The sequence below is a fragment of the Xenorhabdus beddingii genome, assembly GCF_002127545.1.
GTDB classification, from domain to species: domain Bacteria; phylum Pseudomonadota; class Gammaproteobacteria; order Enterobacterales; family Enterobacteriaceae; genus Xenorhabdus; species Xenorhabdus beddingii.
This window is the reverse complement of the sequence record NZ_MUBK01000004.1, coordinates 115,344-173,014: the sequence shown is the minus strand read 5'-3', so window position 1 is coordinate 173,014 and position 57,671 is coordinate 115,344. Positions and strand designations below refer to the sequence as shown.

44 protein-coding genes, 2 tRNA genes and 2 pseudogenes (2 of these 48 cut by a window edge) are annotated in these 57,671 nt (G+C 42.7%); 34 read left to right on the top strand and 14 right to left on the bottom strand.

The features are described 5' to 3' along the window. The 12 genes and pseudogenes from nuoM to Xbed_RS04245 form a co-directional block, all read left to right on the top strand. A protein-coding gene (gene nuoM, locus Xbed_RS04300; protein ID WP_086111702.1) for an NADH-quinone oxidoreductase subunit M crosses the window boundary here: on the top strand, positions 1–786 show its 3' portion. It extends 735 nt beyond the left edge of the window; the window shows 786 of its 1,521 coding nt (coding positions 736–1,521); its start codon lies beyond the left edge, outside the window; the stop codon is at positions 784–786. A 6-nt stretch (positions 787–792) separates the two neighbouring features. Next, entirely contained in the window at positions 793–2,250 is a 1,458-nt protein-coding gene (nuoN, locus tag Xbed_RS04295; protein ID WP_086111701.1) for an NADH-quinone oxidoreductase subunit NuoN, read from the top strand. A 182-nt stretch (positions 2,251–2,432) separates the two neighbouring features. After that, positions 2,433–2,633, top strand: a pseudogene (locus tag Xbed_RS04290) (type VI secretion system tip protein VgrG); the annotation flags it as partial. Positions 2,634–2,638: 5 nt separating this feature from the next. Further along, positions 2,639–2,929, top strand: a complete 291-nt coding sequence (locus Xbed_RS04285; RefSeq protein ID WP_244182405.1) for a hypothetical protein — start codon at positions 2,639–2,641, stop codon at positions 2,927–2,929. Continuing rightward, positions 2,926–4,854, top strand: coding sequence for a lipase family protein (locus tag Xbed_RS04280; RefSeq protein WP_086111700.1), 1,929 nt, complete (start codon positions 2,926–2,928; stop codon positions 4,852–4,854). The genes Xbed_RS04285 and Xbed_RS04280 overlap by 4 nt, the downstream gene beginning before the upstream one ends. A gap of 21 nt (positions 4,855–4,875) precedes the next feature. Continuing rightward, positions 4,876–5,670: a hypothetical protein gene (locus Xbed_RS04275; protein WP_244182404.1), complete on the top strand. Its 795-nt coding sequence runs from the start codon at positions 4,876–4,878 to the stop codon at positions 5,668–5,670. 418 nt (positions 5,671–6,088) lie between these two features. Continuing rightward, positions 6,089–8,083 (top strand): choline BCCT transporter BetT, encoded by a 1,995-nt coding sequence (gene betT / locus Xbed_RS04270; protein WP_086111699.1) that lies wholly within the window; start codon positions 6,089–6,091, stop codon positions 8,081–8,083. A 334-nt stretch (positions 8,084–8,417) separates the two neighbouring features. Continuing rightward, complete coding sequence (locus tag Xbed_RS04265; protein WP_208612192.1) at positions 8,418–9,632, top strand: PAAR domain-containing protein; 1,215 nt, start codon at positions 8,418–8,420, stop codon at positions 9,630–9,632. Positions 9,633–9,634: 2 nt separating this feature from the next. Beyond that, positions 9,635–10,057 carry a DUF943 family protein gene (locus Xbed_RS04260; RefSeq protein WP_086111697.1) on the top strand — a complete coding sequence of 141 codons (423 nt, stop codon included), beginning with the start codon at positions 9,635–9,637 and terminating at the stop codon, positions 10,055–10,057. Between the two features lie 168 nt (positions 10,058–10,225). Beyond that, positions 10,226–10,690, top strand: a complete 465-nt coding sequence (locus Xbed_RS04255) for a hypothetical protein (RefSeq protein ID WP_086111696.1) — start codon at positions 10,226–10,228, stop codon at positions 10,688–10,690. 166 nt (positions 10,691–10,856) lie between these two features. Continuing rightward, positions 10,857–11,132 (top strand): helix-turn-helix domain-containing protein, encoded by a 276-nt coding sequence (locus tag Xbed_RS04250; RefSeq protein WP_086111695.1) that lies wholly within the window; start codon positions 10,857–10,859, stop codon positions 11,130–11,132. After that, positions 11,125–12,366: a type II toxin-antitoxin system HipA family toxin gene (locus tag Xbed_RS04245; protein WP_086111694.1), complete on the top strand. Its 1,242-nt coding sequence runs from the start codon at positions 11,125–11,127 to the stop codon at positions 12,364–12,366. The genes Xbed_RS04250 and Xbed_RS04245 overlap by 8 nt, the downstream gene beginning before the upstream one ends. 166 nt (positions 12,367–12,532) lie before the next feature. Here the strand turns inward: Xbed_RS04245 and Xbed_RS04240 are convergent, their stop codons facing one another. The 8 genes from Xbed_RS04240 to pgaA form a co-directional block, all read right to left on the bottom strand. Continuing rightward, a complete protein-coding gene (locus Xbed_RS04240; protein ID WP_244182403.1) occupies positions 12,533–13,456 on the bottom strand; it encodes a cyclic diguanylate phosphodiesterase in 924 nt (307 codons plus the stop codon). Between the two features lie 384 nt (positions 13,457–13,840). Then, positions 13,841–14,326, bottom strand: coding sequence for an outer membrane lipoprotein YfiB (yfiB, locus tag Xbed_RS04235; protein WP_086111692.1), 486 nt, complete (start codon positions 14,324–14,326; stop codon positions 13,841–13,843). Then, on the bottom strand, positions 14,323–15,585 hold the full coding sequence (gene dgcN, locus Xbed_RS04230; protein WP_086111691.1) for a diguanylate cyclase DgcN/YfiN: 1,263 nt from the start codon (positions 15,583–15,585) through the stop codon (positions 14,323–14,325). The genes yfiB and dgcN overlap by 4 nt, the downstream gene beginning before the upstream one ends. Before the next feature lie 5 nt (positions 15,586–15,590). Beyond that, complete coding sequence (yfiR, locus tag Xbed_RS04225; RefSeq protein ID WP_244182402.1) at positions 15,591–16,037, bottom strand: regulatory sequestration protein YfiR; 447 nt, start codon at positions 16,035–16,037, stop codon at positions 15,591–15,593. Between the two features lie 541 nt (positions 16,038–16,578). Further along, a complete protein-coding gene (gene pgaD, locus Xbed_RS04215) occupies positions 16,579–16,998 on the bottom strand; it encodes a poly-beta-1,6-N-acetyl-D-glucosamine biosynthesis protein PgaD (RefSeq protein WP_086111689.1) in 420 nt (139 codons plus the stop codon). Then, positions 16,995–18,326 (bottom strand): poly-beta-1,6-N-acetyl-D-glucosamine synthase, encoded by a 1,332-nt coding sequence (pgaC, locus tag Xbed_RS04210; protein ID WP_086111688.1) that lies wholly within the window; start codon positions 18,324–18,326, stop codon positions 16,995–16,997. Before pgaC ends, pgaD begins: the two co-directional genes overlap by 4 nt. Next, positions 18,319–20,355 (bottom strand): poly-beta-1,6-N-acetyl-D-glucosamine N-deacetylase PgaB, encoded by a 2,037-nt coding sequence (pgaB, locus tag Xbed_RS04205; protein ID WP_086111687.1) that lies wholly within the window; start codon positions 20,353–20,355, stop codon positions 18,319–18,321. Before pgaB ends, pgaC begins: the two co-directional genes overlap by 8 nt. A 10-nt stretch (positions 20,356–20,365) precedes the next feature. Then, positions 20,366–22,942, bottom strand: coding sequence for a poly-beta-1,6 N-acetyl-D-glucosamine export porin PgaA (gene pgaA, locus Xbed_RS04200; protein ID WP_208612191.1), 2,577 nt, complete (start codon positions 22,940–22,942; stop codon positions 20,366–20,368). Positions 22,943–23,884: 942 nt separating this feature from the next. Here pgaA and Xbed_RS04195 point away from each other — a divergent pair. From Xbed_RS04195 to Xbed_RS04185, 3 genes and pseudogenes are all read left to right on the top strand, one after another. After that, positions 23,885–24,506 (top strand): annotated as a pseudogene (locus tag Xbed_RS04195) (chorismate-binding protein); the annotation flags it as partial. A gap of 359 nt (positions 24,507–24,865) precedes the next feature. Continuing rightward, positions 24,866–25,753, top strand: coding sequence for a hypothetical protein (locus Xbed_RS04190; RefSeq protein WP_086111686.1), 888 nt, complete (start codon positions 24,866–24,868; stop codon positions 25,751–25,753). A gap of 46 nt (positions 25,754–25,799) precedes the next feature. Further along, positions 25,800–26,201 (top strand): DUF1240 domain-containing protein, encoded by a 402-nt coding sequence (locus Xbed_RS04185; protein WP_167371864.1) that lies wholly within the window; start codon positions 25,800–25,802, stop codon positions 26,199–26,201. 32 nt (positions 26,202–26,233) lie between these two features. Here Xbed_RS04185 and Xbed_RS04180 read toward each other — a convergent pair whose 3' ends face one another. Beyond that, complete coding sequence (locus tag Xbed_RS04180) at positions 26,234–26,713, bottom strand: Hcp family type VI secretion system effector (protein ID WP_086111684.1); 480 nt, start codon at positions 26,711–26,713, stop codon at positions 26,234–26,236. A gap of 900 nt (positions 26,714–27,613) precedes the next feature. On the opposite strand from Xbed_RS04180, the gene Xbed_RS04170 reads away from it, so the two are divergent. The 10 genes from Xbed_RS04170 to Xbed_RS04125 all read left to right on the top strand — a co-directional run bounded on the left by Xbed_RS04170 (position 27,614) and on the right by Xbed_RS04125 (position 39,147). After that, positions 27,614–28,144, top strand: a complete 531-nt coding sequence (locus Xbed_RS04170; RefSeq protein WP_086111682.1) for a fimbrial protein — start codon at positions 27,614–27,616, stop codon at positions 28,142–28,144. Positions 28,145–28,330: 186 nt separating this feature from the next. Then, a complete protein-coding gene (locus tag Xbed_RS04165) occupies positions 28,331–29,011 on the top strand; it encodes a fimbrial biogenesis chaperone (protein WP_086111681.1) in 681 nt (226 codons plus the stop codon). Between the two features lie 38 nt (positions 29,012–29,049). Further along, entirely contained in the window at positions 29,050–31,608 is a 2,559-nt protein-coding gene (locus tag Xbed_RS04160) for a fimbria/pilus outer membrane usher protein (protein ID WP_086111680.1), read from the top strand. Between the two features lie 12 nt (positions 31,609–31,620). Further along, entirely contained in the window at positions 31,621–32,517 is an 897-nt protein-coding gene (locus Xbed_RS04155) for a fimbrial protein (protein ID WP_086111679.1), read from the top strand. Positions 32,518–32,776: 259 nt separating this feature from the next. Continuing rightward, complete coding sequence (gene menD / locus Xbed_RS04150; RefSeq protein ID WP_086111678.1) at positions 32,777–34,450, top strand: 2-succinyl-5-enolpyruvyl-6-hydroxy-3-cyclohexene-1-carboxylic-acid synthase; 1,674 nt, start codon at positions 32,777–32,779, stop codon at positions 34,448–34,450. Then, positions 34,447–35,217 carry a 2-succinyl-6-hydroxy-2,4-cyclohexadiene-1-carboxylate synthase gene (menH, locus tag Xbed_RS04145; protein WP_086111677.1) on the top strand — a complete coding sequence of 257 codons (771 nt, stop codon included), beginning with the start codon at positions 34,447–34,449 and terminating at the stop codon, positions 35,215–35,217. Before menD ends, menH begins: the two co-directional genes overlap by 4 nt. Before the next feature lie 12 nt (positions 35,218–35,229). Continuing rightward, entirely contained in the window at positions 35,230–36,087 is an 858-nt protein-coding gene (gene menB, locus Xbed_RS04140; RefSeq protein ID WP_086111676.1) for a 1,4-dihydroxy-2-naphthoyl-CoA synthase, read from the top strand. Next, the gene (gene menC, locus Xbed_RS04135; RefSeq protein WP_086111675.1) at positions 36,087–37,079 is read left to right on the top strand and encodes an o-succinylbenzoate synthase; all 993 of its coding nucleotides are present in this window, start codon (positions 36,087–36,089) and stop codon (positions 37,077–37,079) included. The genes menB and menC overlap by 1 nt, the downstream gene beginning before the upstream one ends. Beyond that, positions 37,067–38,473: an o-succinylbenzoate--CoA ligase gene (menE, locus tag Xbed_RS04130; protein WP_086111674.1), complete on the top strand. Its 1,407-nt coding sequence runs from the start codon at positions 37,067–37,069 to the stop codon at positions 38,471–38,473. Before menC ends, menE begins: the two co-directional genes overlap by 13 nt. Before the next feature lie 131 nt (positions 38,474–38,604). Next, positions 38,605–39,147, top strand: a complete 543-nt coding sequence (locus Xbed_RS04125; protein WP_086111673.1) for a YfaZ family outer membrane protein — start codon at positions 38,605–38,607, stop codon at positions 39,145–39,147. A gap of 104 nt (positions 39,148–39,251) precedes the next feature. Here the strand turns inward: Xbed_RS04125 and tyrP are convergent, their stop codons facing one another. The 3 genes from tyrP to Xbed_RS04110 form a co-directional block, all read right to left on the bottom strand. Beyond that, positions 39,252–40,460 (bottom strand): tyrosine transporter TyrP, encoded by a 1,209-nt coding sequence (gene tyrP / locus Xbed_RS04120; RefSeq protein WP_086111672.1) that lies wholly within the window; start codon positions 40,458–40,460, stop codon positions 39,252–39,254. A gap of 518 nt (positions 40,461–40,978) precedes the next feature. Beyond that, positions 40,979–41,054, bottom strand: a tRNA-Thr gene (locus Xbed_RS04115). A gap of 6 nt (positions 41,055–41,060) precedes the next feature. Further along, a tRNA-Ser gene (locus tag Xbed_RS04110) sits at positions 41,061–41,148 on the bottom strand. A 212-nt stretch (positions 41,149–41,360) separates the two neighbouring features. Between Xbed_RS04110 and rcsD the strand changes: the two genes are divergently transcribed. Together rcsD and rcsB are read left to right on the top strand one after the other, a co-directional pair. Then, positions 41,361–44,087: a phosphotransferase RcsD gene (gene rcsD, locus Xbed_RS04105; protein ID WP_086111671.1), complete on the top strand. Its 2,727-nt coding sequence runs from the start codon at positions 41,361–41,363 to the stop codon at positions 44,085–44,087. A 1-nt stretch (position 44,088) separates the two neighbouring features. Next, entirely contained in the window at positions 44,089–44,739 is a 651-nt protein-coding gene (gene rcsB, locus Xbed_RS04100) for a response regulator transcription factor RcsB (RefSeq protein ID WP_086111670.1), read from the top strand. Positions 44,740–44,806: 67 nt separating this feature from the next. Here the strand turns inward: rcsB and rcsC are convergent, their stop codons facing one another. Both rcsC and gyrA read right to left on the bottom strand, forming a co-directional pair. Further along, the gene (rcsC, locus tag Xbed_RS04095; RefSeq protein WP_086111669.1) at positions 44,807–47,671 is read right to left on the bottom strand and encodes a two-component system sensor histidine kinase RcsC; all 2,865 of its coding nucleotides are present in this window, start codon (positions 47,669–47,671) and stop codon (positions 44,807–44,809) included. 186 nt (positions 47,672–47,857) lie between these two features. Further along, positions 47,858–50,503, bottom strand: a complete 2,646-nt coding sequence (gene gyrA, locus Xbed_RS04090; RefSeq protein ID WP_086111668.1) for a DNA topoisomerase (ATP-hydrolyzing) subunit A — start codon at positions 50,501–50,503, stop codon at positions 47,858–47,860. Positions 50,504–50,712: 209 nt separating this feature from the next. Here gyrA and ubiG point away from each other — a divergent pair, with 209 nt between their 5' ends. The 7 genes from ubiG to Xbed_RS04055 form a co-directional block, all read left to right on the top strand. After that, on the top strand, positions 50,713–51,447 hold the full coding sequence (ubiG, locus tag Xbed_RS04085; RefSeq protein WP_086111667.1) for a bifunctional 2-polyprenyl-6-hydroxyphenol methylase/3-demethylubiquinol 3-O-methyltransferase UbiG: 735 nt from the start codon (positions 50,713–50,715) through the stop codon (positions 51,445–51,447). 390 nt (positions 51,448–51,837) lie between these two features. Beyond that, positions 51,838–54,129 carry a class 1a ribonucleoside-diphosphate reductase subunit alpha gene (gene nrdA / locus Xbed_RS04080; protein ID WP_086111666.1) on the top strand — a complete coding sequence of 764 codons (2,292 nt, stop codon included), beginning with the start codon at positions 51,838–51,840 and terminating at the stop codon, positions 54,127–54,129. A gap of 12 nt (positions 54,130–54,141) precedes the next feature. Further along, the gene (gene nrdB / locus Xbed_RS04075; RefSeq protein ID WP_086111665.1) at positions 54,142–55,272 is read left to right on the top strand and encodes a class Ia ribonucleoside-diphosphate reductase subunit beta; all 1,131 of its coding nucleotides are present in this window, start codon (positions 54,142–54,144) and stop codon (positions 55,270–55,272) included. A 1-nt stretch (position 55,273) separates the two neighbouring features. Further along, positions 55,274–55,540 (top strand): class I ribonucleotide reductase maintenance protein YfaE, encoded by a 267-nt coding sequence (yfaE, locus tag Xbed_RS04070; protein ID WP_086111664.1) that lies wholly within the window; start codon positions 55,274–55,276, stop codon positions 55,538–55,540. Between the two features lie 140 nt (positions 55,541–55,680). Beyond that, the gene (locus tag Xbed_RS04065; RefSeq protein WP_086111663.1) at positions 55,681–56,217 is read left to right on the top strand and encodes an outer membrane beta-barrel protein; all 537 of its coding nucleotides are present in this window, start codon (positions 55,681–55,683) and stop codon (positions 56,215–56,217) included. A gap of 283 nt (positions 56,218–56,500) precedes the next feature. Further along, positions 56,501–57,268 (top strand): N-acetylmuramoyl-L-alanine amidase, encoded by a 768-nt coding sequence (locus Xbed_RS04060; protein WP_086111662.1) that lies wholly within the window; start codon positions 56,501–56,503, stop codon positions 57,266–57,268. 97 nt (positions 57,269–57,365) lie between these two features. Next, positions 57,366–57,671, top strand: the 5' portion of a protein-coding gene (locus Xbed_RS04055; protein ID WP_086111661.1) for a glutathione S-transferase family protein. It continues 336 nt past the right edge of the window; the window shows 306 of its 642 coding nt (coding positions 1–306); the start codon lies at positions 57,366–57,368; its stop codon lies beyond the right edge, outside the window.

Here is a 57,671-nt window from a genome sequence, read left to right as displayed (position 1 = left end):
GATGCCCACAGTCAGGCGCCAACTGCGGGTTCAGTTGACCTCGCGGGGATTTTGTTGAAAACCGCAGCCTATGGTCTGCTGCGTTTCAGTTTACCGCTGTTTCCACAAGCCTCAGCGGAATTTGCGCCGATTGCGATGTGGTTGGGTGTCATTGGCATCTTCTACGGTGCATGGATGGCCTTTAGCCAGACTGACATCAAACGCCTGATTGCCTACACCAGTGTTTCTCACATGGGTTTCGTCCTGATTGCCATCTATACCGGTAGCCAACTGGCTTATCAGGGGGCGGTCATTCAGATGATTGCCCATGGCCTGTCAGCCGCAGGTCTGTTTATTCTGTGTGGTCAGATATATGAACGGCTGCATACCCGTGACCTGCGTCAAATGGGGGGGCTGTGGGGAAGAATTCAACTGCTGCCTGCGATATCCCTGTTTTTCGCGGTCGCCACATTGGGGATGCCGGGAACCGGTAACTTTGTGGGTGAATTCATGATCCTCTTTGGCAGTTTCAGCCACTTCACCCTGATTACTACGGTATCCGTGTTTGGTTTGGTTTTTGCGTCCGTTTACGCATTGTACCTGATGCAGAAGGCTTATTACGGAACGCCAAAAACCGATAAACCGCTGCCGCAGATGGATGTTCGTGAAATTTCCATTTTGCTGTTGCTGGTTATTTTGCTGGTGATACTGGGTGTCTACCCACAACCCATTCTTGATACCTCAGCCGCCGCGATGAGTAACATCCAGAATTGGTATTCAGCTTCACTTTTAACTACAAGGCCGTAATTCGCCATGACAATAACTTCTGAACAATTGATCGCACTGTTGCCGCTATTGATCGTCGGATTGACGGTGGTGGTTGTGATGCTGTCCATTGCGTGGCGACGCGATCATTTCACCAATGTCATCCTGACCGTGGTTGGTCTTAACCTGGCTCTGTTCTCTCTCTATTTTGTGGGACAGCAGGAGCCAATGGATGTCACGCCCCTGATCCATGTGGATCGTTTTGCGATGTTCTATACAGCGCTTGTGCTGATTGCGAGCCTTGCAACGACAACATTTGCCTACTCGTGGCTGGAGAACTATCCCGATAATAAGGAAGAGTTTTATCTGCTGGTGCTGATTGCAACGGTAGGGGGCATTTTGCTCTCTTCTGCCAACCATATGGCATCACTGTTTATCGGGATTGAATTGATCACCTTACCGTTGTTTGGTCTGGTGGGTTATGCGTATCGCCAGAAACGTTCTCTGGAAGCCAGCATTAAGTATATGCTGTTGTCTGCGGCGGCATCGTCATTCTTGCTATTCGGTATCGCGTTGCTGTATGCAGAGTCGGGTGACTTGTCTTTCGCCTCACTGGGTAAAAGTTTAACTGACAGCAAACTGCATGAACCGCTGATCTTGGCAGGGCTGGGCATGATGATTGTGGGATTGGGCTTTAAACTCTCCCTTGTGCCTTTCCAACTGTGGACACCGGATGTTTACCAAGGTGCACCCGCACCGGTATCGACCTTTCTGGCGACGGCCAGCAAAGTGGCCATTTTTGCTGTGGTCATGCGTTTATTCCTTGAAGCGCCGGTCACTGAGAGTGCAACGTTGCGTATTGCACTGACAGTGATTGCGATTGCCTCTATCCTGTTTGGTAACTTATTGGCGCTGACACAAAGCAATATCAAACGTCTGTTGGGTTATTCCTCCATTGCCCATCTGGGCTATTTGCTGGTGGTGCTGGTTGCCATCAAAGATCACACCCTGGCAGAAGAGACGGCGGGCATCTATCTGGTGGGATACCTGCTTGCCAGCATCGGGGCATTTGGTGTTGTCAGCCTGATGTCCAGCCCATACCGAGGGCCGGATGCGGATTCACTGTTCTCATACCGTGGCCTGTTCTGGCACAAACCTATCCTGTCTGCAGTCATGACTATTATGATGTTGTCTCTGGCGGGAATTCCCTTAACCTTCGGCTTTATCGGTAAATTCTACGTTATCGCAACCGGTGTTGAAGCCGGATTATGGTGGTTGACTGGTGCCGTCGTTGTGGGGAGTGCCATTGGTCTTTATTACTATCTGCGGGTGATGGTGAGCTTGTACCTGCCGGCACCGAAAGCACTGAACCGCGATACACCCAGCAACTGGGCATTCACCTCTGGCGGTATTGTTGTGCTGCTCACTGGATTATTGGTATTGATCCTGGGTATTTGGCCACAACCCTTGATTGATATTGTCCAACAAGCGAAGAGTGTCTTGTAAGACAATAACCTAAAGAAGCGACGTTAAAAACCCGGTCATTATTGGCTGGGTTTTTTTATTCTGTGCTAAGGCTCCGCCCACCCCCCTCCCATATTCCGCCAAAATCAGACAAAAATGGAATTTGATTGGTTAATTAATTTTATTGATATTTGTGTATGATAAATCGCCTTTATTGATTGAATATAGTGCTGGAAGCCGCGGCAGAAATCACCCTGAAAGTGGGCGGCAGTTTTCTGAAAGTCACGCCGGGCGGCATTTTATCGTCCCCGATGAATGTCGGGCAGGGTTCAGGCGGCAGAGGGCGCGGGATTGAGCTGCAACTGGCTTGTGCTGAACTGGCACAGCAGGATGTGGGATTAATCATTAAACCGGTTAAAGGGTAAACACAATGGAAAACACGATCACAACGGAAAGCACCGCAGCCGCAATAAGCTGGCAAGCCTGGCTGCACTCCCCTTATGGACTGAAAGTGTTAACCAGTTCACTTTATTGTGATTTATGGGAAAACCACGGTGAAATAGCCACACAACTGGATAATCCTAAAGGTAGTCTGGAATCACAGATTGAGCACTGGTTGCGGCAAAAAATGGCCGTCGGTTACCGCGTAGAAAAACTCGCCAGTCAGGATTACCTGCTGGCGATGGAACAAGAAAAAAATAACAGGAGCGATGATTTATGAGTAACGAAAATTCGATTTATTGCCATGATTGTCGGAAGGTATTGAATAACAAGATAGAAATTCAGTTGGTTGATGAGCATAACAAACCCATCACCAATATGCCTTACACACTGAAAAACAGTAAAACAATGCGCACGGGAACAACTGATGGTAACGGCATGATCCGCGAAGAGCAGCTAACAGCGGTTCCTCTGCGGCTATTTCTCAGCGGTCAGGAATTGGCCGATGAAATGGAACAACGTCCGCTTAGAATAAAGCGCAACAGCGAATACACACGCTCTACCGATGCCATGAAAGCAATTTCACCTGTTTTTAAAGAAAGCCTGGAATCCGGCCGTCGGTATCATTATGTAAAAATTGGGGAACTGGTTGATAAAATCCCAGAGATTGAAAAATGGAAAGGAGAAAAGCCTCTTCCAAGTTACCACTTTCCTGATAGCGAACCACAGGGTCTTGAAGTTTATCCATCATATGTAGGTGAATACCGCTATGTTATTGAAGTGTGTCCATTTAGGGCATGGTCTTTGTTGTTGCATCATCAAAAAGAGTATTCACTGGTTAATGCCTATAATCTCTCACTCATGAGCATATTAACCTATGCTAACGATGATGAAAGCTATCTCGGTTCAGTAACTCACTTTTTTAGTAAACAGTTACTTGACTTGTCACGCTCACCCTATCGGATCAACGACCAGTCTTTTTCCCCTATTGTTTATGATGTCCCATTTAGCGAACGTTATACAGAAATCGTATTCGTTGATTCAAAAAAACAAACAATTCCTAAAGGAGATACTCAACTTTTTTATGTGGCAAACAAGAAAGAAATCATTATTGGATGGCGTGGTACTGAAAGTGGAACAGATGTTATAACAGATTTAACATTCCAGCCACTAGAGCTAGGCTGTACTCCCAAAGGAGTATGTAGTGGTTTTATCGAAAATGGGAAAATACATAAAGGTTTTTGGGAAGGTTTTCATCTTATAAATCAATCAAAGGTTCTACAGCTTGATAAGACAATAGGTATATTTGATCATATTATTAAATTACTGAAGGGAAGAAAATTATTTATCTGTGGTCATAGTTTAGGTGGTGCGCTTGCTTTAATTCATAGCGCAAAACTCAAAGCACATAATCCTTGCCTTTATACTTACGGTATGCCACGTACATTCACCCAAAGTGCGGTTCAAGAGCTTGCTGATATTACTCACTACCGGCATGTCAATGAAAATGATACTGTTTCTTCTGTACCCTTTAACAAGGATATGGATAATATTGCATTTCAAATAGGCGCTACACCTTCTGGCGTCTTAATTGAATTATTCGATAGCCCTATTGCGGAAGAAGCCTCAAAATGGTATCCATCAATTTTGGCAGGAAAACTTGTTGCAAAAAGTTTTAAATTATTTAGCAAAAATGATGATCCTTTTTTACACCATGGCAAGTTAGTTTATTTTTATGTTTCATCTTATTTAAAATCAAAACCTAAACTGTATTTACTACCATCATTAAATGAAAAAACTCAAAAAAATACTGTCGAATTTATCGAGCAACAGGCACAGTCGAAGATAGATCAGTTCAGGCAGCAAGAAATAAGTTTTCTATACTCAGATAATAATGAAAATTCTACTGATAAAGGAGGATTAGGGGCTTTAGATCATAGTAGTACCTTATACTCACGTTATATTGACCAGAGATTAAGAGAACTGTGTGCGCTTCCCTCAGATAAAAAATCTCAAAGACCTAATGAAGACTTATCATTTTTAGAAAGTGAACCAGCCTCTATTCGGGCAATGCTAGATAGAAAAAAGGTTAGAAAACATTATTTTTTAATGGAAATAGATAATCAGCTAGCAAGTACGCTAGAAGTTACTCGAAATGATAAAATAGGTTCAGTAGCCTTGCAACGTTATTCTGAAAAACGATAAAAATAATGAGGACTCATAGGAATGCCAATAAAATTTATGCAACTAACATTATTACCACTAACTCTGTGTCTGACAGGATGTGATTTCCTGTCAAATTCCATCTCAGATTCTTGGCATGATTATAAAAATAAATCTGAGCCATTTTCTCCACCAAAAGAAAACAAATGGATCACGGTTGAAGGCATTGTTCCACCAAATACCAAACCGAGCTTAACAGGAGGTTATATCTCAGTTAAGTGTCTTTCTGCTCATCATACTGCGGGTGGTACTCTTTATCATGATCCTAATCATCATTGGAATAAATTTAATATTCTAGTTGACCCAAAGACAGGTTACTTTAAGGAGAAAATACCATTATATGGAGGTGGGTGGTGTCAATGGAGAATCGATACTATTACAATATCTCTTTCGTATATAAGTGTTGAACATATAATGAAAGGAGCTATTCCCTACACTGGAACTGGTATAAAAGCGTTCATTAATGGAGCAAAAAAACCTGAAAGTATGAAGGAAATGCTAAATACGATTAATTACCAACCAACTATTTATCCTTTTTTAAGAAAAGATTACGATGTTCCCAATCAAATAGGTTTGTATGGTAAATCTGGTGGGTTAACATATTTTGGGTTAAGACTCATAGACGGCAACGAATGGAAAATCACCTACAAACCGATATTAGATGAAACTAAAATGCCCAAAATTATTGTCCCTAGCGGAAAAGAACCATCCAGAGTTGAATACCCCGATGGTAAAGTTGATCTCAACAGAGACTCCATTGATTATTGGAAAATAAATAACGAACCGCAATGGAAATAAGCCATTATAAGCATAATCGCAAAGTGAGGAACTAAGATAAGGATATCGAAGTTTCTCGTCAGGAATAAAAAACCATGATGAAAATTTGGTACGTAATACTCTTAATAACTTTATCAAAGGGAAGGCATTTCCCTACGGAGAATGGTAAGAGTTTACCTTGAAGTTATCCCGACATCAGGAATTAACAGGATTTATTTATGGTTTCTGATGTTGGGCTGTATTAATACAATAAGTACAGTTACTTTTATTTTTATGTTAAGGTTGCCCTTGACGTAGTTCATATGAATGATGAACAAGGTCCGTCGGTGATGCATATAACAATTTGTTATTATTGCATTTATTTTATAAGGATCTCTGTGAAAATTGCTTATTGGAGTCAATAGGAGATAGTGTCGAACACGAATATTGAAGGATAATTATGAGTCAAGATAATACTGGTCAGGTAAAGACTAAAACTTACATTAACCCACCAGTTTTTTTCTTCTCAGCGTTTTTAGTCATTGCACTGGTGACATTCGCTGGTTTGAAACCCGAACTTGCCGACCGATGGTTTAAGGCTTTACAGCAGGATCTTTTTGTTAATGCCAGTTGGTTTTATATCCTTGCTGTTGCTTTGATTTTACTTTCGGTCACCTATCTGGGGCTGTCCCGATACGGCAACATAAAACTCGGCCCCGACCATGCTGAACCCGATTTCAGTTATTTTTCCTGGTTTGCCATGCTGTTTTCTGCGGGTATGGGGATCGGGCTGATGTTTTTTGGCGTGGCTGAACCCGTCATGCATTATTTGTCACCTCCGGTGGGGACGCCTGAAAGCATTGCTGCTGCCAAACAAGCGATGAAGTTAACGTTCTTCCATTGGGGGCTGCATGCCTGGGTGATTTATGCCATTGTCGCCTTAATTCTGGCCTTTTTTAGCTATCGACATGGCTTGCCTTTAACCTTGCGCTCTGCGCTGTACCCGATTATTGGCGATAAAATTTATGGGCCGATTGGTCATGCTGTGGATATCTTTGCCGTTATCGGTACTGTATTCGGGGTTGCCACTTCTTTGGGATATGGTGTTCTTCAAGTTAATGCCGGTCTGAACCATCTGTTTGATGTGCCAATCAATGAAACCGTACAGATCATATTGATTATTGCAATTACCGCACTGGCGACGCTTTCTGTTGTTTCTGGTCTGGATAAAGGCATCCGCATCCTCTCTGAATTGAATTTGGGCTTGGCGTTTTTATTGTTGGTTCTGGTCGTGGCTTTGGGGCCAACGGTACTCTTGCTGAAATCCTTTGTGGAGAACACGGGCGGTTACCTGTCGGAAATTGTCAGCAAAACATTTAATCTTTATGCTTATGAACCCAAATCCAGTCATTGGCTGGGAGGATGGACATTACTGTATTGGGGATGGTGGTTATCGTGGTCTCCGTTTGTTGGCATGTTTATCGCGAGAGTTTCCCGAGGCCGGACAATCAGGGAATTTGTGACTGGCGTCTTATTCGTACCCAGCGGTTTCACCCTGATGTGGATGACGGCCTTTGGTAATAGCGCCATTGACCTGATCGCCAATAAAGGGGCAAAAGAATTAGCTAACGTAGTACAATCAGATGTTTCTTTGGCGCTATTTAACTTTTTAGAATACTTCCCGTTTCCTACCGTTCTGTCATTCATTGCCATGGTCATGATCGTGATGTTTTTTGTCACCTCTGCGGATTCTGGCGCCATGGTGGTTGATACCCTGGCTTCTGGCGGTGCTAACCATACTCCTGTCTGGCAAAGGATCTTCTGGGCAGCGCTAATGGGGGTTGTTGCCATTTCGCTACTGGTTGCGGGAGGGCTGTCTGCCTTGCAAACCGTCACGATTGCCAGTGCACTTCCTTTCTCAGTCATTCTGTTGATATCGATTTATGGCTTGCTCAAAGCATTACGGGTTGACGCCTACAAAAAAGATAGCCAGCAAATGACCACAATTGCACCGCCAGCCAGTCGCAACCCGATTCCATGGCAGCGGAGGCTGAGAAACATCGTCTACTACCCTAAGCGCTCGCAGGTGAAACGTTTTATGAACGAAGTCATCCAAAACGCAATGGAGATGGTAGCTGAAGAGTTGGAGAAGCAAAACAAAGCCGCCGTGATCAATGATGAAGTGGGTGATCGCATTCATCTGGAAGTGGACTTTGGTGAAAACCTTAACTTCGTGTATGAAGTGCGTTTAAGGGGTTATATTCAACCGGCATTTGCTTTTTCGGGTTTTGAAGATGATGAAAAAAGTGAAGAACAGAAATATTATCGTGCCGAAGTTTACCTTAAAGAGGGCGGGCAGGATTACGATTTAATGGGATGGACCCAAGAACAGATCATCCATGATATTTTGGATCAATACGAGAAGCATATCCACTTTTTGCATTTGGTTCGTTAAGACTGGTCCGTAAAAAATAGTCGGTAAACAAAACAGTGCGTAAACAAAAAAATCCCCGGAATTTCAATCCGGGGATTTTTTTAGAAATTGATAAAATTCTCTAAAATCCAATATGAACGGTTATTAACCGATAAAGTCAATATATTATTCTGTATTCTTTCCATTAAAAGAGATTACTTGGGTTGATACTGTCGGTAAACAGGATGTACAATAAATGCGCTATAAAATGGGAGGAATAACTAAAATATTTAGATATTGAATTAAAATGTGATTGGTTATTTCACTACAAATTGACTTTAACGCGAGAGAAAATCAAATGGCGAAGGGAAATTTTTTGACAGTCGGAGATAAAACAACGTGTGGTGGTGCAATCTTAACCGGAACCAGCAACATTAAATTTTATGGAAAACAAGCGGCACTTGAAGGTTCTACTGTGACTTGTGGTAGATATTCTGGAACATACTCAATTACAGGTGGTGTTAGTTCTTTCTTAGATAAAAAAATTAAATTGGCAGGAACATTAGATAGTTACAGTACATGTCCCTGTAATTCAAAGTTGATTCATTCTATTCCTGATAGTTATAAAAAAGAGTTTTTTTTGGCAGGTAAATCAACTATGGACCATACTGAAAAAGAAATAAATAAGAATGATTATAAAGAAAATGCTACTGATAAATATAATTCAAATCAGAATGCACAGTCAGATGAAAAAAATGAATTTAAACCACTAACTCTACCTCATGTTATCTTCAAAACTAAGAGAAAAATGGATGATTATGAAGCTGATGATATGAAATGTGGAGATTTGACTGAACAAGAGCTAAAAGAAGTTTACGGGTTGACTGATGTATCTGCATATGTAAGTGTTTACAAAAATGTAAAATATTCTAAATGGGTAGGAGGATATTATCCAGCTAAAATTAAAAATGAAGAGAGAATTAGTTTTGAAGAAATGACTAATATACTTTTCGATGAATTTAGAGGTTTGTCTGATATATATTCTTTTTGGGGTGAATATAAAGGATTGGTTCGCGATTTAATTACTCATATGCAGAATGGTGAAGGTAAAGTTTTTATAAACCATTTGTTGAATAAGGCATTGAAAGAACAAATATTAAATGATGATTCTAATGAAAATAGCACATTGTTAAAAATAAAAGATGCTTTGAAAAGAAATATTGATTGGAAAAATAGTATTTATCCAGAAAATAAAATAAATGCACTGAACGATGCAGTTAAGACGTCTGTTTTACCAAAATTTAATGGTTGGGTTGACCGAATTAATGGACTAGTTATTTCAGTGCATGATACTTGGTCTACTCATATTACTTTAAAAGCACTAGAAGTTTCTGGTAATAAATTTAGGGCAACGGTGGAATACCATGTCCAAGACCATTTTGGTCTTGATGATAATGATGTTTTAAATGTGGTTTATAAACAATTTCGCATCTTTAGGATTTGGTTTGTTTTACAGAGATGGGAAAAGTTAAAATTTAAACCATTCATTACTGACATGAATGTAATGATAGTTATAGAAGGGGAAAAATAATAATGAAAACTTTTAATAAAATAAGATTCCTATTATTTTTTTCTCTTGTTATTATCTACATTTTTTATGTCTTGTTAAGATCAGTAGAAATAATTAATGTCCATAGTATGACCCCTGGAAGTGGATATCGTATTGTTTTAGTGAAAAACTTTCCTTTAACAAATTGGGGGAAGGTTCATTGGTGGAATAGAAATAAAGAGATGCTAAAAGAAAAATATGATGTTTTTCAACCAGCTTATGATGGAAATTATGAAATTATCTTTGTTGATATAGGAAATGGATATAAGGTTGATAATGGAACAGATGAAGATTCAGATCTTCTTTGTTTTGATGATATAAATACAAAAGCTAATTGTGTTGAAAAAAGATTTGTTTTCGAAGTCTCAATGTCTAAAAATTTAGGGCTAAAATATCATTTTAGATGATGTGTAATTTTGATGGGTTTCAGATTGAGTAGTTAAAATTTATTATTCTGTAAGTGTTAATTCTATGAGTATAAATAAAGCCAAAAAATACCTTTAAACAAACCGTAAAAGTTTTGTTATTTTATGTATTGTTAAGTCAGTGTTGTTGAAAAACAAAAGGTACATAGTATGGATAGCTATAAAAAGTACACAATGGATAAAGCTGATTTGATATTGCACCCTATTATTGGCGGAGAGCTGATCTTATTGAACTATGTCGGTTTTTCACAAGAAGGCCGGTTTGAGTTTTTAAGAAAGATAGAGGGTTGTGGCCGAAGGAATGACGCTGAAATATTAGCGCTGATCAATTTCAAAAAATATCTTTCCAGTGATACCTTTATCGTTAATGAAGATTCTTATACAAAAGATAACGTCTATTTAATGGATGTTAATAACATTGATGATTTTGTTGGAAATTATTCTAAAGTGAATTCCAGTTGTTTTTTTGATGGCGATACCTTTTTTATCTCTCCTTCAAATCAAGTGCTGATTGAGTTTCAGCATAATGGTTATGTATTTTTGCATAAATTACCCATCGTATTGAATGAACAGGGGCAATCTAAAATATCAAATAAAACAATATATTATATTTGATTTCTGACTGAGTTACCTATACCCATCGTCTTTCAGGTTACCCGCTTTGCTGGTAGCACTGTTTTCATTACCCAAGTTGCTATTTATCTAAATACTGTCATTATTATGACAATATTGGGTTATAATTACTGTATTATTGTTACAATAGTGACAGGAGGTTATTCCCATGTTTTCTCTCTACACCGCCGCTGATGTACAGCATGAATTAAAAGACTTTATTAAGCGACAACGTAAACAACAAAAAGTCTCCGTCGAAGACTTTGCCAATCGCTCTGGCGTGCCATATAGCACCATTAGGAAATTTGAGCGTACAGGTAACATTTCATTGCGACAGTTTCTTATGTTATTGGAAGCGATAGATGAGTTACATCCATTGCATGATCTCACTAAAGAACGTCAGCGCGAGCCAACCACGATTGCTGAGGTACTGAAAAATGCTTAATACCCCATTGAATGTTAAAAGGAAATTTTCTGATGGCAGCAATATGCTGGTAGGGCAATTGGCGGAGAATAAAGAGGGCGTTTATTTTCAATATGATGATTCATATCTTGCAATTCATCAAAAATCACTCTCTCCGTTTTTGCTTAAGGCGGATATTTCATTACAAAAGGCGCCCAAAGAACCTCATTATGGGTTGCATGGGGTTTTTGGTGACAGTTTGCCGGATGGTTGGGGACTGTATTTAATGGATCGGGTGTTTCGCACAAATGGCTATAATCCAAAAATGGTGACCGCCTTAGAACGGTTGGCTTATATGGGTGAACGATGCTCCGGTGCGCTTTACTATGAGCCTATCATGTCCTTTTCTGATATTAATGAGAGAGATATCGATCTCATTACGCTTGGCAAAGAAGCCGTTAAAGAGTTTGAGGGTACGGGATCTGATTTTCTTAACACCCTTATGGATGCCAGTGGTTCCGGTGGTGCCCGGCCTAAACTTAATGTGACAAAATGTGTTGATGGTCGATTTTCAACCCGCGATGATGCTGTTGGAGAAAAGTTGATCATTAAATTGACTTCTGATCGGTTTTATTTGAAGCATTCAGAAAGTCTTGTTGAATATGCTTATATGAAAATGGCCGGAAATGTGGGAATTGAAGTGCCTGATTTCGGGTTATTTGACGCGGGAAATGGGCGCGTTTGGCTACAGCAAACTCGGTTTGATTGTTCGGCACAGGGACGTTACCACATGATTTCAGCCAGTGGGCTGCTTGATGCGCCATTCAGGGAGCCTTCTTTGGATTATATTGATTTGGTTAAAGTCACCAGGCGCCTGTGCGGTGTAAAAGAAGCCCAAAAACTGGTGAAACGTGCTTTGTTTAACTATCTTACTGTTAACCAAGATGATCATGCCAAAAATTTTGCTTATTTGGCTGATGATGCTGATAACTGGCGGCTTTCTCCATTTTATGATGTGGTATATATGCCGTCACCTTATAGTGAACATATGACTTCATTTAACGGTAATGGCAAAGTGATTACCGCAGTAGCATTGGAGAAATTAGCTGAACAGGCAGGGTTTTACCGTACTGCTCCTTTGAAAAATATGCTTGCGGAGATTTACGATGAGACTCGTCGTTTTCAATCAATGGCCAATGAGTTGGGGATCGATAAATCATTAGCGACTACCATTGATCAGCATATGCAGCAAAAATGGTCAGAGTTAAAAATATGACACTATAGTGTCAATAATGACTGAAAAAAGCCAATAATTGTTATTATAGTAACAGTATTGTTGATGCTGGAAATATGAGGGAAACCTTTGCCAAATCCAAACAGACAGTATTTCAGATTTGGCTATCCTCAAGTCATTTCAAATGTTCTGGCTGGGAAAATGCCCATTACAACCATTTCTTCACAAACTCGTCCAAGGGGATTGGACGGTCAAAGTAATATCCCTGCAAGTAATCGACAGAATAGTTTTTTAGCTGATTGACCTGCTTCTGATCTTCAATGCCTTCTGCCACAATTTCCAAATCCAGTCTCAGGGCAAGGTCAATAATATTTTCCACAATATGTTTAGAAATCATATCAGTATTCATTTTACTGACAAAGTTATGGCCAATTTTCACTAAGTTAACATTAAATTTTTGTAAATAGTTGTAATTGGAATAACCTGTGCCGAAGTCGTCCAGTGCAATTAATACTCCTAACTCATCCAACTTATTGAACAGACCCATAATATGTTCGTCTGGTTCTAATAATTCCCGCTCGGTAATTTCCAAAATTAATCTGACGGAATCTTCCGGAAATGCTTTAAGAAAATTCTGGCAATCATCAACCAAATGAGCGGTTTTATAATGCCTCGCACTAATATTGAAATTAAAATGGAAATGCTTGGGTAATCGATGGGCAATCGGCGCGAAGTAATTTTGAACTTGGGTAATTAAGTGATGCGTTAAGGGAATAATAAGTGCTGATTTTTCAATTTGGGCAATAAATTTATTTGGCGTCAGTATCCCGTGAACAGGGTGCTGCCAGCGGACAAGAATTTCACATCCGATTATCTCGTTGTTTCTGCTTGCAATAATCGGCTGTATATAGGGGATGAATTGCTTATTTTTAATCGCTTTTTTCAAACGATATTCTGGGAGAGTTATAGTTTTGGTGTATTTATAGCAGAATATCGCAGATAAAAGAGTCAGCAGGGAGAGTAAAATAAACCCCCTCTCTAATTCCACATCTGCTTGTATATTATCCTGATAATTGGAAAATAATCTCCAGAATATAAATCCGGTGCTGACAGTGATGGTGACGAATAACATCACGAACATCCGATACAGGGATCGGGATGATTTCAGATTAGGCCCCATCATTTCTCCTTTTTGATAAAGCGTTTATTCAACAATAGTCTTGTTATCCAAATGTGTAAAATTTTGTTAACTTATTGATTACAAAAAAAGAGGCTCTTTCTTTGAAAAAAATAATGCTGGCTATGTTACAGGAAGAAATTAGAGACAGGAAATAGCTATCTGGTGATATGTCAGAATTTGGGCAAAAAATTTTATCATGAGTGAAGAAGATCAACATAGACAAAATATTGCTGCCATCCGTGGCAGAGGGATTATTTATATATCAACATGTTATCAGTTCATTCATAACAGAGGGTGCCGCATTGGATGCATTTTGTTGACCTTGCCGTGTTGTGATTAGGGGGCTGTGATCACAATGGCTACCCGACGGTTTTCTGCCCGGCCTTTTGAGCTGCGGTTATCCGCGATAGGCTGACTTGGCCCCAATCCACGGGTTGTCAGGTTAGCCCGAAGCATGCCGCCCTGGGTCAAGGTGTCTGCAACGGTGTTAGCACGTTTAAGCGATAATTGATGGTTGTAACTCACTTCCCCATAGTTGTCGGTATGACCATCAAGACGTGCGTGATGGATGCCAACTTTGGATAAAACACTCGCCAGTTCTTTTAGTTTTGTTTCGCCTTCTGGACGCAGGTGAAACTGGTTATTACCAAACAGCACTTTTTCTGATATGCCAAATAACCAGCCTTCATCCGTTTGTTTAAATCCCTGTTGTTTCAGTGCGGTGATTTGTGCTGCTGTCAGTCTACCGTTGTTCTGGCAAGCACTGAGGAAAAGGGTAAAAATAAATGCACAAGTCACTATAAAAAAACGATTTTTACTCATGATGAGTTCCTTGATAGATAGTTTAGTTTTGTTGTATCAGCGGCATACCAGCCTCCACCCCGTTGTTTGATGTGGTACATGGCAGCGTCAGCTTCTGACAGGAGTTGTTCTGCCGTTAGGTCACCGTTGGATAGGGCGATACCAATACTCAGCGTGATGCGTAAGTGTTGGCCGTTGGGAAGAAGAATGGGAGTATCCATGGCGTGGATGATATTTTTTGCGACACGTTCTGCATCTCCCAGATTGGCGGAAGGGAGTAAGATGGCAAATTCATCCCCGCCAAGCCGGGCGACGGTATCTGTTTTTCTGACTCTTCTTTTTAACGTGGCCGCAATCGTGACAAGAACGTGATCACCGGCAGCATGACCATAGACATCGTTGACATATTTCAGTCGGTTGCCATCGATAAACAATATAGCGGCACTTTCGCGCATGAATTTATCATTCATGACGGTTGAAAGTACCCGCTCAAAGGTTGCTCGGTTTGGCAAGCCCGTCAGGGAATCGTGTTGTGCCTGCCAGGTTAAAACGGCTTTCTCTGTTTGCAGGTGGTGTTGCCACTCTTCCAGCTCTTCAAGCAGGTGATTGAAAACTTGGCTTAACTCATGCAGTTCAGCGATATGGGCAGAAGGAACCCGCCGTGAAAACGCCCGTCGCTGGCGGACGTCATGGGCGACGACCGTAATGTTTTGCAAGGCCCTGACAATCCCATCGTGCATACGCAGGGAAAGATAGAGGGATATCACGGCACTGAACAGCAGGCAGACAAACAGCACTAACAGAGCCTGATAAATAAATTGGATAATATGGTCACTGTTACCAATTAACCAGACTGATCCTACTTTTTGCTGGTGATGGTAGATTGGCAGGGTGAGAGGCTCTGGAAACAACCAACGTTCGACCAATTTTTTCAAATTGCCCGTTCGGGTTTCCTGATTGACCTGCCAATGGGCTAATACTTGCTGTTTAGCATCAAAAATCTTGGCTTCGGTGAAACCATCATGAACCGCAATCATTTCCAATATCTCTTTTGCGGCAGTCTGATCCTGAAAGACCACGGCCGCTTGTGCAGTATGTGCGATGGTTGTGGAGATCAGTTTCAGGTTATTTTCGGCATATTTTTGCATGGCAAGCAATGCCAATAGAGACAGGAACAAGCCCACCACGGATAAGATGGTAAATGTAATAATCAGGTGGATCTTGTGAAAAGCCTGACGTAGGGTAGGGCGTGATGGCATCAGTGAATAACGCTTTTTCATACGGATTATTCCACCTTGCGTGCCAATTGCAGGACATTCGGATTTACGCGTACACCACTACGCGTCAAAATATCAAGGTTGAGGCTGAACGTTGCCTGAGTGCTGTCAATGTTGAGGCAAAATGCGCTGCCGATCTCACATCCCGGATTATTTTCAGCAATCGTAAGCAGGGGTTTGTCATTTTTCTGGTTAATGACCTGATGTTGGAGCTGTGGGGCGACTTGACCATAGTAAATAATGTCACATCTTTTTATTAATTGTTCTACGTTGAAATTCAGGCTCTCGACTTGTAATTCTGTGTGGTCAGAAATCACATTTGTGTGGGTTAATACACTAATGTAATTGGATGGGGGCACCAAACATAAACGCAGGGCAGTCGGTGTGGCAGGCCAATGTGTATAACTGATGATCCCGGAGACGACCCGTGCAACATTTTCATGGGTATCAGGCATGGCCACTGCTGTTGGATTACACATTACGTTGATGAAAAACAAGGTCGTCAGTACCTGTATAAATAATCTGGAAACACAACGTTTAAAAACAATGCGTTTAAAAACAATACGTTTTAAAAAGATGCGTTTTAAAAAGATACGTTTTAAAACAACATGCTCACAAACAGTGCGTTTACAAAGATGATGATTCCTTTCAATCATTTGCATAACGATTTCCAGTATTCGCCTTTCATATAGTGTAAATAATAGTGTTGAAGTTGATAAAGTATTTACCCAGTCAGAGCCTATCCCATTGGGTATTATACCCGTCATACTTCAAGCTGCCTCTTTGTTGGCTACGCTCACTCACCCCGGTCACATAGTTATCTATGCTCCCGGGGACTTGCTCCCTTGCCGCCGCGATGCAACTCGAATTATTTTGGGTATAGTGGCACCGGTTGAGATAGGCGGTGAAATCTATTACTCACCCAATGCGGTTATTTGGCGTTGGATTGATAACCATGAAACATAATATCAGTGTGTAATTAATAGATTGCTATCTCTATGTTGATGAGTTTTCATCGATACCTATTATATGTCCATGATTGTCATAAGTGATACTGGAAACTTTGCTTTGCCTTAAGACATCTAATAATTTCTGTTCCAGAATAAAACTTTGCGCCACTTCCGTCTGAGTGAGTACGGGACGATGATGGCGGCGTTCTACTCTAAATCGTCGTTGATTGTATTTGGCCCAGCCAATTAGCAACAATGCATTGAATATCGCAATGACGATATAAAGAACAATTGACCCTAGCTCTAACGTGAATACTGAAGCAAAAGGTCTGGGGCCATGATGAGAAGAAGTAAATAATCCGATGGTGAATAAATAGACGAAACCAACCCAGGCCAAAATGGTCAGCAAAATATCCATCAGGCGGGGTGTTAATCTTTGTTCGGTAAAAATCAGTGGATTTTTCATGGTTCGATCCTCTCTATTCCCCGATCAGGGCTTTCCCAGCGGGCACGTTTTCTGCGTACCATGAGCATCACTTTGGGGAACGATACCAGTGTCGTAAATAGACTTAGCATCCAATAGACCATCGGATACCAAATTATCCAGAAAAGTGATGATGCAACGTGTTTCTCATAGCGTCGTTCAATCACCAAGCTGACAGTAAACTGAATCAGGCAGGTGACTGCCAGCACCAATCCCGTATATCCGGGTGGAAACAACGTATAGACGCGAATATTTTCCGGTAATGTGAAGAGCATACCGATTAAAAATAAAATGATAGAAAGGGCAAACGTAAATGACCAAATAACCGAACAGCAGAATTCTACAAATAACACCCACATGCGGCGATATTCCCATGACCACAATTTACGTAGGTTTTTCAGGAAAACTTCGGCTCCACCTTGTGCCCAGCGTAATCGCTGTTTCCATAATCCCTTTAGCGTTTCAGGCATCAAGATCCAGCAGATGGCACGCGGTTCGAAAAAGATAGACCAATGGTGCAATTGGAGTTTCCAACTGATATCAATGTCTTCCGTGATCATATCATTGCTCCAGTAACTAACGTCAGCCAGCGCCCTGCGGTTAAAGGCAGCGACGACACCAGAAACAGTAAATACCTGACCATAAACCCGTTGGGTGCGTTTAATCAGGCCAATGATGGAGGAGAATTCTCCAACCTGCACACGTCCGACTAACGTTGAGCGCGTGCGAACACGGGGATTGCCCGTGACTGCACCCACCCGGGGATGATCAATCATGGGCTTGACCAGCCAAACGGCGGCATCGTGATCCAGCAGGGCATCGCCGTCAATGCAGACCAGATAATCACTTTTAGCGGCAGCCGCACCCGCCTGAAGCGCCGTCGCTTTTCCTTGATTCTGTTTCAGGTGTATCACTCTTAAGGCCGGGTGCTGTTTTGCCATGGCATTGAGTTCATCAGCGGTACTGTCATTTGAACCATCATTGATGGCGATGACTTCAATATTGGGATAGCGCTGATTTAATGCTGCCAGTAATGTTTCGCGAACATTGGGTCCTTCGTTATAGCAGGGGATTAAAATGGAAATCAGGGGATTGCCATTAAGCTGTGGCGCTTCTTCATCACAGCGTTTCCAATGCCTTTCCCGATAAAACCAAAAATAGATGCCCCCTGAGATCCAAATGGCTGACATGAACAATGGCCAAAAAAAGACAAAGTTCAGCATGACTTCACCGGTAAAAGCGACGGCGATGCCAAGGGGAATGCTCAGGACAAGGCAGAGCACGATAAAAGCAAGAATACGATCAATCATTAAGTGGATACCATTCAGGGGAAAGAACAGGACGAATTTCATTCATTTCTGGTTGATTATTGAGGAAATCATCAGGGTAATAACCAAAACTCTGAGCACCATTGAGTTGTAATTGGCGCATCCATTCAGCTAATTGATATCCGGGGATCGCTCTTGTCTCCATCGGTTTGCGCCAATCGACGGATTGGAGTTCAAAGACCGTTTTATCCAATGCCTGTGGGCGTTGTGCAATGATTTTCACCAGGCGGGACAGCCACTGATGACTTTTTGATAGCGGTACATTTTCCATCAATGGCATCGCCATCGGCGCGACCCAATCGTAATGAGTGAGGAAATCATCCAGATTCTGGGCAAACCACTCTTCACTGTCAGGTTCCAGTATTGGCAGGGCAAAAATATTACGTGCAGTTTTAATCTGATAACCCCGTACTGACTTAAGCTCCTGTGTCAGCTCATGGGTAAAGTCAATCAGGTACTGGCTTTTGAAACGTGTCCAACGGGCGAATTGGTCAGGATTTTGGCGAATGGCTGTGATAGATGCAGGCAAACCGGCGGCTTGATAGGCTTTTATCGCATCCGGGCCGGCATCTTCAAAATCAGACATGACGGCATCATCGTGATACAGAATTCCCTGAAAAATGGTATGGGCTGCCAAGTCTTGATAAATCTCTTTGATCTTCCGGCGGTTTTCTGCGTTATAAGGAGACAGGCGACGGTATTGTGTCGGGTTCACAAACAGCGTGTTATGACTTTCGTCATAACTCATCACGCGCGGGAGTGAAGGCTCCAGCTCAAATGCCAGAACGGGCATCCATGCGTAAACCTTAATGTTCAATCGACTGTGGAGTTGCCAGGAAACGCGGTTAAATAAATCCGCCCGCATGGGCAGCCAGCGGTTGGGGAAATAAAGCTCACGCACATTGCCATCGCCTTTCGGATCGGCAAAGGCTTGCAGGAAAACGGTATTGACGCGCAGATCGGCAATGCGCTGCACGAGTTCGTCGAGATTACTTGCCTGTTGAACCGGGTCAGGGTCATAGACATAGTCCAGATCAATATGGGCAATGCGCAGGATCGGTTTGTTTTGCACTCGAATGACCTGCTCGGCAAATTCTTTCAGGGAGGGATTATTGGTGAGCAATATCCGTGGAACGTTATCAAGGTTATTGACGTTCGCCAGCCCATCATCCAGTGTGAGTGCCATCCTGTAGCCATGACGTTTGGCTATCTCCAGTGTCACACCGCTATCCATGCCATAAGGCCAGACCCAAACGCGGGGCTGTTTGCCGGTGGCGGACACGATCCTTTGAGTAATCATGGCGACATCTTTTTCCATCCGTTGGCGAAAAGCCTGATCACTCTCATATTGGCCTGTTTTCGGATCATAAATACGAATGGCGGCGGCAGGCTCCGTATTCCCTTGTGGATTCCCGATGGCACCATAATGATGCTGATAAGTGTGGGAACCTATTTCCACTAAACCCGAACGGGACATTTCAGCCACTTGTTCCCAGGTGGTGAAACGTTCCCGTGGCATCATCAAGCCACCAAAATTGACGGGTTTTCCATCGGGGGCATCAACCCAGATGCCAACAGGAGCCAGAATTGCCGGCCAATGATAGGCTTTAAGCAAAGGAAAGACCCGATGGTAGAAACTACTGTAGCCATCATCGAAAGTCAGCAATACTGCCTTGGGAGGCAAAGGGGTTCCGCCTTGGTTGGCCGTGAGGATTTGATCGACCGTCACCGGCTGATAGCCATTTTCCCGCAACCATGCAAACTGGTCATTCAAGGCGCTGGTACGGACTGACATAAAACGTTGGTCAGCACCATCATCTTCAACATCATGGTAAGCCAGAACAACGAAACCATTTTGCGGCCAGGGACGCTCATTCATGGCAAGAGGGCGTTGCGCTGGTGGAACGAAGTCAGGTTTTTCTGCGTGTGCCAGCATGCGGAGTTGGGGAATGAGCAGGCTAACCAACAGTGCCGATATCATCAACCCATGGCGAAAAATGTTATGTATCATAAGAAATCCTTTAGAAGCGATAGACTAAATCAAAAGCAGCTTGCAGATGACTTTCCCGTTCACCGTCGTAAGGGCGTTTATCCAGCGTGACCCTTATTCCGGCATCAATGACATCATTCCATTTAATGCGCTGACCATATCCCACCATGGTGATCAGGCCATTGCCATAATTCTGCTGCCAATATTGCCCCACACCGGCCACAAATTGCTGGCTCCAGACCGTTTGATAATGCCGATAGATAATGTGATCGGCTTCCAATTCAGGCAGGAGCGTAAAATCACTTTTGGGATTGAAATAAGCTGTATCCTGATGACGGCTATTTTGGGTGGAACTGAGTTCCAACGTCGCATCAAGTTTCAGGTAAGGTTGGGTGTACAGACGCTGAAGGCCGTCGATGCCGTATTCAAGCCGATGATTGCCGTCAGAAAAAAATGAAGGGGCAAAACGCGCGGTCCATTGGCTGCGCTCGTTGTCTCTCCAGCGGGTATAAATTTGCCCGCCATGGGCGTGAATATTATGACTCAATGCGTGCAGGGGAGTGTTACGGGCAAGACGTTCTGCTGATCCGCCCAGACGCCATTGGTCATTTAAATCATGCCATCCTGCAATACGCAAGCCCATTTTGTGGCCATGGCGGTAGTCATGTGCAGACATTTCTCCTGCTAGCCAAAGATCGCGGGAACGCCATTCCACACCCGCGCGCAAATCCCGGTGCAAACCTTGCCCTTCTGAAAATTGGCCGCGATTGTACGCACTACCGACCAATAAACGCCAGTGATCATCAATCGGTGGGCTATAAAGTACCGCATCAATATCTGAACTGTGTTTACCGCTTTTCGGGCTATCCGAATCCATGCCCTGATTGAACCTGATGCGTAATTCTGACATGTGGTGCACATTGCGCAGGCGATTAAAACGTTTGGCCGGCATATTTTCGGGGGCGCGGGTAATCACATCATCAGCCAGCAAATCCATCTGGTGCCACTCCTGCAAAGCGAGGGCGGTATAGCCCTGTTGGATTTCCAGAGACAAATCGCGTGGCTCCAATCCCTCAATCTGTTTCAGCTCACTTTCTGCACGACGGGGCCAGCCGCGATCCAGCCAAATGGCGGACAAATCAATCCGCAATTTTTGATTGCCGGGCGCGGTGCGGGCTAAATGGGTGAAGCGTTTTTCGGCCTCTGGAAAATCTTCACGCAATTGTGCTGATTCAGCCAAAAATTGCTGCCCTTGTAGCCAGTCATCATTAGGCACAGGAAGAGGAGAACCAAAAACATTGACCTTATAAGCATTGCGTTGTTTTACATGGGCAGCAAGCTGCTGTGCATCGTCCAGATGTTCGCTTTCTGCATCCGCATAAAAAAGAATAATGTCATCTTCCGGGGGGATATGGGGCAAAGAGGGATTACTCAACACCGGAATATTCCTATTGGGGGAATTTGGGGAAGGGTTCTTGAGATGATCGCTTTTGGGATAATTCAAGGCACGCAAAATCTCCCGTGCTTTGTTGGGCTGGCGTAAATTCAGATAGGCGGAAGCCGCCCATTTTTGTGCATATGCCGGGATATTCACGCCTTCTTTGCTTTCGGCTTGTTTTTGCAACGCCTGATATTCATCGATCACTTCCTGCATCCGATGGCGGGCAAGTAAAGCGCCAAGGCGATCAATTCTGGCCCGTTGGTAATCCTGGCGGGCATCAGGCAAAGAACGCCATTGACTGAGCATCATCTCGTAGCGTGCCAGTGCCCTATCAGCGAGATCAAACCGTTCTTTTTCGCTGCGATTGGGGATGATCGACAAGCGAACCAGCTCTGCGGCTGCGTCGGTTTCCAACTTGCGCCATTGTTCATCGGTTAACAATGGTTCGTCGGTTAACAATGGCTCATCGGTTGATCGGGCTGAGTGTTGCTGTGCCAAACGCCAGGCGGGATCACTGACCCGATTATTTTTCAAGCTGAATAGATAGTCCTGCGTGACTGCGCTATTGTCGGGAAACCGGTCATGAGCGATAGAAAGCATTTGCATGGCATCCCATGCACGGCCGGCGGTTTGATCAACATAGGCCATCAAACGGTAATTGGCTGGATTGGGCTGACTCGCCAGTAAATCCTTTGCCAGACGTCGGGCTTCTTTGTCCTGTTTGGCATCCGCAAGTGTCATAATCAGCCCGGCTTTTATATCACTGTTTTGTTTGTCGGCAGCCAAGGCTGTACGCCATAGCTGAATCGCCGGTGACCATTGGCGTTGATTGCGGTAAGCCCGTGCAACAGCCGTAATGCCTCTGACGGGAATAGCCATTGAACGATAACGTAGCCAGAGAGAAATAACTTCTTCGTCCTGTCCAGCCCAGCTTGCAACTTGTAACCAATCAGTAACTTGTGAGGAAGAAAGAGGCTGTCGTTGTTCTTCCTGACGAATATATTCAAGCATGGGGAGGGTATGACCATTTCTGGCTTGTTGAATTAAAGCATCGTAATCTGCTTGTGCAGATTCCGTTGTTATTAGACAACTTAGTGATATAAATAACGACAACAGCTTATACCGATATCTATGATAGCCTATCGGCCGAGAATAAAGATATGACACGCTATCCCCTTTTTGTACTGCCAATTGATCTTACAAGTAGCAGAGCCAGACGGAATGATATTAAATTTAAATTAGGGTGAATTTTTGATTTCTTCATTTTTGAAGAGGCAGAATAATACGTATTGCGTGAATTAAGATCAACGGTAAGTTTTCAGTAAATAATAGTCTGCATTTGATTTTTGTAGGGCATTATTCCCATATAAAACAGTATATATAGATTATTTTATTGATATGTTATTTTTATTTTCGCTTTAATATCAATGGGTTTTATGGTTTTTTCATATGACTATTCAAAATAGAAATAAATGAATTCAGCGTATTTTTATTATTTCAACAAAAAATATTTTTGATAAGAGTAAATGTTTTTCATTGTTTTTATCGTGTCGTTAGCAATGGATAATTTTGTTAACTTTGTTTTCTATAATCCTGCTATTGGAAAAAGTTTTGTTACCGTTGGGTTAATGTTGTTTTTGATTTGTTTTTTTCAGTAAAAAATAAATAAGTAAGGTTAAGTTCATTGCTTTTATTTTTGTGTTTAAATCTGGTTTGCTCGTCTTTTGAGGCTTATTCTGTGGAATTAAATGCTGTTTTTATGAATGTTATATACTGGATTATAATATTGGGCCAATTCTATTGATTAATATTATACTTTTTACCCGCCTTTTTAGGCGGACAAGTCATGGTCAAAAAAAACCTCACAAATAATAAGTGCTTTCACAATTTTTTATGGTTCGTATAATTTTTTTCTTTATCATGTTGTTAATGGGTAAAGATGTGAATCAAATTGCCGATATTATCGCTGATGTATGCGTGTATCTTAGTGCCGGAAACGTCATGGGCAAATTCGCTTGTTCAGTACTATTGTTGATGCTGATAAATTTCTCCAGCAGCATCCCCCATTTCCACAAATGCGGCTGTGGGGGCTGAATGCGTGGGATAAGTCAACCTATTCCGCCCCTACAGGCGGCTATTTTAGGGACAAAACATCAGCCTGAATGTAGCCAGTGGGATCTTTTGCTGCGACAGGCACTGGATGCCATCACTAAGAATAAAATGGAAAAAGTTGTCATTGCACGAAAAACCGAGCTGACGCTGAATTCGCCATTGCCGGCCGCACAATTGATGGCTGCCAGTCGAGGCGTCAATCATCATTGTTATCATTTCATACTGGCGTTTAGTGCCAATCATGCTTTCCTTGCTTCGACACCTGAATGGGCGCAATGGTTGTTGGAAGATCAAAAGAACCAGCATGAAAACCTGATTGTGGTTGATGATATTTGCCAACGTTTGCAAGGCGGGGTTGTTTCGGTGGATGTCGCTCCGCCTGATGTGATCCGCCTGAGGAAAGTGCAGCATCTGCGTAGGCATATTCGCGGGGTATTTATGTTTGGATCAGAGTGAATTTGCCGTTTCGCTGCGCTGTGCGCATATTGATGACAATTTACTGTCGCTCTATGCCGGGGCAGGGATTGTTGCGGGTTCTGAACCAGATCAGGAATGGATCGAAATAGAAAATAAAGCCGCTGGGTTACGGACATTATTGGTCAATGGGGTGGATGGATAGAAAGGCAAAAACAAACAGACGGGTAATCAGATGTTACCCGTGTTGATGAATCACCAGGCTGAATGACTTATTTCTGTTCTTTTGGGTTAGGAATAAATAAACTTCCACTAGGTTACAATTATTCTTTATAAAAGCGTCATTATTGCTTTGAATGGTTGTTTTATGTAACTTAACTGGTTGTTTTTCATATAAAGATGTTATATTTTGTAAGCAATGAGAATGGGGGTTTTTGATGGTGTTCTCTCTCAATTGTTATCGCTGATTTAGTATACTATCCTTATTTCTTATTCTTGAGTATTGAAAATAGAATATGAAAATTAACCCATTAAATGTTTTATTTTGATTAAGGTGAGGCTGAAATGAGTAGAAGGGAATTTGAAAGGGAGTTTATGGATGGTTCTGTAAGTTTTGAAAATGGAACATTAGTACCTTTAAGTGATAGCAAATTAATAAGAGAGAGAAGATATTCTGAACTTCAAAGTGAACTTCAAAAAGAATTAAATGACAATGAAGATCTTTATGTCTTATTAACAATTGAAGAAGCTATCCATTTTGTAAAAAATATGTGTGGCCCTAACCCTCATTCATCATGGAAAGAGGCTGGTTTTTTATGTTTAGATACTGTCACATCATTTACAGGAAATATCATTGATGTCAAAGGCTTTGCAAACCTAGCAAAAGAACTCAGTAGTAATTTCAGCGTGAAAGTGACTGAGTTTGTTGATAGGTATGGAAATAGAAGCATAAAGCTAACCGGCCGAACAGGGGTTAGAAAATTTTTAACTGCGGCTAAATATAGTGTGAATAATTGGAAAGTAATAGACATAGGTATAGGCACACAAGGCATGAGAAATGGTGTCATCAGTGGAGCCAGGAAAGTTGTTTTTGTTGCAGCAGCTTATAGATTATTAGAATTTGCGTTTAGAGATGAATATGATATTTACAATTTTTATGGAGATATCACCATGGATGCAGCCAAAACAGCCGTTGGCGTTTTGGCTGGTATTGTAGTTACAGCTATTGCTGGAATGGTTTTAACTGCGGGTAGTTATGCACTTCTTGTAGCTGGTGTAGCTGTTGGGGTCGGTATTTTGGTTGGCTCTCTATTATATTATCTTGATAATAAATATGAGTTAAGTAAATCTCTGATAGAACATTTGCGAAAAATGGATCAAATGGCCGCTAAGCATCCAAGACACTGTATTCAACCATTTGGTTATCCTTGTCAAGAAATAAAGTTAAAATAGTGATTTTATTTTAATGATTTTTTATCCTAAAGGTAAGGAGATTAGTATGGATAACAAAGATAGACGTATTGTTATAATAGGTTCTTTTTCTTTGATTTTAGCTTTGATATTTTGTGATGTATTTATTTTTGAAGATATTTCATCAATTTTGAATGGAGGAAAAGAAATAAGTTTTTCTTGGAAAACCATCGCTATTTTATCCGGTACGCCATTTTTATTATATATGTTATCATGTGCTTTTTATTATAGTATTACCTCAAAAACTATGAGGCTGAATAATGATTTGGTCAAGATCCTTTTTATCATTTTTTTAGTTTTTTCCTTTTTAGGTTTCCCAATTTCTTGGTATGTGGATGCAAAGTTGAAACGGGAAGGATATGTTGTTTGTGACAGATTATCCGTTGGTGCACCAAATAAATATGTGAAATATCCAAAAACGTGTCGCTAAGCATATATTATACATATGCTTAGCTATTTTTTTTAGTAAACTCTGTCTTCCCATATACTATAGGCAGATGTCCCTGCCGTTATATGATTCCATGTTATGGATTTGTAATTTAGTACAACCTTTTCGTATGGCATCATATCATGATCATTTATAGAATGTGGGTAGACACAGGAAATATCTGCGATAGTTGATTCTGTGATTTTGACTTCATAAAAAAGTTCTAATTGTCCTATCTGACTTGTTCTGTAGAAAATAAATGCACCGCTCAATGACTCATTAGAATCTATTGCCATGGATAACAAAGGAGATGATTTATCTATGGGTTTGATAAATTGTATAGGGCTATGGCTAACATTTTGTTGACGGGACATAGAGTGGTTTAAGCTGAGTACCTGTATTTGATCTTCATGACCTTTTTGATACCGATTACCTATCGAATCGAGAGTAGAACAGCCGGCTGATATAAGGCCTTGCTTCTTACCATTTAAGGATAAGTAAATCATATATGACATAAAAGTTACCCTTTTAGTTTTTCGAATTATCCAAACCCAGTGTTGAATTTGGGGAAAGGTATAACCTAACACATTAGAAAAATTTTTGATGGTTACGTCAAGGCAAAAAAGATCTTCTTAAGCTCCTTTTTGTTGGTTGTCATTTTTAAGTCTTGAAAAGAAAAAACCATCTCGCCTTGGCACAATAACAAATTTTGAGTCTATTTTAATCAAGTAAAACCCAATTTTTACTGAAAAAATTTGGTTTCTTTTGTTATTGCAATGACCGGTTTAATAAATCAAGAAATAAATTATATGGTGGATAATAACCTCATAAATTTATTTTTGCTTATTTTCAAATCAATTGATTGGTGGGTTTTTATTCGCCATGCTCTTTGGGTTTTGTTTTATCTAATTGAATCTAAACAAATAAATAAAGAAATAGAGCATCTTATTTCCTATATTAAATATAACTTAGTAAATTATTTACCTTAGTGAAAGAAACCATAGTCAAAATTTATAGAATGATAGTAATCATTAGTTTGCTAATTATATATTATCTTTAAATTACTGAATTTTTAGCACGATATTCATTGATTTCATCTATACATAATGTCATTCAGTAAACATTTAGGAAAAATGCAGAATAAAATTCTAACTTTATATTTAAATTAGATAATTATGTTGATCTATATCATATAGCCGCTATTATGATCTCGTCTTATCCGAAATGTGCGAACGAACCTTACAACAGGCCACGTAGGGGGATACAAGCCGGCTTTATTTGGATGAAAGACAATGGCTGTAGATGCATGATGTATGGCATTAAAACTGTCTATCAAGTAGGTGAACTTATTTCCATATCGTCTGTAACCAGTCGAAGGAATGTTTTTGTATATTGACTAATGGGGTTTAATTTAAATGAAATCTAAGCTGCTTATTTCTTCTCTTTTTGTATCTTCATTCTTTGCCGCAACTGCAAATGCGGCAGATGGGACAATTAATTTTTCAGGGGAAGTAATACAGAATGCTTGTAAGGTTCATGGCGATTCTGCTAATCAAAACGTTATTATGGGCGTAGTGAGTGCAGATGCATTTAAAAAGGTAAATGATACTGCTGCACCAACACGCTTCCAGATTAAATTGGTTGATTGCCCTGAAGAGATGAAACAGAACAATATCGCTATTAAGTTTGATGGCCCAAGTGATAGTGATAATAGAGAACTTTTAGCTTTGACTAAAATAGATAATGCTGCATCTGGTGTCGCTATTGGTATTTATGAGGCTGATACTCAGACTCGTGTTTCTATAGCGGGAGATTCTGAAAATAACCTTCTGCATAAAGGTGCTGGTCAAGAATTAAATTTCCTTGCCAAGTATGTGGCGACTAAAGAAAAAGTAGGCCCTGGCTCTGCTAATGCAGTGACTAACTTTACGGTGGTTTATAATTAATTATTCGGCACTCTGAATATGATATATCCACTGAATTTCAGTTTGCAGTATATACCCTATGGATCTTAAGAGGCTGCCAATAAATCGGCGACGTGAAAGACGACGGGTATAAGGGCATAAAACCTGGCAAGGATGCCTGGTTATTCAATTGAATATGACCCATCATGATTGGGCGGAGAAAAGATCGTGTCGTATTACCGTTTGTTTTTTTATGCTTTTGTGTGTTTTTTTTGTTGTAATATTGCCGTGGCGGGTGTTGTTGTGGGGGGAACCCGAATTATTTATCTAAGCGATAAGAAAGAAGTGTCTATATCTATTAATAATCCTGAAAAAGAAACGACTTATTTGATTCAAAGCTGGATTCAAGATGAGAACGATAAAACAAAAACTCCTTTTGCTGTGACACCGCCTCTATTTACACTTCCGGCAAATAATGAAAATATTTTACGTATTGTTAAAGTTGGCAATGAATTACCGATGGATAGAGAATCGGTATTTTGGCTTAATGTCAAATCGATTCCTGAAACAGATAATTCCGATCCCGCTGTAAACCAGTTACAGATTGTTGTCAATTCACGGCTAAAATTGTTTCATCGCCCGGGGGCATTGAAAGAAAAGGCGGCAACGGCTTATAAGGAAATCAAGTTCAAACAGGAAAATGGTTTATTGGTTGCCGAAAATCCTACGCCTTATTTTATCTCTCTTTCATCTCTGCGTGTCGATAACCATGATATTAGACATGCCGGAATGATTAAGCCTTTTAGCCAATCAAGTTGGCCTTTGCCATCTAAAAATGCCAAAACAGTAAGTTGGGAAGTGATCAATGATTATGGCGGTGTCACTAAGGCAGAGCTCACTGATCTTTAATTTATTAATGATCTCATCATATTGTCAGAAAATTAAATATGTCAAAGAACACCAAACATAATCCTGCAAGCGTAGTATATCGTGGCCGGAATGATAAATTTTTAATTTCCATGTTGATTATAGCAGGGAATTTTCTTTGTTATTTAACCGCGTATGCAGAGCATAAATTTAATATCCATGCTTTGCAAGTGGGGGGCGATTTACCGGATGATATTGACCTTGCTCTTTTTCAAGAGGGTCTTCAACCACCGGGTATTTACTGGGTGGATATTTATTTAAATAAAAAAGAGGTGAGTAAAGGCAATATTGAATTTATTTTGCAAGACGGACGGTTGCAGCCAAAAATCACACTCAAACAATGGAAAGAGATGGGCATTAAGATGGATGCTTTCCCTGAATTAGCCGGATTAGCCCCTGAAACAGTGATTACCGATATCGGTAAATATATTCCGTCTTCCGGCACAGATTTTGATTTTAACCGTCAGCAACTGCATATCAGTATTCCTCAAGCTGCGTTGCATTATCGTTCCAGAGATGATGTTTCTCCTGAGTTGTGGGATCAGGGACTAACGACATTGTTGATGAATTATAGCTATAGTGGATCGACAAATTGGCAGGATCAACATAATCCAACCCGGAATAATTATCTGAATTTAAGATCAGGTGTTAATTGGCACGCCTGGCGCTTACGCAATAATGCCATTTATTCTGATCAAAACCAACGCTGGAAAAGCCTGAGCACCTATTTGCAGCGCGATATTCATCCCCTTAAGGGGCAATTGACCCTTGGTGACAGTTTCACCTCTGGTGTTCTGTTCGATAATATTGAATTTCGTGGGCTTTTACTGACATCTGATGAAAATATGTTGCCGGATAGCCAGAAAGGTTTTGCCCCTCTTGTCCGTGGTATTGCCCTGAGTAATGCGCAGGTGACCATCAAGCAGAATGGTTATGTCATTTATCAGACTTATGTGGCTCCCGGAGCATTTGAAATTAGCGATCTCTATCCCACGATTTCCAGTGGTGATTTGGACATTATCATCAAAGAAGCTGATGGCCGGGAACGTAAATTTACTCAGGCATTTGCCACCGCGCCCATTATGTTACGGGAAGGAAACGTCAGGTATTCGTTGGCGATGGGGCGTTATCGCTCTGCCAGCAGTCACAGTCGGACGCCTTATTTTTCTCAGGGTACGTTGACTTATGGTTTCCACAATAAGTTTACGTTTTATGGCGGTACAATTGTATCCTCTGATTATCAATCTGTTTTAGTCGGCTCTGGTGTGGATTTGGGCCATCTTGGCTCGTTCTCATTTGATGCTAGCCATGCCAGCGCTGAATTGCCATCAAGGAAAAAATCCCCCGGGCAATCTTACCGCCTGCGGTATGAGAAAGATTTTTCGCAGACGGGAACGCATTTGACATTGACCGGTTATCGCTCTTCAACGGCAGGATTTTATGCTTTTGGCGAGGCCAATCGTTCTAGTGATACCCACCGATTATTTGCGCATTTTAATCCCAAAAGTAAGTTGCAGTTGCAACTTCATCAAACATTGGGGGATTTTGGTGGCTTCTATATAACAGCATTGCAGCAGGATTATTGGAAAGAAAAGGGGCGAGAACGCTCTCTCAATGCGTCTTATGACCTTAGTCATTGGGGGATCAATTATGGACTGAATTATTCCTATCACTTGCGTCCACATTCCGATGTGCATGATCAAATCCTCGCATTCAGTATTCATGTTCCTCTTGATCGTTGGCTGAAAAATAGCTGGGCCAGTTATAGTGCCAATCTCAATAGGAACGACAGAATGTCCCATCAAGTCAGCCTGAACGGTACAGCACTTGAAGATCATAACCTGTTCTACAGTTTGCAGCAGAGCTACGCCAATCAAGGAGAAGGCGGGAGTGGGAATATTCATGGGGAGTATAAAGGAACTTATGGCCGAATTAATGCTGGCTATAACTATCAACACCATAGCAAACAGCAACGCCATAGCAAACAGCTAAATTACGGAGTGAGTGGGGGTGTTGCCGTTCATCCCTATGGCCTGACCTTATCACAAGAGTTGGGTGAAACTGCGGTATTGGTTCGGGCCGAAGGCGCAAAAGGCATCAAAATTGCCAACAATACGGCGGTTGCCACAGATTGGAACGGCTATGCGATTGTGCCGCATGTCAGCAGTTATCGTAAAAACCGAGTGGCACTGGAACCCCAATCATTTGCCGATGATGTTGATATTGATGTGAATACACAATCCGTTGTACCAACAAAAGGTGCCCTCGTTCTGGCTAACTTTCAGGCTCGAATGGGAAATAGGGTATTGATGTATTTGATGCATCGTGGCAAGCCAGTCCCTTTCGGGGCGAAGGTCACACGGGATCAATCAAATGCGCCGGATAAAAACGGGTTTGATCAAAATAACCGTGCGATTGTCAGTAATGAAGGGCAGGTTTATCTCACGGCATTGCCCGATAGTGGCAGGTTGCGGGTCAAATGGGGATCCTTAGAGGCCAAAAGCTGTACGGTCAATTACACCTTGCCGAAAGAGAAACCTCAGTCCGGTGTCTATACCTTGGATATGAATTGCAAATAGGATCAGGTTCATATGTTTATTACCCATATGTTTAGCACGCATAAAAAATATCGATTATTATTGGCTGGCTGTATGCTGATTCTTCTATCAATGAGCGCTTACGGTCATGCCGATCCTTGTCGTTTCGACAATAGGCATATCACGCAGAAATTCTCCGTTAATGCCGGTCGATTTTTAGTGAATCGAGACATTAAAGTGGGTGAAGTCATTGACGCTTATCCCATCAAGCAAATGAACATGGATAAATTCCACTGTGATGGTTCGCAACGGATAGAATGGGAATTCACGGGGTATTCCCTTAGTGCAATGAATGCCAGTGGGAAAATTTATGACTCCGGGATATCCGGTATAGGCATTCGGATCAATGACCAGAATAATGAGATGAAGATTGAGTTTGTGAAAACAAAATCTGCAACGGGTTCGGGTAGGATAAAACAGGGTGTGATAACGGCGCGTCTGGCAGGAACGACCCTATATTCTTATTCTCTCAGTGAAATACACTTTATTACCCCCACTTGTTCCCTACAAGAAAAGAATATTCGTATTCCAATGGGCAAAATAGGAAGCTCACAGTTTTCTGGGGTGAATAGCACGGCGGGAGAGCGTCATTTCGAGATCGATTTGGCCTGCAATACCCATGTCCCCATTGAGTTAGTGTTGAATCCGATTATTCCGGGCAAGGCGGATGATGTACTGGGGCTTGATCAGGATAGCCATTCAGCGGATGGAATTGGCCTTCAGGTTCTGTATCAAGATCAGCCGGTTATCTTCAATTCATCAGTCAAACCCGGCAGTAGTATGAATGGAATATATTCTGTTCCGTTCAAAGCGCGTTATATCCAGACCGCTGCTCACATTACGGCTGGCAAGGCTAATGCCACGGCAACATTGAATATCGTTTATCCTTAAATCCCTTCAATCCTATGATCAGCCATAATCTATTTTTTGTGGCTGGTTTATTTTTCTATCACGTCATTTCACCTTTGGGGATTTTTGGGCGTAAAAATTCCCCCGTTTTGTTGCCCATTAAATGGCAATTCCTTGAACTAAGATAAGGAAATTGTTTTTACAGGCATTATGATGAAAAAATACTTATATAATACTTCTTAATTTATCGGCACTATTCTTTGAAAAGACGTTTCTTTGAAAAAACGTTCTTGAGCATCATATGTCAAACAGCGCACTGAACCGCCGTTGGGCGGAACTTTTATTGGAAGCATTGACCCGCCATGGATTACGTCATGTCTGTATTGCCCCCGGTTCCCGTTCGACACCATTGACACTGGCCGCAGCAGAAAATCCTAAACTGCTCTGCCATACTCATTTTGATGAGCGTGGCTTAGGACACTTGGCTCTGGGGCTGGCAAAACCAGGTAAAGAGCCGGTGGCCGTTATCGTGACATCGGGAACTGCGGTGGCGAATTTGTATCCTTCCTTGATTGAAGCTGGCTTGACGGGAGAGCGATTGGTGTTTCTCACCGCAGACAGGCCACCAGAATTAATTGATTGTGGAGCGAATCAGGCTATTCGTCAGAGAGGCATTTTCGCTTCCCATTCGGCACAAGCCCTGGCATTGCCGACGCCAACCACAGCAATTCCCGCCAGTTGGCTGGTTTCCACCATTGATGATGGGATGTCGAACCTGAAACAAGGTGTATTGCATATTAATTGTCCGTTTGCTGAACCCCTGTATGGCAATGATGTCACCGCGCATCAAGATTGGCTGCAAACATTGGGGGGCTGGTGGCAGGGAAATCAGCCATGGCTGATCCAGACAGAAATCAAGACGACAACACCGGTCGCGGATTGGGATCACTGGCGGAAAAAACAGGGCATTGTACTGGCGGGAAGAATGAGTACCGAAGAGGGCGCACTCGTCGCGCAGTGGGCAAAAAAAATGGGCTGGCCTCTGGTGGGGGATGTGCTGTCCCAAACCGGCCAGCCTTTACCGGGTGCCGATTTGTGGTTGAATCATCCCCGGACACAGGCGATTTTGGCACAGGGGCAGTTGGTGATTCAATTTGGCAGTAGCCTGACAGGAAAACGGCTGTTGCAATGGCAGGGCAAATGCCAGCCGGAGCAGTACTGGATTGTTGATCCGATTGCAGGCCGGCTTGATCCCGCCAATCACCAAGGGCGTAAGTTTACTTGCCATGTGGCGGATTGGTTACGGGAACATCCCGCCCATGACCAAGCGCCTTGGGCTGATGAATTAAGTCGATGGTCAAAAAAAGCGTTTCAGTGTGTTAAAACTCAGCTAGCGGGGAAATTCAGTGAGGCGGCAGTGGCACATCAACTGCATCAATTGTTGCCGGAGCAGGGGCAGTTGTTCGTTGGCAATAGCCTGATTGTGCGTCTGATTGATGCCTTGGGTCAGTTGCCGGTGGGTTATCCGGTTTACAGTAACCGGGGGGCGAGTGGCATCGATGGATTGATCGCAACCGCAGCAGGAGTACAGCGGGCAACCAACAAACCAACACTGGCTATTGTCGGGGATATTTCTGCCCTCTATGACCTGAATAGTCTGGCTTTATTGCGCGATCTTTCTATTCCCATGCTATTGATGGTGGTGAATAATAATGGTGGACAGATTTTCTCATTGTTACCGACACCGGAGGAAAAGCGTCAGCGTTTCTACTGTATGCCGCAAGACGTTAATTTTGACCATGCCGCCGCCATGTTTGGCCTGAATTATGCTGCTCCCGTCAATTGGCCGGAATTAAAACAGTGCACAGAACAAGCATGGAAGAGTGAACAGGCAACATTGATTGAACTAAAAGTCGAGGGCAATGCCGGGGTGCAGAGTTTGCAGGCGCTGTTGAAACAGGTGTCTGAGCTGTGAAACTCCATTGCCAGACGTTTCATGCCAATAATCAGGGAACATGGCTGGTTTGGCTGCATGGTCTATTGGGCAGGGGCGATGATTGGTTGCCTTTGGTCAATGTTTTTGATCAGTACGCTTCTTTGCTCGTTGATTTGCCCGGTCACGGTCATTCTGCCGATATTACGCTGACCGGGGGGTTTACTGAAATGAGTGAATTGCTGAGTGCAACGTTATCTGAGCATCAGATCGAGAATTACTGCCTGATTGGTTACTCATTGGGGGGACGAATTGCGATGTATCAAGCAACTCAGGGTCACCATAAAGGATTAAAGGGATTGCTGGTGGAAGGCGGGAACCCCGGATTATGTTCCCAAAAGGAGCGTGACGTGAGATTACAGCATGATCGGCATTGGGCACAGCGTTTTCGTCAAGAACCTGTCGCGTCTGTCTTAACGGATTGGTATCAGCAGCCCGTATTTGCTGATTTAACGCTGGCGCAACGAGAGCGGCTTATTCAGCGCCGCAGTCAGAACAGCGGAAAAAATATTGCCGACATGTTGGAAAATACCTCGTTGGGCGTTCAGCCTTGCTTGCTTCCTGATTTACAGCAAATGACAATACCATTCTCCTATCTGTGTGGCGAAAATGATCATAAATTCCAGAGCATAGCCAGACAGTATACACTGCCATTAAACATCATCCCCCAGGTTGGACATAATGCCCATTATGGCAATCCTGCGGCTTTTTCTGCCGCAGTGAACCATTTTTTATCATTTTTTGGTTAAGGAAACTCAATAATGCGTTATCCAAGCGAAGAAAAATTGTACGCTCCGATTGAATGGCGAGATTGTTCCCAAGGATTTGAAGATATTCTCTATCATAAATCCGCCGATGGAATTGCCAAGATTACGATTAATCGCCCACAGGTACGCAATGCGTTCCGTCCCCTGACGGTCAAGGAGATGATTCAGGCGCTGGCAGATGCGCGCTATGATGATGACATTGGCACGATCATTCTGACGGGAATGGGAGAAAAGGCTTTTTGTGCCGGTGGGGATCAAAAAATCCGGGGTGATTACGGTGGCTATAAAGATGACAACGGAATACATCACCTGAACGTATTGGATTTTCAGCGCCAGATCCGCACCTGTCCAAAACCGGTTGTTGCCATGGTTGCCGGATATGCCATCGGTGGCGGGCATGTGCTGCATTTGATGTGTGACCTGACGATTGCGGCGGATAATGCTATTTTCGGTCAAACCGGCCCTAAAGTCGGCTCCTTTGATGGTGGTTGGGGGGCATCTTATATGGCCCGGATCGTCGGGCAGAAAAAGGCTCGCGAAATTTGGTTCCTGTGCCGTCAATACCCTGCCGAAGAAGCCTTGGCTATGGGGCTGGTCAACACGGTTGTACCGTATGCTGAGTTGGAAAAAGAAACAGTGCGTTGGTGCCGTGAGATGCTTGAAAACAGCCCAATGGCGTTGCGTTGCCTGAAAGCGGCACTGAATGCGGATTGTGATGGTCAGGCGGGTTTGCAGGAATTGGCGGGGAATGCCACCATGCTGTTCTACATGACGGAAGAAGGGCAGGAAGGACGCAATGCGTTCAATGAAAAACGTCACCCTGATTTCAGCAAATTCAAGCGTAACCCATAATGCGTAAGGCGACTTTATATCAATTCAGCCTGCCAATGGAGGCAGGCATTATCTTACGTTATCAACGCCTGAAAACCCGTGATGGATTTTTGGTTCATGTACAGGAAAACGGACGGGAAGGGTGGGGAGAAATATCCCCGTTGCCCGAATGGAGCCATGAAACGCCCGAACAGGCTAAAACGGCGGCTGTAGCGTGGTTGCAACGCTGGTGTCTGAATCAGAATCTGGATCTTCAGCCCGAAGACCTTCTCCCTTCTGTCGCTTTTGGCCTCAGTTGTGCACTGGCTGAATTGCGGGGGGAACTGCCCGAAGAAGCTGATTATCGTAAGGTGCCATTGTGTACGGGCGATCCCGATGAGGTGATCCTGCGTCTGGAAAAGATGAACGGCCAGAAGGTTGCTAAAGTCAAAGTTGGCTTATATGAAGCGGTACGTGATGGCATGGTCGTGAATGTGATGTTGGAAGCGGTTCCCGACCTCCGGTTACGATTGGATGCGAATCGCAGTTGGACACGGCTGAAAGCAGAGGGGTTTGCGAAATATGTCAATCCTGATTATCGTCGCAGAATTGCATTCATTGAAGAGCCTTGTCAAACCCGTGAAGCCTCTTTGGCGTTTGCCCGCGAAACCGGTATCGCCATTGCATGGGATGAAAGTGTGCGGGAAACGAATTTTATCGTGGAAGCACAAGAAGGTGTTTCCGCCATCATTATTAAACCGACATTGGTCGGGAGTATTGCCCGTTGCCGTCAGTTGATCTCAGAAGCCCATCGACTTGGGCTGGAAGCCGTGATTAGTTCTGGCCTTGAAACCAGTTTCGGTCTGACACAGTTGGCTCGTATTGCCCACTGGCTGACACCCGACACGCTTCCGGGGTTGGATACACTGGATCTTATCCAATCACAGCTCATTCGTTGTTGGCCGGGCAGTGTAATTCCCTGCGTCACGCTGGATAAACTGGAAACGGTGTGGAGTCATGGATGCCGCAAATAGCATGGCGCCGATGGCCGTGGCAACACTGGGCTGCTGACCATCCCCGAAAACAGGCCATTCAGTTATATGATGAACCATTGGACTGGCAGCAATTAGCCCAAAAAATCAATGCCATTGCTGCCCATTTCCAGCAACAGGGACTTTCTGAAGGCAGTGGCGTACTCCTCAGGGGTAAAAACAGTCGTGGGCTGCTTTTGTGTTATCTTGCCGCCTTGCAGTGTGGGGCAAGGGTATTGCCTCTAAATCCTCAACTCCCTGATCGGTTGTTGGAGGAATTGTTGCCTCATCTCAATCTGTCTTATGGGGTGGATTTTACCGCTTCCCCGTCGCCGATTATTCAGGTTAAGGCACTTGAGTGGCAACAAAAATTGCCAGTCAAACTTGAACAGCCGGTATCGTGGGACAGTGGACGCCCTGCCAGCATGATTTTGACCTCAGGTTCGTCTGGGCTACCCAAGGCCGCAGTACATTCCATCGGCGCCCACCTTGCCAGTGCCCAGAGCATTCTTTCCTGCATGGATTTTCAGCCGGATGATAGCTGGCTGCTCTCACTGCCCTTGTTTCATGTTTCCGGTCAGGGCATTCTTTGGCGTTGGCTGCATAAAGGGGCGAAACTGGTGTTGCGGGATTTACGCCCACTGGATCGGGCGCTGTCTGGCTGCACCCATGCTTCACTTGTACCGACTCAACTTTGGCGTTTATTGGAACAACCTCTTGAACACTCATTGACGTTGAAAGAAGTCCTATTGGGCGGGGCCATGATACCCACGGCACTGACTCAACGGGCTGAACAGTCGGGTATGCGTTGTTGGTGTGGTTATGGACTGACTGAAATGGCGTCAACGGTCTGCGTCAAACGGGCTGATGGATTACCCGGCGTAGGGAATCCGCTTCCGGGGAAATCCATTCGTTTGCTGGATGAAGAAATCCAAATCCGCGCTGACAGTATTGCGAGTGGTTATTGGTTGGAGGGGAAATTGAAGCCACTGACAGATAAAGATGGATGGTTTTCCACGCGTGACAGAGGGAGATTTGAACAGGGAGAATTACGGATCTTGGGGCGTCTCGACAACCAGTTTTTCAGTGGGGGTGAAGGTGTCCAGCCAGAAGATATTGAACGGGTCATTAATCAGCACCCCAAAATAGAACAAAGTTTTATTGTTCCCGTACCTGATGTTGAATTCGGTCATCGACCTGTCGCCGTTATCGAAACGCAATATCCTGACTTGTTGGAAACACTGAATGATTGGCTCTCAAATAAACTCGCCGCTTTCCAGCTCCCTGTGGCCTATTATCTGTTACCGCAACGGCTGAAAAAACAGGGCGGGATAAAAATTTCACGCCAGCAGATCAAGCAGTGGATAGAGGAAAAAATGACTACCGCAGGTAAATAGTCACAGTGTTTACATATCTTGATAAATATAGAGGTTTCATTGCTTCCGCTGTCTATAGGCGTCTCTCTGATTCCAGTAATATATTTTTAAGCGGTATTGGCATTCATCAATTAAGAAGAGAGAAAAAGAATATGAAAGGTTTTATTGCTACCAGCGCCGCCAGTTTGCTCTTTTTGACTGGTGCAGCACACGCTATTTCCATGGATGTACAAGTAGGCAAACACAACACCAGTACATCGGTGGGGATTGGTGATAAAAGTTCGGGGTTATCGGTTAATGGAAACTGGACGCGCAGTGACCATAATGGTCAACTTGGCAGTTTGGGTGCCGCTTTCGGTTTACCCATTGGGCCATTAACGGCAAGTATTGGTGGCAAAGCGCTCTATCTGTCCCCAAAAGACGGGGAATTTGGGGCCGCATTGGCTGCGGGTGCCGGACTCAGTTGGGCGCTCACCTCGTCTCTGTCCCTGTATGGTGAGGCTTATGGTGCTCCATCAGGTTTAACGTCAGGAATAGACTCTTATACCGAGGCTTCCGGGGGAGTACGCTATACGTTTTTTAAGCCACTGACGTTAGATGCAGGTTATCGTGTCATTGATCTGAAAGGAAAGAATGGTAACCGCAGTAATAAAGTCTCTGATGGCTTTTACGCTGGTGCGGGTCTGAGTTTCTAATTCATTCATCAAGATTATCCGCCTCAATATTGAAATTGAAGCGGATGATCTTAAACAGCATATTTACCGCCGTGATGCAACTCGAATTATTTTGGGTATAGGAATTATCCTACCTGTGGCAGTATTCCTGCCACAATACCAATTTGGATCGCAATGACCGCAATCCCGCATAGGAAGATAAATACTAAGGCGGGTTTCCCCCCTTTGACGCGATATTCCCCTTGCTGGTTTTCTTCACGGCAGCGCCAAACCAGTAGGCAAGGCAATAACAGCGCCAGAATGGAAAGGGCAACCGCCGCAAAAGTCAGTGCCATAACAAAATCAGGGTAATACAGTGCACAAAGCAATGGCGGAACAAAGGTGATCAACCCTGTCTGCAAACGCCCTTTGGCATGGTTGCCGCGTTTCAGAAGGTCGGCAAGGTAATCAAACAGACCTAAAGAAACCCCAAGAAATGAGGTGGCGAGTGCGAGATCAGCAAACAGATGGACAGCAAGCACTATTTTGGGTGAAACGACAATTTCTCTGACCGCTGTCAATAAACCATTCAGACCCGATTGTTGTGCAAGAATGCCAACAAAGGTATTTGAAGAAATGGCGCCGAGAGTCACCAATTGCCACAGAATATAGGCACACAGCGGAATGGCACTGCCGATGATAAAGATTTTCCGCAGCTTGTTGGTATCTCCCCCCATATAGGCAACGATACTTGGCACACTTCCGTGAAAACCGAATGAAGTAAAAATGACCGGAATGGCAGATAATACCAACCCTTGCCCGATAGGCATGGAGATCAAGTTGATTTTATCAACATGAGGCATCATGACACCGAGTACGACGACCAGAAAAATGATTTTGGCGGTAAACAACAGTCGGTTAATCAAATCGACGGATTGGGTTCCGATACAAACGACCCCGCCGGCAATAAGCGTAAAAGTGATAATTCCGGTGGAAACAGAAATGGGTTTATCTAACCATGACGTCAGGCTGGCTGCCAATAATTCGCCTGCACCACTAATATAAGCGGTTGTCAGGGCATACATCAGGAAAAGCATACTGAAACCCGTTAACATCTTCCCGCCAACGCCGAGATAGCGTTTCGCAATGGTGCCCAATCCAGTATTAGACTTATTGTATTGATACACTTCCACGAGCAGGAGCGCGGTATAACTCATTAATGCCCAAAGGGCGACCAACATGGCAAGCGTGGTTCCGAATCCCACACCTGCCGCTGCCAATGGCATTGCCAGCATCCCTGCTCCAATCGTCGTTCCTGCAACGATAAAAATACTGCCAACAGTGCGATTTCTCACGCGACCCTCGTTTATGAATATGTTGAAAAAATAGTTATAAGGCTTGCAGGTTAAATGATTGATTTATGACTGTCAAATCAATGATACACGTTGTGTAAATAAATAATTACACTCTTGATAGTATTGGGTGAGGATAAAAAACTTCATGTCGCAATTTTGTTTTTCTGAATGACACCACGATAGCTCATGGATTTCAAATTGCAGCGTGAAAGCAAATGAATGCCTCGGAACATCACTTGCTATCTAAAAGATAAAAGAGGCGATTATTTAAGCATGGAAAGCATGTCTTGAGGAAAAAACAGCCGACGGCCAAATTCCTGATGGATTAATTCAACCAAACCAAGAAACCCTACAGGCAATTAATGAGCTGGCTAAAGATTTGGGTTGGTGATAATGCTGACTATCGTTTATTCCAACGATTTTAAAAAGACGCAAAAAGACCGAAGCCCCGATAATTAGTTATAACATAACCAACTATCAGGGCTTTCGGTTCAACATCATAACATGTTGATTTTGTGTGGTGCCGGCTACCGGAGTCGAACTGGTGACCTACTGATTACAAGTCAGTTGCTCTACCAACTGAGCTAAGCCGGCGAAATTTGGCGGAAGGATAGAGATTCGAACTCTAGGATGGTTTCCCATCGGCGGTTTTCAAGACCGCTGCCTTCGACCGCTCGGCCATCCTTCCATGGCGCAGGATTATGCCTATATCGGTTTGATGTGTCTAGCCCCTAAAGGGAAAAAATTGCGTTTTTCTTACTGTTTGCTCAATCTTCGAACTGCAATGACCTTTTGATTCGCTAACCTGCTAGTATTAAACTAAGCGCACTGGCTTATTTATCTACGGGTTGATGTCGAATTGACCAAGATATATTCACACTAAAGGCAATTATTCAAAGAATGTATAAACAACCACCGCTCAAGCCTTCATCTATTCCTCGTTTTTACACGCTATTTGTTACTTTGCTTTTTACGTCTCTATTTTTATTCGGGTATAACTATTTTGATATTTGGCTGATGGAGAAAAAATATGCTATCAGTAGCGTAACAGCGAAGATGAGGTTGCAGATTAAAGATTATCGTTATCACGCAAACCATATCTTTGCGCAGTCTAATACTCTGCCAATCTCCTCTCAGGAGCAGATACCATTGCTAAAAATACGTCCCGATGTCTATTGGTTAGAAAATCGTTATCAGGCCGTTGATACAATTATTTTTGGCCAATACCATGATTCCAATATTCAACTCGCCCAGCGGTTGTCTCACTATCTGGAGATTTTATGGGGGCCACGTAATGAATACTTGTCGATGTATTATCTCAATGGACAGGATAATAATCTATTATTGATAACAAACCATCCATTCTTAAAACCAAAAATAAGGTTCAAAGAGAGTTATCTGACTCTTAATCCTGACACCCGACGTACTGAGATGTTGGATCAATTCATCACGTTGGAGGAGAAAGAAAATTTATCCCCTATAAATTTAATCCGTAATGAGAATATTTATTTTTATACGTATAAAGCTGCATTTAATGTAACAGGTCAATTAACCACCATTGTTGCTTTTGATTTGCCCATGGACCGTCTTTTGTCGGCTGATATGTCGCCGGCAAATTTTCGACTGAATGCCATTAATTCACGCGATAACAATGACCCGAATAAAGTTGAGGTTTCATTAAATGGTTTTTGGTTGGAGTTCTCTCAACCTCTTGATGTTGTACCGTACAAACTCATTTATCAGGTTCCATTGAAAACATTGATTGTGGATTTATTGATCAAGAATTCTTGGTTTCTACTTTCAATATTGTTTTTCTTTCTATTTTCGTTAATTGGGTTATTTTATATCCGTTTGCGATATATTGCACCAAATGCTTCTATGGATAATGAGTTGAAAATTAAGGATTCTCTGAGTAATGATGTTATCTCCAATATTCCTGTTGGATTGGTGATCTACGATTTTGAGTCAAACCAAATAACGATGATTAATAAAATCGCAGAACAGTTAATACCTCACCTGGATCTGAATAAAGTGAAAATGATGGCCCAACAACATCATGGTGTCATTCAAACATCCATTGATGAGGCGATTTATGAAGTGAGAATGTATAACAATAACTTATTGCCAGAGACTTATCTCTTCTTACTGCAAGACAAAGATAAGGAAGTCATGACGAACAAACGATTACAACTTGCTCATTGGGAATATGAGAGAAGTATTCAGGCCAGGCGCTCAATGCTTGATAATATTAACAATGAAATAAAATACCCAGTTAAGTGCCTAAATGATATTGCTGATCAACTGAAACTGCTATCACAAGATGACAATGAACAAAAGCTGTTGGATAAATTATTGGCTAAATCCAAATATATCACAGAATGGGTTGAAAACATTTCATTACTCAATGGGTTGGAGTTAAATGATTGGCAGCCAGCGAGTGAAGTCTTCTCTTTGTCTTTAAATTTAGAGCATATTTTGCAAGCGTCTTTACCTACTTTGAATGCGAAAGGATTGAGGGTTTATTATCATTTTAATATATCTCGTGAATCTTTATTTATCGGAGATAGTGCGGCGCTGAATAAAGTCATCACTTTGTTATTTAACTATGCAATGACCACGACCAGTTATGGCAAAATATCGTTGACTGTGAATAGTTCTGGTAAATATGACAACCATATTCAAATTGAACTGATGGATAGTGGTTCTGGTTTGAGTGAAAAAGATTTGAACAGCTTGCATTATCCTTTTCTTAACAAATCAGCAGAGGATAAATATTCTACGAATTCTGGCATGGTTTTTTATTTGTGTAACCAGTTATGCAAAAGAATGGGGGGAAGGCTTGATATTAAAAGTAAGTTGGGTTTAGGTACTCATTATGTCATCAATCTGCCTTTATTGCAGAATGGTGATGAAAATGGTAAAACGCCCCAACTTTTGGAAGGGATTACCGCTTTAATTGATATCCATAACCCTGAGATCAGTCGAATCATCCATACTTATCTCAATCATTATGGTGCGGCATATCTCGATAAGGGTAAAGATAACCTGACAGGAGAATATGATATTATCCTCACGGATAGAGAGTACAAAGGGGAAAAACCAACTATATTATTAGTGGGCAGTTTGGCAGGGTTTAAGCAACTGAAACCAGGGCTGGTTCAGTGCAATTATAATTTTGTTGATGCAGTAATCAATGCAATATCATTTCTGATTGAAGAAAACTTCAGTTTGGATGAAGTAGGAGAACCGCCGGAAATCTCCGAACCAGCATACAAACCCACTGAAGGTGTTGAACCATGCGAGGATATCGATAGTGATATCTACAATATTCTTAAAAGCTATCAGATTCAGTTGGAAAATAGTGAATACAGGAAATTATTTATAGAGACAATACCTATGGATATTATTAAACTGTATACTGATATGGAACGACATGATTTGATATCACTTTCGCAAACGGTACACCGCCTTAAAGGTGCGTTTGCTATGTTAGATTTAAAGTTTCTTAGGTCATCATGTGAGGCGTTGGAAGAACACATAGCAGACAATAATGAAGTAGAAATCAAAAATAGCATCAGCCTCATTGATTCCTTTATCACAAAGCTGTTGCAGCAAGGTAACCAATAATATGAATAACCTTAATGTCATTATTGCCGATGACCATCCCATCGTTTTGTTTGGCATCCGCAAGTCTCTTGAACAAATTGAGTGGATTAATGTGGTGGGTGAATTTGAAGATTCAACCACGCTCATTAATAGTTTGCCACAGATAGAAGCAGATGTTTTGATAACAGATTTGTCAATGCCCGGAGATAAATATGGTGATGGCATCACCCTGATAAAATATATTAAACGCCATTACCCAACATTGGCAGTTATTGTGCTTACAATGAACAATAATCCGGCTATTTTAAGCGCCATACTTGAGCTTGATATTGAGGGGATCGTGTTAAAGCAAGGAGCACCGACTGATTTGCCCAAGGCTCTTTCTGCGTTGCAGAAGGGAAAACAATTTACACCTGAGAGCGTTTCCAAATTACTGGAAAAAGTCAATGCCAATGGTTACAGGGATAAACGCCTGTCTCCGAAAGAAAGTGAAGTTCTGCGTTTATTTGCTGATGGTTTTCTTGTTACTGATATTGCCAAAAAACTTAATCGTAGTATTAAAACTATCAGTAGCCAGAAGAAAACAGCGATGTTAAAGCTGGGAGTTGATAACGATATTGCGTTACTTAACTATTTATCCTCTGTCACTATCGACAAAGATATGGGTAAATAACCCATTGATTATCTTGTCTGGCAGAAAATCGGTGGCTGACGTTACCGATTTTCTGTTATTTGCCAGATTAATGTATGCCGGATTGAATATTCATATATTTTATTAATGCTTCTTTTAGTATTGCCAGTGATACCGGTTTTGATAAACAGTCATCCATACCCACATCAGCACAACGTTGTTTTTCTTCTGCCAAGGCATTGGCAGTAATGCCGATAATGGGCTTGGTATAGCCTTTGTTTCTTAAATGTTTTGTAAGCTCGTATCCATCCATATTAGGCATATTAACGTCTGTCAGAATAATATCTGTTGAATTTTCTTTCAGATGGTTAATGGCATCAATACCATCATTCGCCATTGATACATTAAATCCTATAGAATTTAATTGATCGACCAATAAATGCCGATTGATAGGGTGATCATCAACAACCAAAACGTTCACCTCATTGATATAGCCATCAGTTTGTATGACTTTTGTTACCGCTTTAGAGGATATTGACATCGAAATCGGCAGGGCGGGTGCAAGATCATGCTCTGCCAGCAGAATATCCAGTATGCTATTCAACTCACTCAGTTCATAAGTGTTATGCAACCAATAATTTTTTCGAACTTGTTCCGGTGGACCAATATGTTTTTCTGCTATTTCTATATGATATCGGACAGGAATGTCGGGTTCGTTAGGTTGATCGCTAATTAACAGTTCTGTGCCGTCTACGTTTTTTTCATCATATAGACTAACTTGAAAATGATCCTGTATGAGAAGGTTCTGTAAATATTTTTCTAGAAAATCATTGCAAACAGCCAGCAATATCTTTTGCTGAGAACGCTGTTTGGATAATGGTTTGGGATTGAATTTCACACCATAAAAGGGCAGACGTATTGAAAAGAGACTGCCGACATGTTTTTGTGAGACGAATTCAATATCCCCATCCATTAAATTGATGAGTTTTTCACAAATGGCCAGCCCCAGACCTGTGCCTTGTGAGGCACTTTCTTTATTGGCACTAATCTGGAAAAACGGCTCAAATAATTGAAACTGTAATTTGTCCTCAATACCAAACCCTGTATCTCTGATACTGACATACAAATAATCATGCCTTGATGTAATTTCAATGACAATACAGCCAGATTCCGTGAATTTGATAGCATTATTCAGTAAATTAGAAATAATTTGTTGTAACCTTACCGGATCATTACGGATGATGTCGGGAACATCGGGTTCAATATAGCAGTATAGCCCCAACTCTTTTTTCGTAATGAGGGGAAGATAGTTTGAAATCACATGTGATATTATTTCTCGACAACTGAAATCTTTGGGTTCAATTTTTAACTGTTTGGATTCTATTTTAGAGAAGTCGAGAATATCACTAATGATCTTCAGCAAGAGTGATGATGAATTATCCATTGTTGCCAGCAATCGGGCAGATTCTGTCGGTAATGGATGGGACTGGATAAGTTCCAGGTTACCAATAATGCCATAGAGTGGGGTTCTTAATTCATGACTGACCGTTGCGAGAAACATCGATTTTGCCTGATTAGCCTGTTCTGCGGCTGAAGCCATCTCTTGCAATGATTTTTCCATTTTTACGCGGGTGCTGACATCTATCAGCACACAGATTGCAACTTCTTCATTACGATAGCGTGAGTGTACGAAGCTAATTTGCAGATGATTATTGTTACTGGTCACGACATCAATATAACTGCTGGTTTTATCGCAAATGATATCGACAATGCGTTTTTGGTCTTCGTACGTCAGCATTTTGGTGTAATTATGTGCCAGTTCATTACTTAGAATATTAACACCATCCCCGACTCTCAAAATACTAATTCCCACGGGAGCGGAAGCGACAATTTTATGGTTAAACTGTTCATGCTCTTCAAGGCGTATTGCGTTCTCTTCTGCTGGAGCAAACATTCTACGTTCAAACAACCAGACAAAAAAGACAATCGCGATTGCAGAAATAATATTCAATATGACACTATTGATTAGATTGATCTTGAGTTCATTGTAAATATGTTTTATCGGTAATGAATAAGCAATGTGTAATGTAGAGGGGGACAATCGCCTAAACAATAACAAGCTGGTAAAATCTTCATCGTAACCAAAGTAAGTCGGTGTCATGTTGAAATTGATAGTGGCCTGTTTACTGAGGTTTCTGGGCGGATATTGTAACTCAGGCTGTTTGAATTCGTTTAATAACGTGATAGTCATCGATTTATTATATGATTGTTGAAGGTTTTCCATACTGATGGCTTTCTCAATGCCCAGTATTCCTTTCATCTCTCCATCAGCATAAATGGGTGTAAAAATATAAAGGCTACCGCCATCTGCCCTTGAGTTAGGTTCTATTCCAAAGACGATCCGCTCTTTCCCCTGATCTTTCAGGTTGACTAGCTTTCGGCTATTCTCATAGATTATTTTTTTTATTATGTCAGATTCTACGGTATTGCCACGAGAGGCAAATTTCACCATGCACATGCTTTGTGCATCAACGAAAAAAATCTGGTTTACCTTACGTATAATTGAAACATTATTACTCCAAAGGGATATCATCTGATCCAAAGTCGCTAAGTCATTATGTGCGCGGTTGCGCAAAAGGTCACAATCGGAATGAGAATTCAGGGTAATGTATGGAAGAATAGCGTTATTATGAAGCAGAGTAACTGTTAGACCTTTATCATTTTCTTGAGATAAGTCTCTCTCTGCCATATATTGAACATCCCGCAGGATATTGGAAAGATGCCGTAATTGAGAAAATGCTATATCGTAGTTGGCGTTATATTCCTGACGAATATCTGATTTGACTTCATTATAAAGATTGACCAAATAAAAGCTGGTTAATAAGGCGCCGAGTGCCCATAACATACATCCAAGCACCCGAAAAAGATAACGGGATATCTTTAATGACGTCCGAAAAGAAGATAGATATCTCAAGAGATCGCCCGACGAAAAACATGATTAATATTAACTGTTCACAGCATATACTAGTGTAGCAGGGAATACAAAGTCACATTTGGTTCTTGCCAATTCTTCGTCAAAAAATTGTGCAAAAAAAGCAGACACCGAAGTGTCTGCTTTGTTGATGGTATACAGTTGATGGTATACAGCAGGAACAGTGGATCACTCTTGATCTTCTGACTCACCATGTCCTTCAGCAGAAGGAGCTGCTGTATTGTTATCTTCCTCATCGTCGTCTTCGTCCGGTTCAGCCACACGCTGCAAGCCAACGACTTTTTCGTCTTCTGATGTACGGATCAGGGTAACGCCCTGTGTATTACGACCAACAATGCTGACTTCAGATACACGGGTTCGTACCAAGGTACCTGCATCGGTAATCATCATGATCTGATCCGTCGCGACGACTTGAATGGCGCCGATCACATTGCCGTTGCGTTCACTGACCTTGATGGAAATAACACCCTGTGTAGCACGGGATTTCGTCGGATATTCGCTCTCAGCAGTACGTTTGCCGTAACCATTCTCGGTGACAGTCAGGATTTCTCCTTCTCCACGCGGAATAATCAGAGAAACGACTTTATCGCCTGCACCGAGTTTGATGCCACGAACCCCTGTTGCGGTACGTCCCATCGCGCGAACACCTTTCACACGAACCGTACCATCTTCCAGCGTCTCTTCCTCTTCTTCGAGGAAACGAACGACTTTGCCCTGTGCAGAGAATAGCATGACTTCATTGCTGCCATCCGTCAGGTCAACCCCGATCAGCTCATCACCTTCATTCAGGTTCACTGCGATGATGCCGGCACTGCGTGGGCGGCTGAATTCACTGAGTTTAGTCTTCTTAACGATACCGCTTGCGGTAGCCATGAAGATATTCAGCCCATCTTCATATTCACGCACTGGCAAAATGGCGGTAATACGTTCGCTCTGATCCAATGGCAACAGGTTGACAATCGGACGACCACGGGCACCACGGCTCGCTTCCGGCAATTGATATACTTTCATCCAGTACATCTTGCCCTTATTTGAGAAGCAGAGGATAGTATCGTGGGTATTAGCCACCAGCAGACGCTCAATGAAGTCTTCTTCTTTGGTGCGTGCGGCCGATTTACCTTTGCCGCCACGACGCTGCGCTTCGTAGTCGGACAATGGCTGGTACTTAACGTATCCCTGATGGGATAGTGTTACCACCACATCTTCTTGATTGATCAGATCTTCAATATTGATATCTGCTGAGTTTTCAGTCAGCTCAGTCCGGCGGGCATCATTATACTGTGCTTTGATGGCCAGTAACTCTTCACGAATGACTTCCATCAAACGTTCAGGATTTTCCAAAATAAACAGCAGCTCTGCGATGACGTTCAGTAGTTCACGATATTCTTCAAGCAGTTTTTCATGCTCTAACCCGGTCAGTTTTTGCAGGCGCAAATCCAAAATGGCCTGTGCTTGCTGTTCAGTCAGGTAATATTTACCGTCATGAATTCCATACTGTGGTTCCAGCCATTCAGGACGGGCGGCATCATCACCTGCCTGTTCCAACATCGCAGCAACATTGCCCAATTCCCACGGTTGGGCGATCAGACTGGCTTTGGCTTCCGCAGGCGTAGAAGCGCGGCGGATCAATTCGATGACAGGGTCGATGTTTGCCAGTGCAACTGCCAATGCTTCCAGGAGATGGGCACGTTCGCGGGCTTTCCGTAGTTCAAAGATAGTCCGGCGCGTGACAACTTCGCGACGATGGCAAACAAACGCAGACAGGATATCTTTCAGGTTGAGTAACTTAGGCTGTCCCTGATGCAGGGCAACCATGTTGATACCAAATGAAACTTGTAACTGGGTCAGTGAATACAGGTTATTCAGAACAACTTCACCAACGGCATCCCGTTTGACTTCGATAACGATGCGCATCCCATCTTTATCGGATTCGTCACGTAATGCGCTGATCCCTTCAATACGCTTATCTTTTACCAGTTCAGCCATTTTTTCGATCAGTCGGGCTTTATTGACCTGATAAGGGATCTCATTGACGATAATGGTTTCGCGGCCATTCTTTTCATCAGTTTCAATTTCTGCACGGGCGCGGATATAAATCTTACCGCGACCGGTACGGTAGGCTTCCTGAATACCACGACGTCCATTGATAATGGCGGCAGTCGGGAAATCAGGGCCGGGAATATATTCCATCAGCCCTTCGATACTGATGTTTTCATCATCAATATAAGCCAGACAGCCGTCAATCACCTCAGATAAATTATGGGGTGGAATGTTGGTTGCCATACCTACCGCAATCCCTGATGAACCATTCACCAACAGATTGGGAATACGGGTTGGCATTACCTCGGGGATTTGCTCTGTGCCATCATAGTTAGGCACAAAGTCGACAGTTTCTTTTTCCAAGTCTGCCAGCAATTCGTGGGCAATTTTTGCCATGCGTACTTCGGTATAACGCATCGCTGCCGCTGAATCGCCATCTACTGACCCAAAGTTCCCCTGACCGTCAACCAGCATGTAACGCATGGAGAATGGTTGTGCCAGACGAACAATCGTGTCATAAACCGCGCTGTCACCATGTGGATGGTATTTACCGATAACATCCCCAACAACGCGGGCAGATTTTTTATAGGGTTTATTCCAATCATTTCCCAATACATTCATCGCGAAAAGTACGCGGCGGTGTACTGGCTTCAGTCCATCACGAACATCTGGCAGTGCGCGTCCAACAATAACGGACATCGCATAATCCAGATACGAGCTTTTCAGCTCTTCTTCGATATTGACCGGTGTGATTTCTCTGGCAATGTCGCTCATGGAGCCACTGTCCCTCATACTCCGAATTCAAAGGCTTAGAATTATACCACAAATTGACAGTTTTATAAAAACCAGATGCGAGTATTTCAAGATTAAGGCATGTATAATAGCTTTCTGTCACACATCCCCATAATACTGTTATATTTTCTGTGAATCAGTTTGCTGTGAGCCAGTTTTCTGTGAAACAGTTCCTAGGAGCGATATTGCTGATGAACATCAAAACCCCCGATTCACACATTCCGACCCATGCCAATGTGGATCAACAGGAGATCGAAAAATTTGAAGCCGTTGCTTCCCGTTGGTGGGATCTTGAAGGTGAGTTCAAGCCATTGCACCGTATCAACCCATTGCGTTTGAGCTACATCCTGCAACATGCAGAGGGTCTTTTTGGTAAAAAAGTGCTGGATGTTGGCTGTGGTGGTGGCATTTTGTCGGAAAGCATGGCGCGTGAAGGTGCGGAAGTCACAGGGCTGGATATGGGTTTTGAGCCCCTTGAAGTTGCTCGCCTGCATGCCCTAGAATCCGGCATTTCCGTCTCTTATGTTCAGGAAACTGTGGAAAGCCATGCGGAGCAGCATCCGCACGCTTATGATGTCGTGACATGCATGGAAATGCTTGAACATGTCCCTGATCCTGAGTCTGTGGTTCGCGCCTGTGCCGAATTAGTTAAACCCGGAGGCCATGTTTTCTTTTCAACCATTAACCGCAATCGAAAAGCCTGGTTAGTGGCGGTTGTGGGTGCTGAATATATTCTGAACATGGTGCCCAAGGGAACGCATGATGCGAAAAAGTTCATCCGTCCTTCTGAATTGATTGATTGGATTGATAAGACCCCGTTGAGAGATCAACATATTATCGGTTTACATTACAACCCGTTAACAGATAAATTTCGGCTTGGACATAATGTAGACGTGAACTATATGCTGCATACCCAATCAGTCTGACTTAAGTCACTAAGGGATTAATAAAGCGCCAATTAAATATTATTTTTACGATTTTATTTTCCCTGTTTCGCCGATAGCCTTATGAAAGTAACATCAAGTAACTACGCAGGTTATCGGCTTTTTGGCAAAATTAATCCTCAAGTTATCCACAAAACTTCGCAATGTTGTGCACTTGATAAAACGCAAATTTTACATTATCTTGTTATTACCGTTTTAATTACCCCCTATATATTGTGTTTCTTGCCATTTGACAGTAACAAGACAGTCGCGATATCACAGCAAAGTACCCGAGCTGGCCCTGAGCCATTCTGGGTGTATCGTGCTGTCAATAGGTCAGTCCAAGAAAAATAATACAGGTGGGATACGAAAAGAGAGAAGGTGTATTTCCCCATGAACCAGAGTCTGCTAGTTACCAAACGTGATGGACATAAAGAAAAAATTGATCTTGATAAAATTCACCGGGTTGTTGCCTGGGCTGCCGAAGGTCTGAAAAATGTCTCAGTGTCACAAGTAGAACTGCGTTCCCAGATTCAATTTTACGATGGTATCAAAACATCCGATATCCATGAAACCATGATTAAAGCTGCGGCTGATTTGATCTCTGGCGATGCACCTGATTATCAGTATCTGGCGGCACGTCTGGCGATCTTTAATCTGCGTAAAAAGGCTTATGGACAGTTTGAACCTCCTGCGCTGTATGACCATGTTACAAATATGGTGAATTTGGGCAAATACGACAAACATTTGCTGGAGGACTATTCCAAAGAAGAATTCGAGCAGATGGACAGTTTTATTAACCACTTGCGTGATATGGATTTTTCCTATGCGGCGGTCAAACAACTGGAAGGGAAATATTTGGTACAAAACCGGGTTACCGGTAAAATTTACGAAAGTGCCCAGTTCCTCTACATGCTGGTTGCTGCGTGCCTGTTTTCCTCTTATCCAAAAGAAACGCGGCTGGATTATATCCGTCGTTTCTATGATGCGGTTTCCACCTTTAAAATTTCACTGCCAACGCCAATCATGGCGGGGGTTCGTACACCAACCCGTCAGTTCAGTTCTTGTGTACTGATTGAGTGCGGTGACAGTCTGGATTCCATCAATGCGACATCCAGTGCGATTGTAAAATATGTTTCCCAGCGTGCCGGCATTGGTGTAAATGCGGGTCGCATCCGTGCGTTGGGCAGCCCGATCCGTGGCGGTGAAGCGTTCCACACGGGCTGTATCCCATTCTACAAACATTTCCAGACTGCGGTGAAATCCTGCTCTCAGGGTGGGGTTCGTGGTGGGGCTGCGACACTGTTCTATCCGCTGTGGCACCTGGAAGTAGAAAGCCTGCTGGTACTGAAAAACAACCGTGGTGTTGAAGGCAACCGCGTTCGCCACATGGACTACGGTGTACAAGTTAATAAACTGATGTATGAGCGTTTGATCAAAGGGGGAGACATTTCTCTGTTCAGCCCATCTGATGTGCCGGGATTGTATGATGCCTTTTTTGCCGATCAGAATGAATTTGAACGCCTGTATACTCAATATGAAAATGACAGCACTATCCGCAAAGAACGCATTAAAGCCGTTGAGCTGTTCTCACTGATGATGCAGGAGCGGGCGTCAACGGGGCGTATTTACATCCAGAACGTTGACCACTGCAATACCCACAGCCCATTTGATCCGGCTATTGCGCCTGTTCGCCAATCGAATCTGTGTTTGGAAATTGCACTGCCAACTAAGCCATTGAACGATATTAATGATCAAGATGGCGAAATTGCACTGTGTACGCTGTCTGCTTTCAACTTGGGAGCCATCGAAAATCTGGCGGAACTGGAAGAGCTGGCGGAATTGGCCGTGCGTGCTTTGGATTCGTTGCTGGATTATCAGGATTACCCCATTATCGCGGCTAAACAAGGCTCAATGGGGCGTCGTACCCTGGGTATCGGTGTGATTAACTTCGCTTATTATCTGGCAAGGAATGGCGTGCGTTATTCTGATGGCAGCGCGAATAATTTGACTCACAAAACGTTTGAGGCCATTCAGTATTACCTGCTGAAAGCGTCAAATACGCTGGCGAAAGAAAAGGGGGCTTGCCCGTGGTTTAGTGAAACCACTTATTCGCAAGGTATCCTGCCGATTGATACGTATAAAAAGACCTTGGATACACTGACCAGCGAACCCCTGCACATGGATTGGGAAGCTCTGCGCCGTGATATTCAACAGCATGGCCTGCGTAACTCAACATTGTCTGCATTGATGCCATCAGAAACATCTTCGCAAATCTCTAATGCGACTAATGGCATTGAGCCACCGCGCGGTTACGTCAGTGTTAAGGCATCAAAAGACGGCATCCTGCGTCAAGTTGTCCCGGATTATGATCTGCTGAAAGGTGTTTATGAATTGTTGTGGCAAATGCCGAGCAACGACGGCTACCTACAGTTGGTAGGGATCATGCAGAAATTCATCGATCAATCGATTTCTGCTAATACCAATTATGATCCAGCACGTTTCCCTAATGGCAAAGTTCCGATGAACCAATTGCTGAAAGATTTATTGCTTGCTTACAAATATGGTGTGAAAACATTGTATTACCACAACACCCGTGACGGTGCCGAAGATGTGCAGGGTGATTTGGAAGAGGTCGTTGAGTCTGCTGATTCCGATTGTGAAGGCGGCGCGTGTAAGATTTAATTTGAGGAAGCTATGTTCTATACCACTTTTTCGCAAGTAAAAAATGACCAATTGCAGGAGCCGATGTTTTTCGGTCAGTCTGTTAACGTGGCGCGTTTTGATCAGCAGAAATACCCTATTTTTGAGAAGCTGATTGAAAAACAACTCTCCTTCTTCTGGCGTCCAGAAGAAGTGGACGTTGCCCGTGATCGCATTGACTATAATGCGTTGCCGGATCATGAAAAACATATTTTCATCAGCAACCTGAAATACCAGACGCTGCTGGATTCCATTCAGGGCCGTAGCCCGAATGTGGCTTTCCTGCCGCTGATTTCGATTCCGGAATTGGAAACCTGGGTTGAAACTTGGTCGTTTTCTGAGACGATTCACTCGCGTTCTTACACGCATATTATCCGTAATATTGTTAACGATCCTTCCATCGTGTTTGATGACATTGTGGAAAACGAACAGATTTTGAAACGTGCGAAAGATATTTCTGCGTACTACGATGATCTGATCAAAATGACCAACTATTACCATCTGTTGGGGGAAGGAGTACACGATGTTGCTGGCAAGACAGTCACTGTTGAGCTGCGCGCTTTGAAAAAGCAGCTTTACCTGTGCCTGATGAGCGTTAATGCATTGGAAGCCATTCGTTTCTACGTCAGCTTTGCCTGTTCCTTTGCCTTTGCAGAACGGGAGTTGATGGAAGGTAACGCCAAAATAATCAAACTGATTGCCCGTGATGAGGCTCTGCATCTAACGGGGACTCAGCACATGTTGAACCTGTTGCGTTCTGGTCAGGATGATCCTGAAATGGCAGAAATCGCCAAAGAGTGTGAACAGGCGTGTTATGACCTGTTCGTACAGGCAGCAGAACAAGAAAAAGAGTGGGCTGATTATCTGTTTAAAGACGGCTCCATGATTGGTCTGAACAAAGATATTCTGTGCCAGTATGTTGAATATATTACCAATATTCGTATGCAGGCCGTTGGCTTGAAATTGCCGTTTGAAACTCGCTCCAATCCAATCCCGTGGATTAATGCGTGGCTGGTTTCCGATAACGTTCAAGTGGCTCCACAGGAAGTTGAAGTCAGCTCTTATTTGGTTGGTCAGATTGATTCGGAAGTCAATACTGAAGATCTCAGCGGTTTCGAACTCTGATATGGCTGATTATAAAGTTACCCTGCCGTCAAGGCAGGGTTTATACATCCACTATTCTTCAGGCTGCCACAATAACTTGCTGGAAGCACTGGAACACGGCAAAGTACAGCTTGAATACCAGTGCCGTCAGGGGTATTGCGGCTCTTGTCGTGTTCGTTTGGTTAAAGGGAAAGTTGGATACCCTTGTAAACCCTTGGCATTTGTTAATGAAGGGGAAATTTTGCCCTGTAGCTGTTATCCACTGACCGATATTGAAATTGAACCGTAATCTCCCGCTTCGTAACCCGATATCTTTGTCTTAGCATCAGTCTCCCCCGATTTTATCGTTTATTTTCAGATGATTTTCATCAGATGAGAATATGTGAGCTATATTTAAATGACCTATCCTTGCCATGGAAATAGTCATGAATGAACAAAATCCTTATTGCTCTGTTTGTCCCTTTTATTCTGCTCGTCACACAAGTCAACGCTGTTGGAGGACAAACGGCATCAATGGGGTATGCTTCTGGTCATTTTGATAAAATCGGAGGGGTGGGGGAAGCCCGAAAAGTAAAGTCCAATGGTATGAATTTTAATCACCATTACCAAATCAGTCCTGATTGGGGAGTGGCAGGATCATTTGCCTGGTTAAAAGGTGATAAGAACTGGAATTATAGTCATTCACTATTGGCAGGCCCAACTTATCGGGTTAACCATTATTTCAGCCTGTATGGCGTCATGGGCATGACAGATTTGAATTGGGGCAACGGGGCTGAAAGAGGAAGTGACTCTGATAGGTATTCCTATTCTGACAAAAATACAGTCTTTACATGGGGAACGGGTGCTTTAATTAATCCGTTGGAAAATCTGGCTTTTTATATATTATATACAGAGACACGGCTTCAACCTGAAAATGAAAACTATTATATTAATGGTCTTAATATTGGGGTTGGTTACCATTTTTGAATATCCCACAGAAAATAATTAGATGAAGTTGTTATTATCATTCAATCAATTTATATCATCTCAAGATGATATAAAATCAGAAATAATAATTTTATAAAATTATTTTCCGGCACGTTTCCTATAAAATCCCTCTGAACCTGAACAGATGTATACCCCATGGTTAAGCGAGTTTACCGCGTGCACAAACCCGCCTGTTGATTTATCATGCAACCATATCGAATGCTTTTTTCAGCGATTTGATATTTACTGTGTTACCTCGCAGAACCAATGGAGTAGAACAATAATGTATAAAATTGATTATCATTCATATCGTTCAACCAAAAGTTTTAACCGCCGTTGCCGTTTTTTAGTTATGCATTACACTGTTTTTAATTTTGAAAAATCCATCCAGGCATTGACAGGAGATCTCGTCAGTGCTCACTACTTAGTTCCAAATCCGGATGATCCGACCTATCAGGCGGCTGGATTTAGCGACATTCATATTTTCAATCTGGTGGATGAACTTGAAAGAGCCTGGCATGCTGGCATGAGTTATTGGGCTGGAAGGGAAGAGATCAATGATACTTCCATGGGTATTGAGATTGTGAATGAGGCAAGTGATGTTGGTGGTGTTCTGACTTTTCCTGCTTATCATCCCGCTCAAATTGAGGCAGTTAAAGAATTAGCGATTAATATTTTACAGCGTTATCCCGATATTCATCCGACTTATGTCGTGGGACACTCAGATATTGCCTGGCAGAGAAAAACAGATCCAGGCCCGTCATTCCCATGGAAAAAATTATATGATGCAGGAGTTGGGGCATGGTATGACGAAGAAACTAAACAAAAATATAGCGAACAGTTTGTTGATTGTTTACCGGATACCGCCGAAATTTTAGCAAAGTTTAAGCGCTATGGTTATGGTGTTTCAGGTGTAGAAGAAAACGAGAACTTTCAGTCTTTAATCAGGGCATTTCAAATGCATTTTCGGCCGGCACATTATGATGGCGTGGCCGATATAGAGACTATTGCTATTTTATATGCGTTGGTCGAGAAATATTTTTCTAATTAATGTGTTATAAAGCGGATCAAATAAATTTTGAGTTGTGGCACGGACAATAAAGTCGCAACTTGGACGATAGAAAATATATCATAAAGGGGATAACGCTGTGATAACGGTTTGGGGGCGGAAAACATCATCGAATGTACAGGCATTGATGTGGTGCCTTGGAGAATTGGGGCTTGCTTTTACCCGCTATGATATTGGGCATAAATACGGCGGCAACGACACACCTGAATTTTTATCCCTGAATCCGAATGGAACAGTGCCGGTAATTAAAGATGGTGATGGAACACCAATTTGGGAGACAGGGGCTATTCTACGTTATCTTGCCAATAGATATGCCGGCGCTTCTTTTTGGCCAGAGGATCTTGATGTTCGTACACATATAGATAAATGGGCTGAGTGGTCGAAA

Excerpts from the sequence above, each read along its gene's own strand:
- Xbed_RS04065 (WP_086111663.1), top strand. The coding sequence starts at position 55,681 with ATGAACAAAATCCTTATTGCTCTGTTTGTCCCTTTTATTCTGCTCGTC.
- menB (WP_086111676.1), top strand. The coding sequence starts at position 35,230 with ATGCGTTATCCAAGCGAAGAAAAATTGTACGCTCCGATTGAATGGCGA.
- betT (WP_086111699.1), top strand. The coding sequence starts at position 6,089 with ATGAGTCAAGATAATACTGGTCAGGTAAAGACTAAAACTTACATTAAC.
- yfiB (WP_086111692.1), bottom strand. The coding sequence starts at position 14,326 with ATGAGTAAAAATCGTTTTTTTATAGTGACTTGTGCATTTATTTTTACC.
- ubiG (WP_086111667.1), top strand. The coding sequence starts at position 50,713 with ATGAACATCAAAACCCCCGATTCACACATTCCGACCCATGCCAATGTG.
- Xbed_RS04255 (WP_086111696.1), top strand. The coding sequence starts at position 10,226 with ATGGATAGCTATAAAAAGTACACAATGGATAAAGCTGATTTGATATTG.
- Xbed_RS04240 (WP_244182403.1), bottom strand. The coding sequence starts at position 13,456 with ATGTTATTCGTCACCATCACTGTCAGCACCGGATTTATATTCTGGAGA.
- Xbed_RS04170 (WP_086111682.1), top strand. The coding sequence starts at position 27,614 with ATGAAATCTAAGCTGCTTATTTCTTCTCTTTTTGTATCTTCATTCTTT.
- Xbed_RS04155 (WP_086111679.1), top strand. The coding sequence starts at position 31,621 with ATGTTTATTACCCATATGTTTAGCACGCATAAAAAATATCGATTATTA.
- nuoN (WP_086111701.1), top strand. The coding sequence starts at position 793 with ATGACAATAACTTCTGAACAATTGATCGCACTGTTGCCGCTATTGATC.
- dgcN (WP_086111691.1), bottom strand. The coding sequence starts at position 15,585 with ATGAAAAAGCGTTATTCACTGATGCCATCACGCCCTACCCTACGTCAG.
- Xbed_RS04250 (WP_086111695.1), top strand. The coding sequence starts at position 10,857 with ATGTTTTCTCTCTACACCGCCGCTGATGTACAGCATGAATTAAAAGAC.
- menE (WP_086111674.1), top strand. The coding sequence starts at position 37,067 with ATGCCGCAAATAGCATGGCGCCGATGGCCGTGGCAACACTGGGCTGCT.
- menC (WP_086111675.1), top strand. The coding sequence starts at position 36,087 with ATGCGTAAGGCGACTTTATATCAATTCAGCCTGCCAATGGAGGCAGGC.
- yfaE (WP_086111664.1), top strand. The coding sequence starts at position 55,274 with ATGGCTGATTATAAAGTTACCCTGCCGTCAAGGCAGGGTTTATACATC.
- nrdA (WP_086111666.1), top strand. The coding sequence starts at position 51,838 with ATGAACCAGAGTCTGCTAGTTACCAAACGTGATGGACATAAAGAAAAA.
- Xbed_RS04280 (WP_086111700.1), top strand. The coding sequence starts at position 2,926 with ATGAGTAACGAAAATTCGATTTATTGCCATGATTGTCGGAAGGTATTG.
- Xbed_RS04160 (WP_086111680.1), top strand. The coding sequence starts at position 29,050 with ATGTCAAAGAACACCAAACATAATCCTGCAAGCGTAGTATATCGTGGC.
- menD (WP_086111678.1), top strand. The coding sequence starts at position 32,777 with ATGTCAAACAGCGCACTGAACCGCCGTTGGGCGGAACTTTTATTGGAA.
- Xbed_RS04285 (WP_244182405.1), top strand. The coding sequence starts at position 2,639 with ATGGAAAACACGATCACAACGGAAAGCACCGCAGCCGCAATAAGCTGG.
- Xbed_RS04125 (WP_086111673.1), top strand. The coding sequence starts at position 38,605 with ATGAAAGGTTTTATTGCTACCAGCGCCGCCAGTTTGCTCTTTTTGACT.
- Xbed_RS04185 (WP_167371864.1), top strand. The coding sequence starts at position 25,800 with ATGGATAACAAAGATAGACGTATTGTTATAATAGGTTCTTTTTCTTTG.
- nrdB (WP_086111665.1), top strand. The coding sequence starts at position 54,142 with ATGTTCTATACCACTTTTTCGCAAGTAAAAAATGACCAATTGCAGGAG.
- pgaC (WP_086111688.1), bottom strand. The coding sequence starts at position 18,326 with ATGATTGATCGTATTCTTGCTTTTATCGTGCTCTGCCTTGTCCTGAGC.
- Xbed_RS04190 (WP_086111686.1), top strand. The coding sequence starts at position 24,866 with ATGAGTAGAAGGGAATTTGAAAGGGAGTTTATGGATGGTTCTGTAAGT.
- Xbed_RS04060 (WP_086111662.1), top strand. The coding sequence starts at position 56,501 with ATGTATAAAATTGATTATCATTCATATCGTTCAACCAAAAGTTTTAAC.
- Xbed_RS04275 (WP_244182404.1), top strand. The coding sequence starts at position 4,876 with ATGCCAATAAAATTTATGCAACTAACATTATTACCACTAACTCTGTGT.
- Xbed_RS04260 (WP_086111697.1), top strand. The coding sequence starts at position 9,635 with ATGAAAACTTTTAATAAAATAAGATTCCTATTATTTTTTTCTCTTGTT.
- Xbed_RS04180 (WP_086111684.1), bottom strand. The coding sequence starts at position 26,713 with ATGTCATATATGATTTACTTATCCTTAAATGGTAAGAAGCAAGGCCTT.
- gyrA (WP_086111668.1), bottom strand. The coding sequence starts at position 50,503 with ATGAGCGACATTGCCAGAGAAATCACACCGGTCAATATCGAAGAAGAG.
- rcsB (WP_086111670.1), top strand. The coding sequence starts at position 44,089 with ATGAATAACCTTAATGTCATTATTGCCGATGACCATCCCATCGTTTTG.
- yfiR (WP_244182402.1), bottom strand. The coding sequence starts at position 16,037 with ATGCCTGATACCCATGAAAATGTTGCACGGGTCGTCTCCGGGATCATC.
- pgaD (WP_086111689.1), bottom strand. The coding sequence starts at position 16,998 with ATGAAAAATCCACTGATTTTTACCGAACAAAGATTAACACCCCGCCTG.
- pgaB (WP_086111687.1), bottom strand. The coding sequence starts at position 20,355 with ATGATACATAACATTTTTCGCCATGGGTTGATGATATCGGCACTGTTG.
- Xbed_RS04245 (WP_086111694.1), top strand. The coding sequence starts at position 11,125 with ATGCTTAATACCCCATTGAATGTTAAAAGGAAATTTTCTGATGGCAGC.
- rcsD (WP_086111671.1), top strand. The coding sequence starts at position 41,361 with ATGTATAAACAACCACCGCTCAAGCCTTCATCTATTCCTCGTTTTTAC.